Genomic DNA, 55,862 nt, shown 5'->3' on the forward strand with positions numbered 1-55,862 from the left:
CGGTCGGGCGCGAGCCGGGTCGCTGACGCGTCCCGGCGGGAGCAGCCCCGATGACACCGCATCTGGCCGATACCCCGGTGCTGGAGACCGACCGGCTGGTGCTGCGCGCGCCCGGCGCGCAGGACTGGCCCGGCTTCAACGCCATGATGGCGAGCGAGCGGTCGCGCTTCATCCGCCCCGGCGACCTGGACGAGGGCCAGATCTGGCGTTCCTTCGGCCATGTCATCGGCCATTGGGTGATGCGCGGCTGGGGCCTGTTCACGATCACCGCGCGCGGCGATGATACCGCGCTGGGCATGGCCGGCCCGTGGTTCCCCGCCGGCTGGCCCGAACCCGAGATCGGCTGGTCGCTCTGGCAGCCCGACGCCGAGGGCAAGGGCTATGCCTTCGAGGCCGCCACCGCCACCCGCGGCTTCGCCTATGACGTGCTGGAATGGGACAGCGCCGTCAGCTACATCGCGCCGGACAACACCCGGTCGATCGCGCTGGCCGAGCGGCTCGGCGCACGGCCCGACCCCGCCGCCGCCTATCCGGGCGACACGCCCTGTGTCGTCTATCGCCACCCCGCGCCCGACTCGCTGGCCGATGGCGGCATGGAGGCCTACGCATGACCGCGCTCTCGATCCCGGTTCTGAAAACCCGGCGGCTGGTCCTGCGCGGGCCCGAGCCCGAGGATTACCCCGATTTCAAGGCCACCTTCACCAGCTACCGCGCCCGCTTCATGGGCGGCCCGCTGAACGCCTATGAAAGCTGGATGCTCTATGCGGCCGAGATCGGCCATTGGGCGATCCGCGGGTTCGGCATGTGGATGATCCACGACCGGCAGACCGACGAGACCTATGGCATGGCCGGCGGCTGGAAACCGGCGAAATGGCCCGAGGCCGAGATCGCCTGGGTGATCTGGCCCTCCGCCGCCGGCAACGGCATCGCGCTCGAGGCGACGCACGCGGCGCGGGACCATTTCTATCGCCACTGCGGCTGGCAGACCGCGGTCAGCTATATCGACCCCAAGAATCTCGACAGCATCCGCCTGGCCGAGCGGCTGGGTGCGAAGAAGGACCATGACGCGCCCAGCATCGATGGCAATGACGCGGTCTATCGCCACCCGACTCCGGCACAGCTTTCCGGCACCCAGCTGGCGCACGGGATCGAGATGGAGATCGGCCACTACGCCGATCCGCTGTTCAAACCGAAAGGCTGGGCCCTTGACTGACCGTTTCCGCGCCCCGCCCCGTGCCGACGCCGCGTATGCACGCTGTCTGCACGCGATATGCACGCCTGGCACAGGGCCGTTTCGCCCCGCGCCGATGCCCCAAGGAGAACCCCGTGTCTGATCCCGTTTCCCGCGCCGCGACGCTTCTCAAGGACCACCGCGCCAGCATCGACCGGCTCGACGCGATCCTCGTCTATACCCTGGGCGAGCGGTTCAAGCACACCCAGGCCGTTGGCAAGCTCAAAGCCGAACACGACCTTCCCCCGTCCGATCCGACCCGCGAGGCGGCCCAGATCGCACGGCTCGAAGACCTGGCGAAACAGGCCGACCTGGACCCTGAATTCGCCAAGGCGTTCCTGAATTTCATCATTCAGGAAGTCATCCACCACCACGAGAAACATCAATCTTAACAGGACCATGCGCCACCCGGCGCACCAGCCATTCAAAGGAGAACACCAATGGCCATGAAAATTCGTCTCGCCCGCGGCGGGTCCAAGAAACGCCCCTTCTACCGCATCGTCGCCGCCGACAGCCGGATGCCGCGCGACGGCCGCTTCATCGAGAAGCTCGGCACCTACAACCCTCTGCTGCCCAAGGACAGCGAGGACCGGGTGAAGATGGACATCGAGCGCGTGCAGTACTGGCTCGGCCAGGGCGCCCAGCCCACCGACCGCATCGCCCGCATGCTCGAAGCCGCCGGCGTCCGCGAGAAGACCGAGCGCAACAATCCCAAGAAGGGCACCCCCGGCGACAAGGCGAAAGCCCGCGCCGAGGAGAAGGCCGAGAAGGCCGCGGCAGCCGCCGCACCGGCCGAGGCCCCCGAAGCCGAGAGCGCGGAATAAGCGCTTGATGCGCCTTGTGAAAATCGCGCGGCCCCATGCCGGGGCCGCGTCCGAGCCAGCCCGGTTGACGCCGCATGTTCAGACCTTTCCGCACACTCATCCTGCTCGTCTTCGCGTTTCTCGCGGGGGTGTTCTATGAGCGCAACGGCCATCTCGAGCGCTGCGAAGCCAATGGCGGACGCATCGTCGATTCGCTCTGCGTACCGGAGGGGGTGTCCTGATGCCGGGTGACGACATGATCTGCGTCGGCGCCATCGCGGGCGCCTTCGGCGTGCGCGGCGAGGTGCGCCTCAAGAGCTTTTGCGCGGTGCCAGAGGACATCGAAACCTATGCGCCGCTGGTGACCGAGGACGGCAACCGCAGCTTTTCCGTCGCCCTGATCGGATCGATTCAGAACGGCTTCACCGCGCGGCTCGGCGGCATCGACACCAAGGAACAGGCCGATGCCCTCAAGGGCGTGCGGCTCTACGCGCAGCGGGCGCAACTGCCGATGCTGCCGGATGACGAATACTACCACGCCGACCTGATCGGCCTGCCGGTGCACGACACCGGCGGCACACTTCTGGGCGAAGTCCGCTCGGTGCTGAACCACGGCGCCGGCGACCTTCTCGAAATCCTCGCGCCGGGTGCGAGCGACACGGTTCTTCTGCCGTTCACCCGCGCCATCGTCCCGACGGTCGATCTGGCCGCGGGCCGCATCGTGGCCGACCCGCCCGAGAACATGTTTCCGGCCTGACGGGAACCTTTCGCGCCCATCGGCGTTACCTTTTCGCAGCCGATGAGACCATCGGACCAACAGAAAGGTGACCCATGCTTGAATGGATTCTGATACTTCTGGTCGTCGCGGCAATCGCCGCCATGCTGGGCTTCGGCCGTCTCTCTGGCGTCGCATTGTCGGGCGCAAAGATCCTGATCGTGGTCGCCTTGATACTGTTCCTGCTGATGCTGCTCGGGGTCTTCGCGATCGCCTGATCCCGCGCTTCTGCGCGGGAAGCAGAACAATCCCATTTGCATGGCCGCGCCGATGACGTAAGACGCGGCCATGTCCGATACAGGCGGAAAACACGGCAATTCACAGCGCTCGCTGGGCAGAAAGACAATCCGTCCTTCGCTGAAACCGCGCGAGTTGATGACACCCATTCCCGATCTCAAAGGGGTATGGGCTGCCCGCATCATTACCCTGTTTCCAAACGCGTTTCCCGGTGTTCTGGGCGAGAGCCTGACGGGCAAGGCCTTGCAGGATGGCCTCTGGAAACTGGAAACGATCGATCTCCGCGACTTTGGCATCGGCAAGCACCGCAACGTCGACGATACGCCCGCCGGGGGCGGCGCAGGCATGGTCTTGCGCGCCGATGTCGTCGGGCCAGCGATTGAATCCGCACAGGCCGGGACGGGGCCGAACTGGCCGCTGATCTACCTGTCTCCGCGCGGCAAGCCGATGACCCAGGCATTGATGCAGAAGCTCGCCCGCGCAGATGGGGTGACTCTGCTCTGCGGCCGGTTCGAAGGCGTCGATCAGCGCGTGCTGGACCACTACAACGTGCAGGAAGTCAGCCTTGGCGATTTTGTCCTGACTGGTGGTGAGATCGCCGCTCAAGCCCTGATAGACGCCACTGTCCGCTTGCTCCCCGACGTGCTCGGCAATGCCGACTCCACGGTCGAGGAAAGCTTCTCCGGCGGCCTGTTGGAGCACCCCCAATACACCCGCCCCGCAACCTGGCAGGGCCACGACATCCCCGAGGTGCTGATGTCAGGCCATCACGGTCGCATCCGCGACTGGCGGCAGATGCAGTCCGAAGAGATCACCCGCACGCGACGCCCGGACCTGTGGTCCGGATTTCAGGAAAAGAAAGACACCTGAGGCGGGATGGTGCTCTGTCCTTTCGATCACGCAGCGCGAAAGGCCCGACCTCATGTTTGACGACAGCTTCTTTGGGACCGATGCACAACAGGGCCTGCTGCGCCGGGGTCGTGCGCTCCATGATCTGCTGAACGACGCGCCAAACATGTCCTACTACGGCCGAACTGTCGGCTTGTTGCGTCCGGAGCCGGGCAGTCTCGACACGCTGGAGCGATTGATTGCGATACAGGGCAGCAGCACCTATTCCGATCTGACACGGCAGGAGGCCAGCGCCCTGCGCCTCCAACTGGACGCGCGCGGCTATTCGGGCACACGTTATGACGCCTGGGAGGGCGACGATGACGCCCTGAAAGCGGCCCGACGGATCCTATCCAACCATGCCCTGCCAGAAGATATCCGCGTCGTGACCCTCGACGCCGATGCAGCGGAAACAGACCTTGCCGCCCTTGCAGGGGTCGCCCTCTCCTGCGGGGTCCTGCCGATCGCCGGATCGATGCTGCGCGGGCAGACCCGGCCGGGCGTTGGACTGGTGGCGCTGGACGCGAACGGGCGCGCTGTCTGCTGCGCAGCCGCTGCGGCGTTTGCGCGGGACGACGATCCAAAACGCGGTGATCAGTGCTGGTGGGGCATGCTGGCCACCGATCCGGACAGGCGCGGACAGAAGCTGGCCTTGATCCTGGGCGCGCTGGCGATGCAACAGATGCATCAGAGGTTCGGATTTGCCAGCTTCATGACCGGTGTTCAGCCCGGCAATGCGCCTTCCGAAGCCGTTTGCCGGGCGTCCGGTCTGCAGGACCGGGGGCGGACCATCCTGACCGTCGTGGATGCGGCAGTTCTGCCCGGCGGCAAGCTGACCAGCTAGGCGCATTGCGCTCTTGATACCGGCGCGGCACTTGCCTATACGCAGCGCAGGTTCGGATTCGCGTCAGCGTCTCCGGTCTTTCGGGTATCGCGATCGGATCACGTCGCATCTTCTTCGATGACGGTGGATCGCGTTTTCCGGGCCAAAGGAATGTCGATCTGAAACTCTGGCGGGCGCAACAAGCGGACCCGGTGAAGACCAAGAGCTCTGAGACCGCGCAAATCTTCGTGGACAGAACCACGAGCAAATCAGGAGTAGATGCGATGGACCTGATCGCACAATTGGAGGCGGAACAGATCGCCGCCCTGGGGAAGGATATCCCCGATTTCAAAGCCGGAGACACCGTGCGTGTCGGTTACAAGGTGACCGAGGGCACGCGCACCCGCGTTCAGAACTATGAAGGCGTCTGCATCAGCCGCAAGAACGGCAGCGGCATCGCCGGTTCGTTCACCGTGCGCAAGATCTCCTTTGGCGAAGGCGTCGAGCGCGTGTTCCCGCTGCACTCGACCAACATCGAAAGCATTACCGTCGTCCGCCGCGGCCGTGTCCGCCGGGCCAAGCTGTATTACCTGCGCTCGCGTCGCGGCAAGTCCGCCCGGATCGCAGAGGATGCAAACTACAAGCCCCTGTCGGGCGCGCAGGCGTAAGGACCGGACCGATGAAAAAAGACACTCATCCCGATTATCACCTCATCGACGTCAAGATGACCGACGGCACCGTGGTGCAGATGAAATCCACCTGGGGCAAGGAAGGCGAAACACTGTCGCTGGACATCGACCCCAGCGTGCACCCGGCCTGGACCGGCGGCACCTCGCGCCTGATGGATACAGGTGGCCGCGTCTCCAAGTTCAAGAAGAAATACGAGGGCCTGGGCTTCTGATCCCAAGGCGTTCGACACGGACAGAGGCCGCCCGCCCGGGCGGCCTTTTTCGTTCTGCCTTCGCCTCGGACGGGCGGGAAATCACGCGCATTTTAACTGTCCACATTTCTTTCATTCTCTCAGGCTAGACCATATAGATCAGCCAACCACGGGCGCGGCAAAGCGGCTGGACGGAGGGAATGGGCATGGCGCATATCATTGTCGTTGGAAACGAAAAAGGCGGGGCCGGCAAGTCGACCGTGTCTATGCACGTGGCGACCGCGTTGTCGCGGATGGGCCACAAGGTCAGCGCGCTCGATCTGGACCTGCGGCAGCGCACCATGGGGCGATACATCGAGAATCGCCGCAATTTCATCGAGAAGACAGGCATCGTGCTGGCTGGTCCGACCGGCCATGAACTGCCCGAGATCGATCCGGATACCTTGCAGCCGGGCGAAAATATCTATGACCGCCGCCTTTCAGCCGCGGTGGCCGAACTGGAACCTGACAGCGATTTCATCGTGATCGACTGCCCGGGCTCCCACACGCGGCTCAGCCAGGTGGCGCATTCGCTGGCCGACACGCTGATCACGCCGCTGAACGACAGTTTTGTGGATTTCGACCTGCTCGCCCGCATCGATGACCGGGCCGAGAAGATCCTCGCGCCGTCGGTCTATTCGGAAATGGTCTGGAATGCCCGCCAACTGCGCGCGCAAGCCGGTCTCAAGCCGATCAACTGGATGGTGATGCGCAACCGGATGGGCACCCAACGCATGGTGAACAAGGAAAAGATGGAACGCGCCATCGACCTGCTCTCCAACCGCATCGGCTTTCACGTCGCGCCCGGCTTCAGCGAACGGGTCATCTTCCGTGAACTGTTTCCTCGCGGCCTGACATTGCTCGATCTCAAGGATATCGGGGTCAAGCAGCTCAACATTTCCAACATCGCGGCGCGTCAGGAACTGCGCGACATGATGAAGGCGCTGAAACTGCCGGGCATCGCGGTCGAGTTCTGAGCCCGCCTGTCCCGGCGGACAGCTTCAGGAACAAGCCGGACCTCGCGTGTCTCGCTTTGTTGCCGGACTCGCTGCGACTGGTTCCGGCGCACCCGGCTCAAGCTCGCTTGGCAAGCCGTCGAAGCATCCGACGCAACGCAACCGCATCCTCCTCCGAGAACGAGGCCAAGAGCTGGGCGTCGTACTCTTGGGCCACCGAGCGCAAGTCGCGGTAAGCGGCTTCGCCCGCAGCCGTCAGAACCAGCTTTTCAGACCGTCGATCCGCCGCATCCCGCGTTCGTTGGAGAAAGCGCTTCTCGGCCAACCTCTGAACCGAACGGCTGATCTTGGTCTTGTGAATGCTGGCGCGGAGACCGATCTCCTTGGCCGTCATCTCGCCATAAATCCCGAGATGAAACAGCACGCGCCAATCGGTTCGCAGCATGCCATAGCGGTCCTTGTATATCTTCTGAAACGCCAGCGAGCTTTCTTCGGCGGCCTGGTTCAGCAGGTAGGGCAGGAAATCCTGCAAATCGAACTCATCATTTTCTACCATTCCATTCCCCTTTTGCGTTGTTAGTTACAGAATCAACTACTACCTGTGCAATCAGCAAACGGAGGACACCGCGATGAATCGCCCGACCGCGCCGGATCACATGGTTCAGGCCGCAACCCCGACCGGCACCACCGAAGGTTACATGCCTGGGTTCGGCAACGATTTCGAAACCGAGGCGCTGCCCGGAGCCCTGCCGCAAGGCATGAACAGCCCGCAGAAGTGCAACTACGGACTATACGGCGAACAGCTCAGCGGCACCGCCTTCACAGCACCGCAGCACCAGAACGAACGCACCTGGTGCTATCGCATTCGTCCGTCGGTGAAACACTCGGCGCGCTACACAAAGATCGACCTGCCCTATTGGAAGTCCGCTCCCAATGTCGACCCGGACATCATCTCGCTCGGCCAGTATCGCTGGGATCCGGTGCCCCACTCGCAAGAGCCGCTGACCTGGCTGACGGGCATGCGCACGATGACAACGGCGGGCGATGTCAACACCCAGGTCGGGATGGCGACCCACGTCTACCTCGTGACCGAGTCGATGCAGGACGCCTATTTCTACTCGGCCGACAGCGAGTTGCTGGTGGTGCCTCAGGACGGCCAGCTTCGGTTCTGCACCGAGCTCGGCATCATCGATCTCGAGCCGAGGGAAATCGCCATCCTCCCGCGCGGCCTGCTCTACCGGGTCGAAGTGGTCGAGGGCCCGTGCCGCGGGTTCGTCTGCGAGAACTATGGTCAGAAATTCGAACTTCCCGGCCGCGGCCCGATCGGCGCCAACTGCATGGCCAACCGGCGCGATTTCAAGACCCCGGTCGCCGCCTTCGAGGACCGCAAGACCCCCAGTACCGTGACGATCAAGTGGTGCGGCCAGTTCCACGAAACCAGCATCGGCCACAGCCCGCTCGACGTGGTCGCCTGGCATGGCAACTACGCCCCGGTGAAATATGATCTGCGCAACTACTGCCCGATCGGCGCCATCCTGTTCGATCACCCCGATCCGTCGATCTTCACCGTGCTGACGGCTCCCAGTGGCGTACCGGGCACCGCGAATATCGATTTCGTCCTGTTCCGCGAACGCTGGATGGTGATGGAAGACACGTTCCGCCCACCCTGGTATCACAAGAACATCATGTCCGAACTGATGGGCAACATCTATGGGCAGTACGATGCGAAACCCCAAGGTTTCGTGCCGGGCGGCATAAGTCTCCACAACATGATGATCCCGCATGGCCCGGACAAGGAGGCATTCGAAAAGGCCTCCAATGCCAATCTCGGCCCCGACAAGCTGGACAACACGATGTCCTTCATGTTCGAGACCCGGTTCCCGCAGCACCTGACGGCCTTCGCCGCCACCGAGGCACCTCTGCAGGACGACTACATCGACTGCTGGGACGATATCGAGAAGAAGTTCGACGGAACGCCAGGCAAGAAATGACAGGCCATTCCCGCGGCAGTGTGGCGGTGCAGACCGCCCACCTGCCCAACGGTCAAGGCCCACCGAAAGGACGAGACGTGACACTCAAACCCAGCTGGGTCGCTTCCGCCAACGCGGCCGACCACCCGTTTCCCCTGAACAATCTCGCGTACGGCGTCTTTTCGCGCGGCGACGACGATCCGCGCTGCGGGGTGGCGATCGGCGACATGATCCTCGACATGCGCGCCGCGGAACAGAACGGAGTGATCGATCTCGGCGATACGGCGCTGTTCGAGTTGCCATTCTGGAACGACCTGATGGAAGAAGGCCCGGCGGTCTGGGCCGCGCTGCGCAACCGCCTGACCGCACTGTTGGCGCAAGATGCGCCCGAGCGCGACCGCGTCGAGCCCCTTCTGGTACCGATGGACGGAAGCGAAATGCACATGCCCTTCATGGTCAGTGAGTTTACCGATTTCTACGCCAGCAAGAACCACGCGACCAATATCGGCACCATGTTCCGCGGCAAGGACAACGCGCTGCCGCCCAACTGGCTGCACATCCCGATCGGTTACAATGGGCGCGCCAGCACTGTCGTGGTCAGCGGCACACCGATCCGCCGCCCGCACGGACAGTCCAAGGCACCCGACGCCGACGCACCCACGTTCGGTCCGTCCCGGCGCCTCGACATCGAACTGGAGATGGGCGCGATCGTCGGCACCGGCTCCGAGATGGGGCATCCGGTGACGGTGGCCGAAGCCGACGCGATGATCTTCGGCTACGTGTTGCTCAACGACTGGTCCGCGCGCGACATCCAGCCCTGGGAATACCAGCCTCTCGGCCCGTTCCAGGCCAAGGCCTTCGCCACGTCGATCAGCCCGTGGATCGTGACCCGCGCCGCGCTGGAACCCTTCCGCACCGATACGCCGCCGCGTGAAAGAGAGCTTCTGCCCTATCTGCAGGAACCCGGCCCGATGCTCTATGACATCGACCTCAGCGTAAGCCTCGCACCCGAGAATGGCAGCGCGACAGTGATCTGCGAAACCAACTACGACCAGATGTACTACTCCGCCGCCCAGCAACTGGCGCACCACGCCTCCTCGGGCTGCGCGATGAGCCCGGGCGACCTGCTTGGATCGGGCACGATCTCGGGACCGGAAAAACACCAGCTCGGCTCCTTGCAGGAACTCACCTGGGGCGGCAAGGAACCGATCCCCCTGGCCGACGGTCAGAGCCGCACCTTCCTGGAGGACGGCGACACCGTGACGCTCTCGGGCGTCGCCCGCGGCGATGGCTTCTGCATCGGGTTCGGCACCTGCACCGGCACCATCCTTCCGGCCCTGCCCGATCCCTTTTCAAGATGATCTTTCTGCTTCATCTTTGCTGAAATACTCCCGCCGGAGGCTCCCGCACACGCCACCGGCGCGCCCAATACAAGGACAGACACAACAATGGCCAAGGCATTTGCGTCCCAGGGGGACATGACCGAAAAGGCAATCACCTTCAGCCAGGTCGGTGAGGGGATCTGGGCGTTCACCGCCGAGGGCGACCCCAATTCCGGCGTGATCATCGGCGACGACAGCGTGATGATCGTGGAAGCACAAGCCACCCCGAGGCTGGCCAACAAGGTGATCGAAAAGGTTCGCGAGGTTACCGACAAGCCGATCAGCCACGTGGTTCTGACCCATTACCACGCGGTTCGTGTCCTGGGCGCCAGCGCGTTCAACGCGGACCAGATCGTGATGTCGGACATGGCCCGCGCCATGGTGGTCGAACGCGGGCAGGAGGATTGGGACAGCGAGTTCCAGCGATTCCCGCGCCTTTTCGAGGGACACGAGAGCATTCCCGGCCTGACCTGGCCCACCACCACCTTCAACGACAGCATGACGATCTACCTCGGCAACCGCCGCATCGACCTGATGCACCTGGGCCGCGCGCATACGGCCGGCGACATCGTGATCCACGTCCCGGACCAGAACGTGATGTTCACCGGCGATATCGTCGAGGACCACTCCGCCTGCTATTGCGGTGACGGCCATTTCTCGGACTGGGGCGACACGCTGGACGCGATCAAATGGTTCGACGTCGATGCGATCGCGCCGGGACGCGGCGACGCGCTTGTCGGTCCCGAACGGGTCAACGAAGCAATCGAGAACACGCGCGATTTCATCGACAGCACCTATCGTCCGGCGGCGCGTGTCGCGGCACGCGGCGGCACGTTGAAGGAGGCCTGGGACGCGGTACGTGCCGAATGCGATCCGAAATTCGCCGACTATGCCATCTACGAGCACTGCCTGCCGTTCAACGTCGCCCGCGCCTATGACGAGGCACGCGGGATCGACACGCCCCGCATCTGGACCGCGCAGCGCGATCTGGAGATGTGGGAGGCACTGCAAGGGTGACGGTTCAGTCCGAAATCGAGGCCGTGTTCGCGGATTGTCTACGCGCATGGAACGGCCGGGATTTCGCCGGTGTCACAACGCTGTTCACCGAACCCGGCGTCCATGTCCTGCCGACGGACGTTTCGTGTCCGCCCGACCATGGCGCGCTTGCCGGACTTTTTGCAAAGGTACCGACGGACCTCGATGCGGACGAGTTCGACCGGACCGAGATCGGGACGCACACAGCGAGTCAATGCAACGATATCATCGCCTTGGTCGATCCGAAGGACGTGGTTCGGCACCGGAAGGACGGCAGGATCATGGAGAGGATTGACGCAGCCTATGTCTGCATCAAGGACAAGGACAGATCGAAGCAGAGAGCTGCGATCGGCTGCTGGCCGGATTGGCGCAACTAAACCGGTACCGCAGAGCCGAAAACATGATCGAAGTCAGATCAATGCGGCGCGCGTGAGGGCAGTATGGACCTGTCGATCTGACTGCGGAATGGAGGAAACCGATGGCCTATGACTACACCCCTTTCCCCTACACGGACCCGCCCGGGCTGACGGAAACCGAGCCGCGCCACGCGGTGGTGATCGTGGGCGCAGGCCCGGTCGGGTTGGCGATGGCGATCGACCTTGCCTTGCGCGGTGTGAAATCGGTGGTTCTGGACGACAACAACGTCGTCTCCATGGGGTCCCGCGCGATTTGCTGGTCCAAGCGCACGATGGAGATCTTCGACCGGCTCGGCGTTGGCGAGCGGATGCTGGCCAAGGGCGTGACCTGGAAAGTCGGGCGAAACTTCCATGGACATCGGGAGGTTTTCAGTTTCGACCTGCTGCCCGAGGACGGCCACAAGTATCCTGCCTTCATCAATCTTCAGCAGTACTACGTCGAGGAATACCTGGTCGAGCGGGCGCGCGACTTCCCTGAATTGATCGACCTGCGTTTCAGGAACAAGGTGGTCGGTCACACCGATCTCGACGGTTGTGTCCAAGTCGAAATCGAAACGCCGTCCGGTTCCTACAAACTCGAAACCGAATACCTGATCGCCTGCGACGGGGCCGGTTCCGCGACGCGGGAAAGAATGGGCCTCGACTTCACGGGCCAGACCTTCCAGGAACAGTTCCTGATCGCCGACATCGAGATGGAGCAGAGCCCCTTCGGCGATGCCGATGTACCGGAGCGCTGGTTCTGGTTCGATCCGCCGTTCCATCCCGGCAAGTCGGCGTTGCTGCACATGCAACCGGACAACATTTATCGCATCGACCTGCAGCTGGACGTGGATGCCGACGGCAAGGCCGAAGCGGCCGAGGACAGGGTGATCCCCCGCATCAAGGCCGTCGTCGGCGACAAGCCGTTCAAGCTCGACTGGGTGAGCGTCTACAAGTTCCGCTGCATCAAGCTCGACCGCTTCGTGCATGGACGGGTGGTCTTCGTCGGTGACAGCGCTCATGTGGTCAGCCCGTTCGGCGCGCGCGGTGGAAATGGCGGCATCCAGGACGTGGACAACCTGGGTTGGAAACTGGCCGCCGTCCTGAACGGCGAGGCCGACGCGCGGCTGATCGAGACCTATCACGAGGAGCGCAGCCACGGGTCGGCTGAGAACATCCTGAACTCGACCCGCTCGACCAATTTCATGACGCCGAAATCCCCGATCGAGGCGCTGTTCCGGGCCGAGGCGCTGAAACTCGCGCAGGACCAGCCGTTTGCGCAGAAACTATTGAACTCGGGCCGCCTGTCGGTACCCTGTTCGCTGGAAGGAATGGCGCTGCAGACGCCGGGTGCGGCACAGATCGCACCGGGCACGGCGCTGGTCGACGCCCCACTGTCGAGCGAGGCGGGAGACACCTGGCTGCTGCGCGAAGTGCAGGGCGAGTTCACCTTGGTCGGGTTCGGCGACGTGGTTCTGCCGGAGGTGGTGGGATTGCGCCGGATCGGCATCAATCATCGCGCCGACTATCCCTGCTTCACCGCGCTCCAGAACCACGCGATCCGTCGCTATGGCGCGGGCAAGGCCTATCTGTTCCGCCCTGACGGCCATGTCTGTGCCGTTTTCGACACCCCGACCGAGGCCGCGGTGCGCGAAGCCATGGCGCGGGCCTGCGGAGCGAAATTGACGGAGGACACGGCATGAGACAGATCGCGGCGGACCGGCTGAGCCCGGCCCAGGACGACTTCTATGACGCGTTGATGCAGGCCCATGCAGGGTTGAGCGAGGCCGAAAGCCATGCGCTGAACGCACGGCTCGTGCTGATGATGGCCAACCGGATCGGCGACGTCGGCGCCTTGCGCGAACTGATCGACACGGCGCGGTCCTATTCCGATGGCTGAGGTCGTCCTGTTCGACTATTGGCGCTCGTCCGCCTCCTATCGGGTGCGGATCGCGCTGAACCTGGCCGGCATCGCCTATCGCGCGGTGTCGGTCGACCTGACCAAGGGCGAGCAACGCGCGGCAGAGCACTTGCAGCGCAATCCGCAGGGGCTCGTCCCGGTGCTCGAGATCGACGGGCTGCGCCTGACGCAATCGCTGGCGATCCTCGACTATCTCGACTGCACGCGCGATATGGGCCTGCTGCCGAGCGATCCGGGCCAGAGGGCGCGCGCGCAGGCGCTGGCCCAGGCTATCGCCATCGATATCCACCCGGTCTGCAACCTGTCGGTCGCGGCCTATGCGGTCGAATTGACCGGCGGGCGCGACGGGGTGCGCGAGGACTGGATGAAACGCTTCATCCGGCCCGGCCTTGTGGCCTTTGATCAGTTGCTGGCGGGGTTCGAACAGGCGCCGTTCTGCTGTGGCGAAGCGCCGGGGCTGGCCGATCTGTGCCTGATGCCGCAACTCTACAACGCCGACCGCTGGGGAGTCGAAACCGGCGATCTGGCCTGTGTGAGCGCGGTCAGAACCGCCTGTGAAGATCACCCGGCCTTTGCCGTCGCGCACCCGGACGCGGTGCGCCCGGAGGGCTGAGCGCCGCCCCCGCGCCGTTCGGATCGCTTAACAGACGAAGAATCTGTGCTACCCTCGCGACCATGCGCCCTGGTTCTTTACAACCGGCGGCGGCAATTTTGGGAGGATCTACTTTGAAACCAAGACATATCGCAGGCCTCGCCTGCGCCATCGGGCTGATCGCGTCCGGCGCGGTCGCGCAAGACTGCAAGGAAAGCAAGTGGGGGGCGGAAGACCAGATCGGCGCGGCCAACCTGGTCACGCCAGAGAACACGCTGGCCGCCGCACAGCTGATCAAGCAGGGCAAGTCGATGCCGCTGGGAATCGTCATCGATTCCGAAACGCCAGCCTTTGCACCAAGGTCGCTGAACCTGCAGGTCGTGCAGCCCAACCAGCAGGGCGGACAGAAGCTGACGCAGTTCGGCTATCCCGGCAACTACAACGACGACATCCTGCAGACCTGGGTCGGGATCGGCAGCCAGATCGACGGGCTGGGTCACCTGGGCGAGAACGGGTACTACTACAACTGCAGCGACGAGAAGGAAATCTCGCAGATCACCGGGCTGACCAAGCTGGGCGTGCACGACATTCCGCCGCTGGTCGGACGCGGTGTGATCCTCGACATGGCCAAGCACGCAGGCAAGGATTTCCTGGCCGCCGGGGACCATTTCGGCGAGGCCGAGATCAAGGCCGCCGCCGAGGCCCAGGGGGTGGAGCTGCGCAAGGGCGACATCGTGCTGTTTCACACCGGGTGGACCGAGAACATGCTGGAAAGCGACCCGACCGCCTGGGTCTCGGGCGAGCCGGGAATCAACGTCGAGGGCACGCGCTACCTTGCCTCGCTGGACGTGATGGCAGTGGGCGCCGACACTTGGGGCATCGAGCCGATTCCGCCGGCGCCTGGGGACGGGGCCTATTACGGTCACGTTGTGCTGCTCAAGGAGAACGGGATCTATATCCTCGAAACGATGAACACCGGGCCGGTCCTGCGCGAGGGCGTGAACGAGTTCATGTTCGTGCTGGGACAGGCGCGGATTCGCGGCACGGTGCAGATGATCATCAACCCGGTGGCGCTGTATTGAACGCCGGGCCGTCGCGGTCTTGCGCGGCGGCCAACCGCTCCTTCAGATCGGTTCAAACCTCCGGTTGCCTCGCGCCGAACAGGCGTTAGATTGACGTTGTATGGCCACGAGAAGGGGAGCCGCCGATGTCCGCGCATGACGAAATTCTTGATCTGAAAGCGCGCATGTCGCAGTCGATCATCGGACAGACAGACGTGATCGACCGTCTTGTGATCGGGTTGCTCGCGAACGGCAACCTCTTGGTCGAAGGTCTGCCCGGTTTGGCCAAGACCCGGGCGATCAAGGCGATGGCCAAAAATCTCGACGCCAGGTTCAGCCGCATCCAGTTCACGCCCGACCTGCTGCCGTCGGACGTGACCGGCACCGAGGTCTACCACCAATCGGGCGGCGAGGCCGAGTTCCGCTTCGATCCCGGGCCGATCTTCGCCAACATCGTGCTGGCGGACGAGATCAACCGCGCCCCCGCCAAGGTGCAAGCGGCGCTGCTCGAGGCGATGGAGGAGCGTCAGGTCACTGTGGCTGGCACCACGCACAAGATGGAGCCGCTCTTCATCGTGATGGCGACGCAGAACCCGATCGAACAGGAAGGCACCTATCCGCTGCCCGAGGCGCAGATGGACCGGTTCCTGATGCATGTGAACATCACCTATCCGCCGGTCGAGGACGAGGTCGAGGTGATCCGCTTGGTGCGTGGCGAGGAGATCGCGGCGCAGGCGGCGCAGGCCGAGGACGGCACAGCCCCCGCGAAGGAAAAACCCGAAGCGATCCCGCAGCGGGCGGTGTTCGAGGCACGTGCCGAGATCGGTCAGGTGCACGTGTCGGATGCGATGGACCGCTACATGGCGGATCTCGTGCAGGCCACCCGCACCCCCGCCGCCCTGAGCGACGAACTGGCGCGCTGGATCGCCGTCGGGGCCAGTCCCCGCGCCTCGCTGGCGCTGGACAAATGCAGTCGCGCACATGCGTGGATGGCGGGGCGCGATTACGTCGATCCGCAGGACGTACGCGCCATCGCGCCCGACGTCTTCCGCCACCGCATCGCGCTGAGTTTCGAGGCACAGGGCGAAGGCAAGTTGAACGACGACGTGACCGCCACCATCGTCGAGCTGGTGGCGCTGCCCTGACTCCTGGGAGAGGTGAGCGAGACATGGCCGATCCGGCGCCCCTGAGTCCCGATCCGCGCGTCCACGTGGACCTGCCCCGCCTGCTGGGTCTCGGCGGTCAGGCGCGCGCGCTGAGCCTGCTGCCGCGTCAGCCGGCACGGTCGGTGCTGAACGGGCGCCACGCCTCCAAGATACGCGGACGCGGGCTCAACTTCGAGGAACTGCGCGACTACCAGACCGGCGACGACATCCGCAGCATCGATTGGAAAGTCACCGCGCGTACCGGCACGCCGCATGTGCGTGTCTACACCGAGGAGCGGGATCGCCCCACCCTCCTGGTGGTCGATCAGCGGATGTCGATGTTCTTCGGCAGCCAAGTCTACATGAAATCCGTGATCGCCGCCGAGGCTGCCGCGATTGCCGCGCATCGCCTGCTGGCGCAGGGCGACCGCGTCGGCGGGCTGGTCTTCGGCGACGACATGATCGCCGAGCATCGCCCGGTCCGCTCGCCTGCTGCATTGCACCGGCTGCTGGCCTCGATCGCCGCGGCCAACGAACGGCTGCATGCCGAGGCGGAAGCCGAAGCCGAAGCGCCCGAGAGCAGCAGCCTGAACCGGGTGCTGCAATCGACCGCGCGGATCGCCAAGACGAACTATCTGGTGCTGGTGTTTTCCGATTTCGACACCGCTGACGCCGATACCGAGCGGCTGATCCGCACGCTCGCCGCCGCCAACGACCTGCTGCTGTTCAGCGTGAGCGACCCGCTGTCGCGCGGCCTGCCTGACCGCTTCCGGCTGACCGCTTCCGATGGTCGCCTGCAGGCCGAGGTCGATACCGGCCGCGACGCGACCGCCCGCGCCCGGATCGACGCGGCGATGCAGGACCGCACCAAGGCGGTGGAGGCCTGGGCCCGAAAATACGGCGCACCGTTCCTTGACCTGTCGACGGATGCACCGGCGCTTGACCAATTGCTTCGGCTGTTCGGCCATCCGGGGGGGCGATGATGGAGGAAGACCTCTCCGGATTGACGCTGCTCGAACTGCTCGACCTTCTGGAGCCGCCGCCAGACCCGGCACCCGTGTCGATGCTGCCGCAGACTGTTGGGTGGATCTGGCTGGGACTTGGCTTGCTGGTCCTGCTGGTGCTGGCGGTACGCCGGTTCATGCGCCACCGGCGCGAGACGGCCTATCGTCGGGCCGCGCTGAAGGCGCTGGACGCGGCTGGCAATGACCCGGCGCAGATCGCGCAGGTGCTGCGCCGCGCCGCGCTCGCCGCGTTTCCCAGGCGGCAGGTCGCGGCTTTGACCGGGGCGGACTGGCTGGCCTTTCTGGACCGCACGATGGGCGGCAACGGCTTTGCCGATGGTCCCGGCCGCAGCTTGGTCGAGGCGCCCTATCGAGACACACCACCCGATCCGGACCTGCCCCCTCTCGCAAGGCGTTGGATCCGTCACCATCGCGCCGGGGAGGCCGAGGCATGATCACGCTCGGGCTGCCCTGGATACTTCTACTGCTGCCGCTGCCCTGGTTGGTCTGGCGTTTCGCGCCACCGCACAGAGAGCAGGTTGCGGCTACGCGAGTGCCATTCTTCCGCAGGATCACCGAGGCCGCCGGGGTGGAGCCACGCCCCGGGGCGAGCATTCTGCCGCGAGGGCGATTGCAGATGTTGGGAGCGATCTGCGTATGGACGCTGATCGTCGTTGCGCTGGCGCGCCCGGAACGACTGGGGGAACCGGTGGTGATCGAAAAATCGGCGAGGGACATCGTATTGGCGCTGGATATCTCGGGGTCGATGGATGCCCGCGATTTCACCCGACCCGACGGCAGTGCGCAGCAACGGCTTGCGGCGGTCAAGGACGTGCTGAAGCAGTTCATCGCGGCCCGCGACGGCGACCGTATGGCACTGATCGTCTTCGGCACCAAGGCGTTCGTTCAGGCCCCCTTCACCGACGATCTGCAGAGCCTCGACGGATTTCTCGATCAAACCGTTGCCGGCATGGCGGGCCCGAACACCGCGATCGGCGACGCTATCGGCCTTGCGGTGCGAACCTTCGAGGCCAGCGAGGTCGAGGAGCGCTTGCTGATCCTGCTGAGCGACGGCGCTGACAACAGCAGCCGCATGACACCCGTCAACGCCGCTGCCATCGCCGCGGACCGTGGCGTGGTGATCCAGACCATCGGCGTCGGCGATCCGGACGCGACCGGAGAGGACCGGGTCGATCTGGACGCACTGGAGGACATCGCGCAGCGCACCGGCGGGGCGTTCTTTTATGCCGACAACGAGGAGGCGCTGAACGACGCCTATGACCGGATCGACGCTATGGCACCGCGCAAGGTCGAGCAGACCAGCTTTCGCCCCACCCGCGACCTGAGCTGGATCGCCGCGGGCGCGGCACTGCTGATCGGGCTGGCGACGGTGGCGGCGCTTCACCTGATGGCACGGCGCGGGGCGGCATGATGGAAACTCTGCAAGCTTTCCACTTTCTGCGTCCGATCTGGCTTCTTGGTCTGATCGGTATCGCGCTGCTCTGGTACCTGGTACGCCCGCACCGCGCCCTGGCCGCGGCAGACAGCGACCACATCGCGCCGCATCTCGCCGCCGCCTTGCGGGTGGGCGGTGAGGGGCGTCGGCGGTTCTACCCGATCGACGGGGTCGCGCTGGGTCTGATGCTGCTGACATTGGCCGCCGCCGGGCCGACCTGGAGCCGTATGCCTAACCCGCTGGTGGCGGAGACCGCGCCGCTGGTGGTGGCGATGAAGGTCACCGAGTCGATGGAGTCGCCGGACCTGGCTCCCAGCCGGATGGAGCGCGCCCGCTTCAAGGTGATGGATCTGGTCGCCGCCCGCGCCGGCGCGCGCACGGCGCTGGTGGCCTATGCGGGCAGCACCCATCGCGTGTCGCCTCTGACCGAGGACCCCAACATCCTGCGTCCGCTTCTGGAGGGGCTGAGCCCAGCGATCATGCCCGAACCCGGCGCCAATGCCACGGCCGCCCTGGAACTCGCCAGCGGAATCATCTCGGAAGCCGAGAGCGACGGGGCCGTGCTGTTCGTGCTGGACGATCTGGACCCCACCGATGTTGCCGCATTCAATGCTCTGACCGACCTGCCCGTGGTCTTCCTGCTGGCCTTGCCCGAGGGACAGAGCGTCGCGCAGCTTGACGGGATCGACGGCGCGACGGTGGTGCACATGACCGCAGATGACAGCGACATCACCCAGGTCGAACGCCGCTTGCGGTCCGCCCACCGCGCGGCGTTGCTGGCGGACGAGCGGCTGGCCTGGGAGGATCGCGGTCCCTGGTTCATCTGGCCCGCGGCGCTTCTGGCGCTGCTTTGGTTCCGACGCGGCTGGACGATGCGCTGGGGTCTCGCGGCGATCCTGCTGCTTTCGCTTCAAGTACCGGGTACGGCGCGGGCCGATGGCTGGCGCGACTGGTTCCTGACGCCGGATCAGCAGGGCTGGATCGCCTATCAGCGCAAGGAGTTCGACAAGGCCGCAGACGTGTTTGCGGACCCGATGTGGAGGGGGCAGGCGATGATGCGAGCGGGGCGCTACGAAGAGGCCGCGGATCTCTTCAACCGGCTCGACACCCCCGAGGCGGCCTTTGCCGAGGGTATGGCGCGGCTCCGCAACCGCGAGTACCGCCCCGGGGCGCGCGCCTATGAAAAGGCGCTCGAGCGACGTCCGGGTTGGGATGCGGCGGAGCGCAACCGCGACATCGCCTGGGCGATCGTCACCTATGTCGAGGAAACGCAGGAAGCTTCCGACACGGGCGAAGACACGGGCATCGGCGCGGATGAGATCGTATTCGACAACGAATCCGGCCGGGGCGCAGAAACCGAGATCGACGCCGAGCCGGAAGAACAGGCAAAGCCGATGACAGCAGACCAGTGGATCGACAGCATCGACACCAACATGGGGGACTTCCTGCGCAGCCGTTTCCTGCTGGACAGCGCAGCGGGGGACGATTCATGATGCGCTCGTCTGTCGCTACAGTTCTGGTGATGATCTGGGCGGCGGGCAGCGCCGCTCTGGCGCAGGAGCCGCAGGTCACCTTCGAGCTGGAGTCCGATATCGCGATCGTCGGCCAGCCGCTGCGACTGCGGATCGAGGTGCTTGTGCCGACCTGGATGCCCAAGCCGGCGGTGTTCCCGACCATCGAGGTGCCCTCTCTGTTGGTGCGCTTGCCGGAACGCGGCGCGGGGCCGATCAGCAGCAGGATCGACGGCGAGACCTGGTCGGGCGTGCAGCGGAGCTATCGGCTGTATCCGTTGGCGGCGGGCGAGTTCGAACTGCCCGCCGGCGACATCGTCGTGACCTATGCCGATCCGGACACGACCGAACCGGTGGAGTTCCGCACACCGCTGCCGGATATCCGCTTTGCCGCGGGCGTTCCGTCGGCGGCGGTTGGGCTTGATCCGCCGATCATCGCGCAGGGATTTACGCTTGAACAGAGCATAGACGGCGAAACCGCGCTGGAGGCCGGCGATGCGATCACCCGGACGATAACCGCCCGCATCGACGGCACGACCCCGGTCCTGATCCCGGCATTGACGCCCGAGATGGCCGGGACGGCGCTGCGTGGCTATGGCAAGGAGCCGGTGGTCAGCGAGACCGAGGACGGCGGGGTGCTGTCGGGCAGCCGCGTCGAGACCACCACCTATGTCGGCCAGCAGGATGGCAGCGCGACCCTGCCCGGCCTGACGCTCGATTGGTTCAACCTTGCGACCGGCAAGATCGAGACCGTCACGCTGCCCGAAACCACCGTGTCGGTGACCGGAACGGCGGTTTCGGCAAACCCGCCGAGCCCGCGCGAGATCGCCCGCTGGGTCGGGGCGGGCCTGTTGGCCGCGCTGGGTCTGTGGCTGGCTTGGAGATATGTCCGCCCGCCGCTGGTGCAGGCACTGGCCGACGCGCGGGCGCGCTACGAGGCGTCCGAACGGGCAGCCTATCAACGGCTGGCCCGGGCGCTGAAGGCGCGGGACCTGTCGGGCAGCCTTGCGGCGGCCGAACTCTGGGCGCGGTTCTACCCCGACACACCCGACGCGGCGGCACCGGTGCAGCAGGCGCTGACCGGTATCGGGGCTGCACGCTTTGGCAATGAGCGGTCGAACAACGCGAATTCCGCATGGCTCGAGGCCGAACGCGCGGCGCACACAACGCGCAGCGCCCTGCGCCGACGCTCTGCCGCTTCGTCGCTGCAGGACCTGCCCCCTCTCAACCCGTGAAGCACGGCGCCGTTGCCGCGTCGCCATGCGATCCGCTCACCACCGCACAACGAAAAACCGCGCCCGGCAGGGCGCGGTTCGCTGTCGGTGCAACGTTGGATCAGGGTGTGCCCGGCGGGTTGCTGAGCTTCTCCATGACCTTGTCGAGACTGAAGCTCGCCGCTTCCTGACGCGGCGGGTATTCTTGGAACGTTTCTAGGAATTGCGCCACATATTGCTGGGCCGGGACCAGCATATAGGCGCGGTCGAGCATCCAATCGTAGTAGGTATTGGAGGTCCTGTAAGCGCGCTCATACGGATCACGACGCAGGTTGAAGATCAGCGGCGTCCGCAGAGGTGTCAGCGGCTCGATCCAGGCCCGGAAGGTCGCCCAGGCTTTCTGCTCGAGGAAGGTGATCTTCCAGTCGCGATAGCGCAGCGCCGCGAGGTCGCCGTCATCGGTGAAATAGAAGATCTCGTTGCGCGGGCTTTCAGTCGTCTCGCCGGTCAGCATCGGCAGGATGTTGTACCCATCCAGGTGCACGCGATAGTCGCGCCCGCCACCGACTTCGGCCACGGTGATACCTTCGAGCAGGTCTTCCTTGACGGTTTCATTGCCCGCCGCAGCCAGGAACGTCGGCAGCCAGTCCATGTGATGGACGATCTCGTTCGACACAGAGTCTTCCGGAATCTTGCCGGGCCAGCGGACCATTGCCGGAACGCGCCACGCACCTTCCCACTGGGTGTTCTTCTCGCCCCAGAACGGAGTCATCGCGGCATCAGGCCAAGTGTTCATGTGCGGGCCGTTATCGGTCGAATAAAACACGATGGTGTTGTCTGCGATGCCCAATTCGTCGAGCGTGTCGAGGAACATGCCAATGTGCATGTCGTGCTCGATCATGCCGGCCGAGTACTCATCGACGTTGCGGCCGGCGATCTCGTTGGCGCGCTGGCGCATCTCGTCCTTCACGTGGGTGCGGAAGTGCATCCGGGTGCCCGACCACCAGACGAACCAAGGGGTCCCGGCCTCTTCCTGGCGTTTGATGAAGTCGATGGCAGCCGCCGCGGTTTCTTCGTCCACGGTTTCCATCCGCTTCTTGGTCAGCGGGCCGGTGTCTTCGATTTCGCCATCGGCGGACGATCTGATCACGCCGCGCGGTCCGAACTTGTCACGGAAGGTTTCGCCATCGGGCATCACCATGTCACCGGGATAGTCTTCGTTTTCCGGCTCTTCCTCGGCGTTGAGGTGATAGAGGTTGCCAAAGAACTCGTCGAAGCCGTGGTTCGTCGGCAGATGTTCGTCGCGGTCGCCCAGGTGGTTCTTGCCGAACTGGCCGGTGGCATAGCCTTGCGCCTTGAGCAGGCCCGCAATGGTCGGGTCTTCGATCTGCATGCCTTCTTCGGCGCCGGGCAGGCCGACCTTGGACAGACCGGTGCGGAACACCGACTGACCCATGATGAACGACGAACGCCCCGCGGTGCAGGACTGTTCGCCGTAGTAGTCGGTGAACATCATGCCCTCTTCGGCGATCCGGTCGATATTGGGCGTGCGGTAGCCCATCAGACCATTCGTGTAGGCCGAAATGTTGGACTGGCCGACATCGTCACCCCAGATCACCAGGATGTTCGGTTTTTCGTCCTGCGCCCAGGCGGGGGCGGCCAGGGCCACGGCGCAGGCCGCCACGGCTATCTTTTTCAAAGGCCGCAGCCAAGGGGCGGCGGCAGTTCGGGTCGTCGTCATCTAGTGGAACTCCCTATTCATTCCTTGTTCATGCCCCCATAGTCGCACAAGGGCAGTTCGACGGGCGCGCGCGGCGCTGATCCGCAAGGGATTCACCACGGTTCAAACGGCCGACTCGCATGTTAGAGCTTGCACGTATTCGGTCCACGGCACCACCCTTAGGTTGTGGCACAGTCGCGGATCGCGTAATCTGATCATATGAACCAATTTGCGACCACACCGGAAAAAAAATCTTTTCTTCCCAATGGGACAGGTGTTTTCTCGCGCACGGGTTGGATGGCGGGACTGAAGGAGTCCACGCGTGTCGAACTGCTCGAACTGGGCCGACAGAAAGCCTTCCTGCCGGGCGAAACACTCTACCGGATCGGCGATCCGCCCGACGGACTCCACGGGTTGATCGACGGCCGGGTCAGCCTGTCGGTTCCCAATGATTCGGGCAGTGTTTTCGACTGCCACATCGGAACCGCAGGTTTCTGGGTGGGAGATATGGCGCTTTTCTCCAAAGGCAACAGGCTGATCACCGTGACCGCGATCACCGAAGTGCGCACCTGGTTCCTGCCGCAGGCGGCCCTGCTGAAGGCAATCCAGGCCCGGCCGGATCTGGTGGCAGATTTCTATGCCTTGGCGCATTACAGCATGTCGATCGCGCTGCGCCTTCTGGCCAACCTCGCGATTCCCGATGCGGCACCGCGGGTCGCCGCCTGGTTGCTGTTCGTCGATGAATCCGCTGCCGAGCCCGGACAGTGGATCGAGGCCTCGCAGGAGCAGGTCGGCAGGATGAACGCACTTTCGCTGCCGACGGCGCGCCGGGTGCTGAAGCGCATGACCGATCAGGGGCTGGTCGAACTGGGTTATGGGCGTTTGCGGGTTCTGGACCGCGCCCGACTGAGCGATTTCTGTGCAAGCTGAGCGGCCCGCAAGCGAATCCGTCGGCAGGGCTTGTCAGCCCGCGTCACCCGAAGGATAACGGGAGGCACACGACCGGCCGCGGGAGGGCCTTCGCCATGCGCGCCACTTCGATCATCCTTGCAATCGCTCTATTCTGCCTGCCCCTCTCCGGTGCCTTGGCGCAGCAGGACGACCGCGAGACACCCGCCTATGTCGGCAGCGAATCCTGTGCCGGCTGCCACAAGGGCGAGACCGAGGCCTGGATGGGCTCGCATCACCAGCTGGCCTGGACACCGCCGGATGCGGATCACGTTTTGGGCGATTTCAACGACACCAGCTTTACCCTGAACGGTGTGACGACGCGGTTCACCACGCGGGACGGGCAGTTCTTCATCCAGAGCGACGGACCGGACGGCGAGATCACGACCTGGCCGGTGGCCGGCGTCGCGGGCATCGCGCCACTGCAGCAATACCTGATCGAAACCGAGCCGGGAAAGGTGCAGTCCTTCGACGTGGTCTGGGACGTCGAGCAGCGACGCTGGTATCACCTCTATCCCGACCAGAGTCTGATGGCCGATGACAGCTTTCACTGGACCGGGCCATACAAGAACTGGAACGCGCGGTGTGCGGAATGCCACGCGACCGGGTTCGAGAAGGCCTATGATCCGGCCAGCGAGAGCTATTCCAGTACCCAGGCCGAGATCGGGGTCGGATGCGAGTCCTGCCACGGGCCGGGCGAAGCACATCGCGATTGGGCGCTGGCCAACGGCACCTATGATCCCGACCGTTGGGCGGGGCTGAGCGACAGCGCGTTGACGATGGATTTCACCGCCGGGGCCGAGGCGCAGATCCAGCAATGCGCCGGCTGCCATTCCCGCCGCGAGGCGTTTCTGGACGGCAACCCGCTGCCAGGCACGCCCTATCACGACGCCTATCGGCTTTCGCCGCTGCGCCCCGGGCTCTACCATCCCGACGGACAGATCCTAGACGAGGTCTATGTCTATGGTTCGTTCCTGCAATCGAGGATGTATGCGGAAGGAGTCGCCTGCACCGATTGCCACGATCCGCACACGGCGCAGCGGATCGCCGAGGACAACACGCTCTGCACGCAATGCCACTCGCCCGCCGGAAACGAGCGTTTCCCGACCCTGAAGCTGGCCGAGTACGACGATCCCTCGCATCATTTCCACCCGACCGGCAGCGAGGGCGCGCAATGCAAGACCTGCCACATGATCGAGCGCGACTACATGGGGATCGACGGGCGGCGCGATCATTCCTTCCGGGTGCCCCGCCCCGATCTCACGGTCGAGACCCGCGCACCGAATGCCTGTACGGATTGCCATGCCGACCAGACCGCGAAATGGGCCGCCGATCGGGTGGCCGAGTGGTACCCTGAAGGCCGCCACACGCAGCCGCATTTCGGCCAGGTGATGGCGGCGGGGCGGATAGACACGGTCGGGCAGATCGAAGGCCTGCTGGGAATTGCCCTGCATGACGGTCTGCCCGCCATCGTGCGCGCCAGCGCGATGGACCTGCTGGCGCCGGTCAGTTCGCCCGCCATCGCGGCCGAAACCGAACCGGCCCTGTCGGATCCCGATCCGCAGGTGCGGGTCGCCGCCGTGGCCTTGCAGCGCGGTGCGCCGCAGACCGACCTGGCGCAGCGCCTGGTTCCGCTGTTGAGCGATCCCGTCCGCGCCGTGCGGATCGCGACGGCACGCGAATTTCTCGCCCTGCGGATCGCCCATATGCCGGCGGACACCACCGCGGCCTTGAACTCGGCGATGACCGAATGGCAGCGATCGATCCGCAACAAGATGGATTTCCCCGAGATGCAGATGGTCATGGGCGGGATCGGCTTGACCACGCGCAACATGATGGCCGCCCTGTCGGCCTTCGGCGAGGCGGTCGATATGGATCCGCAGATGATCGAAGCCTGGACGATGATCGTGCGCATCCATGCCGCGCTCGGCAATCGTGACGCTGCACTGGCGGCGTTGGACGAGGCGATCGCGGCGAACCCGGACGAGGTCTCTCTGTCGTTGATGCGAGCCGATCTGGCCGAGTGATCAGCGCAGCCCGTCGGTGCCAGTGACATCCTCGGCCGCGAGCCCGCCCATGCGGTGATGGATTCGCGGCCCGCGCGCCATCGCCAGCGCGAAGAGCAGTTCGTCCGCGCGCGGCCCGTCCGGTACGCCGACCTCCATGCCATCGAAGTGGCTGCGCACATAGGCCGCGTTGATATGGCCGAGCGGTATGTCGATCCGCGTGCCGACACCGCCCATCTTCATGGAAGACGGCACGATCGCCTTGGCCTCGCCCAGCCGGGCGCGCATCGCGTAGCCGCCGGGAACATGCCACAACGCCGTGTGCTCAAGCTCTCCCGCCTCGCCGACCAGCCCCGCCTTGCCGTAGCCGTCGATGCCCTCGCATCCGCCCATCGCCTCGATCAGGCGGTCGGTCATCATCAGGCCCAGCGGCTTCAGATCCTCCATCGCCGACTGCAGATCGGTCGCATGGCTGCCTGCGAAGGGGTTCTTGACCAGCGCCAGGATGGCGGCACGCCGACGCGGCAGCTCTGGCGGCGGGCCGCCGTCGTGGTGGATGTCCTCGACAAGGATCATGGTCTTGCGCAGGGGAAAGTCAGGCATCGATCGGTTCCTTCTGAGAGAGGGCGGTGAACGGCGCGGCACCAAGACTGCGGGTCTTCCCGGCAAGGCCGAGGAAGGCGGCCTCGATCAAGCCGCGCGCCATGCACCGTCTTGCCGCATGTATGCCGTGACGCAGCGCCTCGTCGACCTCGCCCTGGGTCAGGCGCCCGACCGAAACCGTCACCGGCCGCGCGCCGAGGTCACTGTCGTCGAACAGCTCAACGGCGGGGATGCGGCGGATCGCGGGATGGCCCGGCAGATCGACCGCATTGGCGATCAGCGTGGCCGCGACATCGGCCGCGGCGGCGTTGCGCGCGAGGACCGTGACGCTGTCGGCGATGCCCAGCGACTGGCTGCGCCCACGCCACCCCGAGGTGGCGATGCCGCGCACCGGGCTCTCGGCCGGAATGGTGATGCGCGCGCCGTCGATACCGGCGATCGCAGCCACCAAACGGGTGCCGGGCGCGAGTTGGAAGGCGATGTCGCCACCGTTGTTCACATGCACCCGATCGAGCCCGTCACCATCGCAGATCGCCTGCAGGATAGCATCCGCGACAGCGCCCGCGACCGCCGCCATCGGGGTGACGAAGGCTGGACTGTGCGCGACCGCCGCGCGCTGCATGGCGCGGGCAACCGGGCCATGCAGCGCGCGGCCCTCCGCCACCGGGCTGCGCAGGAGAGGCAGCTCATCGGCCAGTTCGGCGAGGATCGTGCGGAACCGCGCGACGCCCCTGCGCAGCCCGGCCTCCCGCTCGGACCCTTCGACCTGCACGATCAGGTCGATCGGGCCGTGATGCATGTGCAGCCGCCGGCGATCCGGCAGGAGAGAGACCTGCGGGTCCATCTCAGCCTGACTCGCTTGAAACGGCACGCATTTCGCTGCCATATTCCCCACCCCGTTCGAGAACGTCGCGCAAGGAGCGAATCGCCGAGTCGTGACCGCCGAGCGCCAGGTAGTCGGCACGGCTGAGCGAGAATTCGAGCGGCGCGACCAGCGCCGGGGTCGGGACATAGCCGAAGGCGTTGTCCGGCATCCGCGTCACGTCCACCATGATCGTGATGCCACCGCCGGGCCAGAGATAGGTCGGCGCCCCACCGCAGGTCACCTGCGTGCTGAGCGCATGGACCGACCGGGTCAGGCGAACCGGGTTCTTCGTCACGCCGGAACGAAGGGATCCACCCGCACCGCCCATGAACAGGACCGTGCAAAGCGCCGGTTCGCAATTCTCGGCGATCAGCTCGACACTGGGCCGCAGGCTGTCCGGCAGCGGCGCGGGTTGCGGCGCCAGGGTATCGTCCAGAACGAAATAGCCCCATTGCTCACCGGTGGTCGACACCATCAGCAGGGTCAGGCCAGGGCGCGCGCCCTTCTTGGCGTTCCAGTCACCGAGGATCGTCAGCGGGTCCGCGATATCGGTGCCGCCCCAGCCGAGCCCCGGCTGCGCGACCTGGAAATAGCGGCCCGGCGTCGAACGCCGCCCCTTGATCCGGATGCCGGTATCCGGCCAGCCCAGCACCTTGCCGGCCTGGTGTTCGCTGACCACGCCGGTGATGTGATCGTCGACCACCACGACCTCGTCGACCAGCCCGTGCCACTGGCTCGCGAACATGCCGATGGTGGCCGAGCCACATCCCACGCGCATCCGCTCCTCGACCTTGCCGTCGACGACGGGCGGTTGACCCGCCTGCACCGTCACCGACGCGCCGCCATCGATGGTCAGCTCCACCGGCTCGCGGTTGCAGAGCCTGAGCAGCGCGTCGCAGGTGACGCGGCCCTCGGGCTTGGTGCCTCCGGTCAGGTGATCGACGCCGCCGAGCGACAGCATCTGGCTGCCGTATTCGCTGGTCATCACGTGACCGATGTGTTCGCCCTCCGCGCGCACCGGTGCAGCCTCCGGCCCAAGATGACGGTCCGTGTCGATCTTCACCTTGACGCCGCAATAGGAAAAGATCGCCTCGGTCACGACCGTGATCATGTCCACGCCCTCGATCTCGCGGCTGACGATGAACGGGGCGGGTTTGTAATCGGGATAGGTCGTGCCCGCGCCGATGGCGGTGACGAAGAGATCGTCGTCATGGATCAGCGCGCCATCCCAATCGGCTTTCAGGAATGGCCGGATCTCGCCGCCCTCTTCGATCCGGCGGTCCAGCACCGTCAGCGGGTCGCAGCGCACGATCCGCCCATCCTCGTTGCCGTATCGGTCACAGGCGCCGACTCTGCCCGGCGCGATGAAGCACATGACCGGACAGGCATCGCAGCGGATCTTTTCCGGGCGCACCGTCATGCCCGAGCCTCGCGGATCGCCGCCAGCACGCGGTGGGGCAAAGCCGGCAACCGCGTGATGCGCGCGCCCGAGGCATCGCGGATCGCGTTCAGGATCGCCGGCGCGGTCGGGATCAGGACGTGCTCGCCAAGCCCCTTGGCGCCCATCGGTCCTTCGGGGTCGGGCTTTTCGATCAGGATGGAGCGGATTTCCGGCATGTCGCCGATCGTGGGGATCAGGTAGTCATGCAGGTTCTCGGTGCGCCCCGGCAGATACTCCTCCATCAACGCCATGCCCATCCCCTGCGCGATGCCGCCCTCGATCTGACCGCGCGCCAGAAGCGGGTTGATGACCCGGCCCAGATCGTGCGCGGCGGTGATCCGGTGCACTCTCACAGCGCCGAGCGTCATGTCCACGTCCAGCTCGGCCAGTTGGGCGCCATAGCCATAAACCGCGTAGGGGGCGCCTTGGCCGTTCTCGTCCAACGGCCGGGTCGGCGGGTCATAGCTTTCCTCGGCCGACAACGCATAACCCCGGTCATCCACCGGCAAGGTGGCAAGGTCGATGACCCGCTTTCCGGGACCTTCGCGGATCACCAGCCGCGCGCCAACAAGCCGCAGATTCGCTCCATCGCCCATGTTGCCGAGCGCGAGAATGCGCGATCTGAGCGCCGCTCCGGCCAGCAGCGCCGCCTTGCCGGTGATGACCGTCTGGCGCGAGGCCGACGTCTTTCCGCAATCGGGCGTCAGTTCGGTATCGGGGCCGATCAGGGTGACATCCGACAGCGGCAGGCCGAGCGCGTCCGCCGCGATCTGGGCGATCACCGTGTTCGCCCCCTGACCGATATCGGTCGCTCCCTGGTGCAGGCACAATTGTCCTTCGGCAGTCAGGCCCAGCCGGATCGTCGAGGGATTGGGCAAGGCCGTGTTGCCGCAGCCATACCAGCAGGAGGCAATGCCAACCCCTCGCCGCACGTCGCCACCGGCGGCGTTGATCCTGCCGGCAACGGCCAGCGCTTCGCTCCACGGTGTTTCCAGCGCGGCAAGGCATTCGTCGATGCCGACCCCGTGCAACACCTGCCCGCAGACCGAACGGTCGCCGTCGCGCAAGGCGTTACGGCGGCGGAACGCCAACCGATCCATTCCGGCCTTGGCAGCGAGATCGTCGAACAGGCTCTCCTGCAGAATTGCCGCCTGCGGCACGCCGAAACCGCGAAACGCGCCCGCTGTCGGGCAATTGGTATGCACGGCGCGGGCCTCGGCGTGATAGTTCGGCACCTTGTAGGGGCCGGAGGCATGGACCGGCACCCGCACCGCCACCGTCGGCCCCCAGCTCGCATAGGCGCCGGTATTGAAATCGCCGTCAAACACCATCCCGACCAGTCGACCATCGGCATCCACGCCGGCGCGGGCGGTCATGTCCGAGGGGTGACGCTTGGTGGTGCTGGCCATGCTGTCGCGCCGGGAAAACGTCATGCGGCTGGGCCGGCCGGTCTTCAACGTAACGAGACCGATCAGCGGTTGCAGCGACAGGTCGAGCTTGGAGCCAAACCCACCCCCGGCAGCGGCGGGAATGATCCGCACACGCTTTGGCGGCAGTCCCAGAACGCGGGCGGTATCGTCGCGATCCATCATCGGGGCCTGGGTGCAGGCACGGATCACCAGCGTATCACCGTCCATCCAGGCGGCGCCGGCCTCAGGCTCGATATAGGCGTGTTCGACATAGCCCGTCTGCATCCGCGCCTCGGCCAGATGCGCCGAACCCGCGAGTGCGGCCTCGGGCGAGCCGGTGCGAACGCGGCCCGTGATCAGGATATTGTCCTCACGCTCGTCATGCACGCGGGCGGCACCGGGCACGCGCGCCGCGTCACTGTCGGCGAGTCCGCTGTCGGTATCCCAGGTCACGGGGAAATCGGACAAGTCCAGCGACTCGATCAGTACCGGGTCTCCGGCCACCAATGCGATGGCTTCGCCACGCATCCTCGCATGAGACTCGGCCAGGGCCGGCTGATCACGGAAAGCCGGGATGACGCCAAAGCGATTGTCGCCGGGAATGTCCGCGGCGGTGAAGACCTGTACCGGCCCATGCCGCGACCGCACCCAACCCGGGATGTCGCCGAGGCGGAAAGCAGCGGCATGGGGCGCGCGAAGCGCGCGCACCAGCAACGCGTCGCGCGGCGCATGATCCGCCCCGAACAGTTCGCTCCCCGCGACCTTGGGGCGGCCGTCCAGACGCTCGACCGGCGCACCGACAGCGGCACCGGCATCAGGCGCGGGCGGCGACACGGACGAGCCGACGTCAAGCACCGCGGCGGTGATCGACGCATATCCGGTGCAGCGGCAGAGCACGCCACCGAGCGCGTCTTCGACCTCGGCCCGCGTCGGTGTCGTGGTGCGGTCAAGCAGGGCCTGCGCCGCCATCAGCATCCCGGGTGTGCAAATGCCGCATTGCGCCGCGCCATGTCTCAGGAAAGCCTGTTGTAGAGGCGACAGCACAGCGCCGTCGCCCAGCCCCTCGACAGTGCGCAGATCGCCGCCCGCCGCGCGCGCCAGCGGCGTCAGGCAGGCGCAGACCGGCGCACCATCCAGCAGGACGGTGCAGGCACCGCAATCGCCCGCGTCACATCCGACCTTGGTGCCGGTGAGGCCGAGATCGCCGCGCAGCACGTCGGACAGGCGGCGCGCAGGCGGCGCATCGACCGAGACGGCTCTGCCGTTCACGGTCAGCTGGATGCCCGCGCCGTCCTTCACGACGATGCCGCGGCTGACAGTTCGGCAACGGCCCGCCGCAGCAGCCTCGTCGCCGCCACGACCCGATAGGAGGCATCGGCGCGCATGTCGTCGATCGGAGACAAAGCACGGGCGACCTCAGGCTCGGCGATCCGCTCGGAGAGCTCTGCGATCGGCGCGCCTCGCAAGGCAGCTTCAAGCTCGTTGAGGCGCGTGGCGACGGCGCTGCAGGCGCCCACCGACAAGGCCAGCGCGTCGACGCGTCCGCCGGAATGTTCGAGCCGTACGGCAACCATGACGATCGAGATCACCAGGTATCTGCGAGCGCCGAGTTTGAGGAAGCGGCTGCGTCCCGCACCCGCCGCGCGCGGCACGCGGATCGCTATCACCAACTCGTCCGGTGCGCGGGCGATCTGGCGCGCCCCGGTCAGGAAGGCCGAGAGCGGCATCTCGCGGCGACCGGTGGGGCCGGCCAGTTCGACACACGCATCAAGCGCCAGAAGCGGTGGCACGCCATCGGCAGCGGGCGAAGCGTTGCAGAGGTTGCCCGCCACGGTACCGGCGTTCTGAATCTGCACCGATCCGACCTCACGCGCGGCCTGTTTCAGCATGTCAAAGGCCGGGGGCAGGTCGGCGCCAAGGACATCGGTCCAGGTGGTCGTCGCGCCGATACGCCAACCGGCTTCGGTTTCGGAGATGCCGCGCAGGGAGGGAATGGCGGTCAGGTCCAGAACCGGCCCGCTCAGCGTCTGACGTTCGGTTGCGGGGAACAGGTCGGTGCACCCTGCGGCCACGGTCACGCCGGCGCGCGCCAAAACCGCAAGAGCGTCGTCCACCGTGTCAGGCCGGAAATATGCGTCCACGTGCCCCTGTCCCCTCTGACCGAACTGTGCGGAGTCGCCCTTGACCTGTCAACTGACAAGCCCGGGTGCGACCCGCCCGCATCACACGCCGAGGTGACGTTCGAGAATGGCATGATCCGCCCGAAGTGCGTCTGCCGGAAGGGTTTCGAGGTTGCGCCCGTTCTCGATGAACGCGACCCGGTCGGCGACCGAGAGGATCGCGTCTATGCGCTGTTCGACCAGCAGGATCGCGACACCACGGTCGCGCATGACGACGATGACCTGTCGGATCGCCTCGATCATCGAAGGTTGCAAACCCTCGGTCGGTTCGTCCAGCAGCAGCACGCGCGGTTCCAGGCACAGCGCGCGGGCTGTTGCCAGCATCTGCTGCTCGCCGCCAGATAGCGTCTCGGCACGCTGGTGCAGGCGTTCGCGCAGGCGCGGAAACAGGTCGAGCACACCGTCGCGCACCGCCCCACCGGAGTTGCGCACCATGAGGCCGATCTCGAGGTTCTGCGCTACGGTCAGGTCGGCGAACAATCTGCGCCCCTGCGGAATGTAGCCGATCCCGGTGCCGGCGACCTTGTGGGCGGGCAGTTCGCTGATCGTTTGCCCGTCCAGCGTGATCCGGCCCGACATCAGCGGCAGCAGCCCCATGATTGCCTTCATCGTGGTGGTCTTGCCCGCGCCGTTTCGGCCCAGCAGGCACAGGATTTCGCCCGCGTTCACGGTCAGTGACAGATCCCTCAGAATCTGCGCTCTGCCATAGGCCACGTTGATCTCGGACAGCTCCAGCATCAGCCGGTCCCCAGGTAGGCTGCCTGAACGGCGGCGTCGGCGTGGATGTCGGAGGGCGCGCCTTCGGCCAGCACGCGGCCGAAATTCAGCACGGTGATGACGTCGGCCGTTTCCATCACCACCGACATGTTGTGTTCGATCAGCAGGATCGTGGTGGTGTCGGACAGCGCGCGGATCAGTGTCTTGAAGGCGGCGACTTCGCTTTCGGCAAGGCCCTGCGTCGGCTCATCCAGGATCAGCAGGCGGGGCTTCTGGACAAGGCCCATGGCAATCTCCAGCAGGCGCTGGTGCCCATAGCTGAGATCGCCCGCGGTCTGATCGATTCGGTCGCCCAGTCCGACCTGCGCCAATGCGTCGGCGACCGCATCCTGCACCGCCGCGCCCTGCAGGCGGCGGCGCGCGGCCAGCGCGACATTCTCGGCCACGCCGAGATTGGCGAAGACCGAGGTGATCTGGAAGGTGTACGCCATGCCGAGGGCGATGCGCTTGTGGGCTGGCAGGGTCGATATGTCCTTACCATCGAAGATGACGGTGCCGCGCGTCGGTGCGATCCGCCCACACAGCATACCGACAAAGGTGGTCTTGCCCGCGCCGTTCGGGCCGATCAGGGCGCGCACCTGGCCTTGTGGCAGGTCGAAATCCACATCCTCGACCGCGTGCAGCCCGGCGTATTGCTTGGTCAGGCCACGGGTGGACAAGAGCGTCATGGCAGCCCCCGCCAGACCCGTTTGCGCAATTCGCCCGCCAGCCCCTGCGGCGCGAACAAGGTCAGCAGAACCAGCACCACGCCCGCGATCAGCATGTACGCGGTGGTGATCCCGCTGGACAGGTCGATCAGGTAGAACATGAACAGCGTACCGATGAAGGGGCCAAGCACAGTTCCGGCCCCGCCCAAGAGCACCCACAGCAGCGGAAAGATCGAATACTGCACCGACGCGAAGGTGGCCCCGACATAGCCGAAGAGAAGCCCGTATGCCGCCCCCGCCGCCGCCGAAATCGTGCCGGACACGATCACCGCCGCCAGCTTGTATTTGAACACGTCATAGCCCAGCATCCGCGCGCGGTCCTCGTTCTCGCGGATCGCGATCAGCACCTTGCCGAACGGGCTGCGCACAAGCGCCAAAGTTGTCAGCAGACAAACGGCAAAGAGCGCGAAGGCGGCAAAATAGCGGTTGGCCGGGTCCGACAGGTCGATGCCCCAGAGCATCCGCTGCGCCTGCTGAATCACAAAGCCTTCGTCGCCGCGCGTGTAGCTGCCGAAATAGAGCACCGTCAGATAGCCGGCCTGCGCGAACATGAGCGTCACGATCATGAAGGCCACGCCAACAGTGCGCAGCGCCAGAGCCCCGACGAGCGCGGCCACGACCAGACCAGCGATCAGCCCGGCGATCAGCGCCGGGGCCGGGCTGAAGCCGAGGATCTGAACGGAAAGGCCCATGCCATACATGCCGGCGGCAAAGAAAAGCGCATGGCCGAGACTCAACAGGCCGGTATAGCCGAACATGACGTTGAACCCGATGGCGAAGCTCGCCAGCACCATGATGCGCGCGAGATTGCCGTGGTGATAGGCGGGTAGCACGAATTGCAGCGCGAAGAGCAGCGCCAGCAGCCCGCCATGCAGAAACGCGGTCTTGGCCGTATCGCTCATGCGCGGCGCACGCCGAACAGCCCCTGCGGGCGGAAGACCAGCACCAGCGCCACCAGCAGCGTCGCAAGGATCTTGGCCAGTGTGGGCGAGAAGAAGACCGAGATGATGCCGTCAGACAGCCCGATCAGGATCGCTGCGACCACGGTGCCCGGAAGGCTGCCCAACCCGCCGATGATCACCACGATGAACGATAGAAGCAACGGATCGCCCCCCATCAGGTAATGCGCTTGCTGGATCGGCACGATCAGCACCGCCGCCATCGCCGCCAGCCCGGCACCGAGACCGAAGACCAGCCCATAGACCTTTTCGACCGGGATGCCGAAGGCCAGCGCCATGTCGCGGTCCATTTGCGTGGCGCGCATCACGAGGCCGATACGCGTGCGTGCCATCACGATCCAGACGCCGATCAGGACCACCGAGGCGGCGGCAATCACGCCCAGCTTGTAGCTGGTGGTCGACAGCCCCCAGGGCCAGTAAAGCTGCGGACGCCCATCGGAAAACTCGACCCAGGGCAGCGCGAGGCGGGTGTTGAAAGGCGGCTCGACCGGTCGCGCGTCCGGGCCATAGGTCATCAGCGTGACCTGCTGCAGGATGTAGAGAATGCCGATCGTTGCGACGATGGTGCGCTCGGGATCATAGGCGATGCGTTTGAGGATCGTCACGTCCGCCGCTGCCGCCAGCAGGCCAACCAGCACCGGCACCACGATCAGCGCGACCGCGAACCCAAGCGCCGGATGCCCACCGATCAGGCTGGTCATCCACCAGGCAAGCACCGCGCCGAGCATGAAGAATTCGCCATGCGCGACATTCACCACGCGCATCACGCCAAAGACCAGCGACAACCCGACCGCCGTCAGCGCCAGCACCGCCGCTGTTACCGCGCCTTCGAGCGACGCGAGCATGAGATAGGGTCCGAAGTCCATGAAGCCGAAGATGAAACGGGATCACATCAAAGGGCAAGGACAGAGTGCACTTGAGCCGATGATGGTGGACGTCAGGTGGTGCGGACCTGTTTCAGGTCCGGCCTCATCGAAACCCTGCACACGGTCCTTGCAGACCCATGGGAAGTCGACAATTCAGCCCGCGCATGGCTGACGCCTATCCGATCAGCGCTTGCGGTTGCGACGCGCAGCATAGCGTCGGTCGCGTTCCGCCTTGCGCTCTGCTTCATGCGCCGCTTTTTGTGCGCTCTCTTGATCGGCGGTCTCGGCAAGCTTTGCGGCAAGAACCGCGGCTTGCTCTTCGGCGCGCTTGGCCTCCTCGGCTTGCTGACGCAGGAGGTCTTCGTTTTCTTTTTGCAACTCGGCCGCCTTGGCCTGTCGCTTTTCTTCACGGACAGCCGCAGCTTCTTCCCGTTTGGCGCGCTTTGCCAGTCTCTCCGGGTCATTCGCCGCCGCTTGAAACCGTTCAAGCTTGCTCTGTTTGGCCTCGGACGCCGTCTTGAGACGCCCGTCAAACTGGTCTGGATTGGAGTTCTTCATATGTTTATCGGCTCGCAATTGTGTGGTGCAGGGACACGCAAGGCTGCACCCTGTGTCGGTGGAGCGCCATTGGAAGACCGGAACGGGGTCCATCCACGCTAGGTGATGAGGGATTGCACTGGTTCAGAAAAGCGGTTTGCTCGATCATTTGATGCAACGCTCGACAAACGACCCCGCCTTGGAAACCAAGAACGGGCGCATCGTTTCCGATCCGCCCGTCCCGAACTGTCAGCCTGGTCCCTGAACGGGAGCCGGCTTAAGCCAGCGCCAGATTGGCTGCGCTTTCGCGGCCATCGCGGCCCGACTCGATGTCGAAGGTGACTTTCTGGTCATCATTCAGGCCGGTCAAGCCCGCGCGCTCGACCGCAGAGATGTGCACGAAGACATCCTTGCTGCCGCCATCGGGGGCGATAAATCCAAAACCTTTTGTCGAGTTGAACCATTTTACGGTGCCAGTGGCCATCGTAGTTCTCCTTTTTTGCTGCCCGCGGAATGCGGCAGGTCGGCTATGTCAGTGCTAGATCGGTACACTGAGCCGTAAGGAGCAGATTCATCGATAGAGATAACGTAACTCCTGCTCAGTAGGGCCTTACACCCAAGTAAGCAAGCTTTTTCTACTCGGTCCCGCGCTGACATGTTCATTGCAGGACCGAGGTTGGTCCAAAGGCCTTGACCATCGCTAGAGCGACTGCGCCGTGTAATCCACCTCGTCGGGATAGAGCGTGTCTTCGATGGACGTGGTGTGCACGACGTTCATCCGCCCGTCTTCGACCTTACTGATATACTGGTGGCCAAAGACCTGGTGGGTCTTGCCGTTGAACCGCTTTGCGCCCTGCGGATGGTCGTCGGACAATGGCATGTCGCCCATCGCCTCGACCGCTTCGATCAGGGCAGCGCGGTCGGCGGGGCCCTGGTAGCCTGACGCTTCCATGCCCGCCTTCACGACATTCAGGGTTTCCCAGCAGCCGAACATATGGGCATAGGTCGACACGTCGCGCGGGTCGCTGACCGATGCACCGTTTTCGTCGACGCCCACGGCCTCGCGATACATCTTGTCATGGCTGGTCTGGTCGGCCTGCGCGTAGCGCGGGTTGCCCTCCCAGAAATAGGTTCCGTCCAGAAATTCGAGCCCGGCGCTGCCCATGTCGACCGCTTCGAGACTGTCGATGAAGCCGAACATCTCGGGCCGGCTCGGGCCGAAGAATTCGCCCAGTTCCTTGACGAAGGTCAGAACCGCCGGGCCAACCATGACGTGATAGACCACCTCGGTCTCGCGCGGGATCTTTGGGAAGTATTTGGTAAAGCTGGTCTCGGTCGGAGGAATGGCGATCTGCGCGACCACTTCGCCGCCCTGCGCCGCGATGGCCTCGCTGAAATAGTCGCGGTGATCGTGGCCGAATGCGAAATCCGGGTAGATCATCGTGATCTTCTTGCCGAGGTTTTCCGACACGAAGGGCGCCATGGCAATGACCTGGCTTTTGACGTCGGTGATACCCGGTTGCAGCGTATAGCGGTTGAGCATGCCGGAGGCGACGTGATGACCTTCGGAGACCACGAAATAGGGCAGTTTCAGTTCGCCCGCACGCGGGGCGGACCCGATCACCACGTGAGAAAACAATGTTCCAAAGCCGATGTCGCAGTTGTGCTGGGTGGCGAATTTCTCGACCACTTCGGCGCCGCGTTTCGGATCGGTGCCGTCATCTTCGGCGATCACCTCGACCATGCGGCCGTTGATGCCGCCCGCGTCGTTGATCCGTTTCACCGCTGCGGTGGTGGTGCGATCATACCAGCGCCCATAGGCCGCGCCGATGCCGGTGCGATGGACCTGGAAGCCGATGCGGATCGGCTCGGAGGTCTGGGCCTGCGCGTAGCGCGCCCAGAGCGGCAGACTCGCTCCCGCCGCCGCCGCGCCGCCTCCCAGCGCCAGTGTCTTGAGCGCGCTTCGGCGCGTCGGTGCCTTGATGATCTTGGTCATGGAAAATCCCCCTGGAAATCGGCCGGCCGGATCGCTTCTCGATCTCGTTCTGGCGTCGAGTGTGCGGAGGAAGCCCGTTCTTGTCCAGTGTTTTGGCGGCGCTGACCGCCGGTCACAACCCGCGCGGCGAAGCCAGAAGCCAGAGCCCGAACAGCGTGTAAAGCACCATGAACACGGCCAGTGGCGCCTGGCTGATCGCGGCGCGCCGTATGCCGCCGAAGCTGCGCAAGGCGATTGCATGGGCCATCATCACCGCTAGCACATGGCCGATCACCACCGCGCCGGCCTGGGTCAGCCAGATCACGCGTACGGTGTCCTGCGTGTTGAAGAAGCCGGTTGTGACATAGAACGCCCCCAGACCCAGAAGATCGTCCCCCCGCGCCAGCGGATCGTTCAGCGCAGCAAGCGCGTATTGGCCGTCGACCAGGAAACTCGTGAGGTAGTGGGCGATGTGATACCCCAGCGCGATCGGCAGGATCGAAGGGGCGAACAGGCAGACCGCCTCGCGCAGACCCATCCGCGCTCTGATCAGCCAAAGCCCGGCGCGCACGCAGAGCGCAAAGACCGCAACCAGCGCCGCATTGGCGATGAGCAGCCCTGCAACGTTCTGCAGGATCACCGCCGAGCGGCCGGGAAACTCCAGCGGGTTCACTCCGATCCGGGCCAGCCACCAGAACGTCTCGTTCAGACCGTCAAAACTGCCGCTGCCCAGCATCAGAAGCATGAACAGCGCGATCCCGAGCGGTGGTCGCCCGCGGCGGAGCGCCCTCCAGCCGGTCAGCCCGATCGCGCCGCGCCGCCCCGCACGCCCGAAAAGGCTCAACCGGGCATAGCTGCGCATCAGGACCGAAAAGCCCTCGCCCCGGTACATCCAACGCGGGCCGAAGGTAAGCAGTGCCATGTAGGTGAAGAACCAGTAGCCCAAGACATACCCCGCGAGCCGGGCTGGATCGGACGGGGCCGGATCCGCCAGCAGGATCGCTACGAAGGCGAGAAACGTCAGGATCGCCCCCGAGTGCCCCAGACGCGACGGCAGCCTCAGAACGGGCCGCACTCCCAAGAGCCGGCGGGTTGCGGCGACCGGACCGGACCAGGGGTCGATCCAGGCCCAGAGATTGCCGAAGAGACCCTGAACGGTCACGAGGCCGACCCAGAACACCGTCCAGACGAACAGGGGCAGCGGGTTGGTCAGGGGGTCGCGCGGCCCGTTCAGCCCCGCCCAGATCAGCGCAAACAGCACGCAAAACGCACTCATGCTGGTCACAAGGCGCAACCGCGGACGCGCCGGAAACCGCAACAGCGGAATTGGACGAAACGCCGCCGCAAGAACACTCCCGGGCAGCAGCGCCAGCAACAGGACCGTCAGTGCGACACAGGCGACACCGGCACCGATGTAGACATCCGTAGGCAGGAGCAGCACGAAACCCTGCTCGGCCGCGTGCGCCCGCACCGGACCCGCGTTCAGGGACATCACACTTACGAGACTGGCCAGAGCCCCGATGCGGACCCTATACTGCGCAAAGTTCATGATGAGGGATGATACCCGCAGGGAGACCGGATGAAAGCTGGAAAACAGATTGCGACACTTGCAGCGCTGGCCGTCCTCGGCGCGATCGCGCTGGGTTTCTTCTGGCATGCGCGGCAAAATCCCCTGCTGATCGGCGAGGTAAAGGCGGCACCGCTTCAGGGGCGCGACGCAACCATCGGCGTATTCCTGAACATCAGCAATTCCGGCGGCCCGGACCGGCTGGTCGGCGCGAGGTCGATCGTGGCGCAACGCGCGCGGCTGGCTTCTGCCGTGGCCGATGCGGGATTGCCGATTCCCGCCGACAGCACGCCGTCACTGGCGCCGGACGGGGCCTATATTCTGATGGACGGCGTCGGCGGCACGCTGGACGAGGGCCGGATGATCCCGATCACGCTGCGCTTCGAACGGGCCGGGGAGTTGCGCACGCAGGCCAGGCTGCAAACACCACGCGCCACCGGCGAGGCTGCGCGGTTCGGCCTGTTCGGGATCGGAGACATCTGCATCGTCGAAGAGGGCGAGCCCGCGCCGAAGATCGCTCTGGCGGTGGAACCGGACGGCGACGGCTGGCGAGTGCGCATCGACGCCGAGGATTTCACCTTTTCCAGCGAGATGCTTGACGGCCCGCATGTCCCCGGAATGGGCCATGCGCATCTTTATGTCGGTGGGCTGAAGCTGCAGCGCGTGTTCGAACCCGAGGTGCGTATCGGCGCGCTGCCGCCGGGCCGGCACGAGGTGCGCGTGACGCTCAACACCAACGATCACCGCGCCTACGTTGTCGACGATTTGCCGGTCATCGCGACCGAAGTGATCGACGTGCCGGCGCCCTGATGCGTTGACAAGAACCCGGGCTTGCGGACACGCTTTCACCGCGGATCAACGGAACGGGCCGGAGCCGGAATGACCAAACGCAGCTTGGGTCGCGTCGTGGGTGTCGATGTCGGCGGAACCTTTACCGATCTCGTCGAACTCGACCAGGCCACAGGCCAGGTGCGCCTGTCCAAGGTGCCGAGTACGCTGGACAACCAGGCCTTCGGTGTCCTGAATGCGCTGCGCGAGGCCGGATGCGACCTGGCCGCGCTCGATCTGATCGTGCATGGCACCACCACCACGACCAACGCGGTTCTGGAGCGCAAGCTGGCCCGGACGGGTCTGATCACCACGCAGGGCTTTCGCGACGTGCTGGAACTGGGCCGGCGCACCCGCCCGCAAGCCTATGGCATGACCGGACGCTTCACGCCGCTGATCCCGCGCAACCTGCGACTGGAGGTTCCCGAGCGGATGGATGCGGCGGGCGAAATCGTAACGCCGCTGGACGAGGACGCCGTGCGCGCAGCCGGGCACCGCCTGCTGGACATGGGATGTGAATCGCTCGTCGTGCATTTCCTGCATGCCTATGCCAACCCGGCGCACGAGCGCCGCGCCGCCGCGATCCTGACCGCGATCTGGCCAAACGATCACATCACCATGGGTCATGCACTGCTGTCGGAAAGCCGTGAATTCGAACGCGGGGTGACGGCGGCGGCCAATGCCGCCGTGCAGCCGCTGCTGGACCGCTACATCCGGCGGCTGGTGGCCGAACTGAAAGGCGGCGGATACCGCGGCGAGTTGCTGGTGATGAACGGCAATGGAGGTATGGTCAGCGCGGGCCGTGTCGCGCAGGAGGCCGCCAAGACGGTGATGTCCGGGCCCGCCTCGGGCGTGATGGCGGCGGCTTATACCGGGCGCAAGGCGGGGCTCGCCAATCTCATCACCTATGACATGGGTGGCACCTCGACCGACGTGGCGCTGATCCGCGATGCCGAACCGGCGGTGTCAAACGAGATCGAGATCGAATACGCCATGCCGATCCATGTGCCGATGGTGGATGTGCGCACCGTCGGCGCGGGGGGCGGCTCGATCGCGCGAGTGACGCCTTCGGGCCTGCTGGAAGTCGGTCCCGACAGCGCCGGGGCCGATCCGGGGCCGATCTGCTATGGCCGGGGCGGTGCTGAGCCGACGATTTCGGACGCCAACCTGATCCTCGGACGGCTCGACCCGGCTGGGCTGAACGCGGTGGCGGGCGGTGTTTCGGCAGATCATGTGCGCGCGGTCTTTGCCGAGCGGTTGGGCGCACCGCTGGGTCTGGATGCGATCAAAGCGGCTGCCGCGGTGATCCGCATGGCCAACACGCGCATGGCCGGGGCGATCCGCATGGTGTCGATCTCGCTGGGCGCGGATCCGCGGGACTTCGCGCTGTTCGCCTTTGGCGGCGCCGGCCCGTTGCACGCCACGGCGCTGGCGCGCGAGCTGGGCATTCCGCAGGTCATGGTGCCAGGGCGGCCCGGCATTACAAACGCCATCGGCTGCGTCGTGGCCGACCTCCGGCACGATTTCGTCAACACGATCAACCGGCCGCTGGACTGCCTGGACGCGGATCATCTGGCGCAGGTCTTCGCGGCGCAGACCGCCGAGGGCGAGGCGCTGATCGCGCAGGAACCGATCGAGATCCGCGACGTTCGCAGACTCTACAGCGTCGATATGCAATTCATCGGTCAAACCCACCTGCTGCGGGTGCCGCTGGAGCGCCCGGACGTGACTCCGGACGAGTTGCAGGCACTGTTCGAAGCTGCCTATTTCGCGCGGTTCCGGGTCGAACTGAACAATATTCGCGCCAATCTGGTGAACGCCAATTGTTCGGTGATCGGGGTGCGCGCCGATCTCGACCTCGGCGCGTTGATCGACCCTGCTGGGCGGAAGGCGACGCTTGACGCTGCGCGGACGGGCACACGCCCGGTTTATTTCGACGGAGCCTGGCATGACACGCCGGTCTACTGGCGCGACCACCTGCCACTCGACGTCACGCTGCCCGGGCCGGCGGTTTTGCAACAGATGGACACGACCATCCTTGTCGAACCAGGCGACACCGCGCGGGGCGATGCCGGCGGCAACATCCTGATCGAGATCGGAGGCGGCGCATGAAGCTTGACCCGATCACCCTGTCTGTCATCCAAGCGGGCTTGCAGCAGGTCTGCGACGAGATGGACCTGACCTTTTCGCGCGCCGCATTCTCGCCGGTGATCGCCGAGGCGAACGATCGCTCCGACGGCATCTATGCCGCCGATGACGGATCGCTGATCGCTCAGGGCGCGGGCGGCCTGCCGGTCTTCGTCGGCACGATGCAGTATTCGACCCGCACGTTGATCTCGATGATCGCCGACGGGCGTGCGGCCGCGCCGCAGCCGGGCGACATCTATATCGTCAACGATCCCTACCTGGGCGGCACGCACCTGATGGACGTGCGGTTCGCGCGGCCGTTTTACCGGAACGACAAGATCTTCTGCTGGCTCTCCAACACCGGGCACTGGCCCGATACCGGCGGCGTGGTGCCGGGCGGCTTCTCGGCCAGCGCCACTGCGGTCGAGCAGGAAGGGCTCCGCCTGCCGCCGGTGCGGCTGTTCAAGCAGGGCAAGCTGGATGCCGAGATCATGGCGATCATTTCCAGCAACATTCGCGTCGCCGACCAGCGGATCGGCGATGTCAAGGCTCAGGCCGCAGCCCTCATGGTGGGCGAAGACCGACTGAATGCCCTGATGGACCGCTATGGCGACGCCACTGTGACCGCGGCGATCGCCGAGTTGCGCCAGCGCGCCGCACAACAGATGCGCGCCTTCATCGCCGATATTCCGCCGGGCAGCTATCGGGCCAGCGCCTGGATCGACAGCGACGGGGTGGTGAACGAACCGCTTGAGATCCGGCTTTCGGTGACGCGCGAAGGCGACGACCTGGCGTTCGATTTCAGCGGGTCGAGCCCGCCCTGCAGGGGTCCGATGAACTCGGTCCGGGCCACGACGCTCAGCGCGGTCTATCTGGCGATGCGCCATATCTTTCCCGAAGTTCCGATGAGCGCGGGCGCGTTCGAGCCGCTGCGCGTCACCGGGATCAAGGGGACGTTCCTCGATGCGCAGTACCCGCGCCCGGTGTCGGGCTGTGCTGCCGAGGTCAGCCAGCGCGTCGCCGAGGCGGTCTTTGCCGCGCTGGTCGAGCCGCTTCCCGAGCGCGTCACCGCCGCACCGGCGGGCACCAGCGGCAATTTCGCTCTTGGCGGCCACGATCCGGCGCGGGGGCGCGATTTCGTGATGTATCAGATCTCGGGCGGCGGCTATGGCGGCAACGCCGATCACGACGGGCTGTCCAACGGCTGTTCGACCATCGGCATTTCCAAAGCGCCGCCGGTCGAGATCATGGAGCAGGCGTTTCCAGTGCTCTATCACCACTATGCGCTGCACGAGGGCTCGGGCGGAGCCGGTCGTCATCGCGGCGGATTCGGTCTGGATTACCTCCTCGAACTACGCCGCGGCGCCGCGACGGCCAGTTTCGTGATGGACCATGGCCGGTTCGGCCCGCAGGGCGTGCGGGGCGGCGGCGATGGCGGGGTCAACCGCGTGACGGTCTGGCAATCCGGCCGGCCTTACACGCCCGAGCACCTGTCCAAGGAACAGGACATCCCGCTTCTGCCCGGTGATCGTGTGCATGTGCGCACCCCCGGCGGCGGCGGCTATGGAGACCCGCGACAGCGCCCGCCCGAGGCCGTGCTGGAGGACGTCATGATGGAGCGTTACACCACGGCGCAAGCCCACGACCTGTTCGGCGTCGTTCTGACCGGAACGCCCCTGACCGTGGACAGAGCGGCGACCGACGTCCTGCGCGCCAGCTAGTTCAACAGCGCCTCGACCTCTGCAAGATCAGGCATCGATGCCGCTGCACCCGCGCGCGTGACCGACAGGCCCGCTGTGGCGCAGCCGACGCGCACCGCGGCCAACGCATCGCAGCCGCGCGTCAAGGCCGCGGCGAAACCGCCGTTGAACGCATCCCCCGCGCCGGTGGTGTCGACCACCGCCCCGGCCTGAACCGCAGGCACCAGACCGTGCCCGTGCAGATATGCGCCCCGTTCACCCAACGTGATGATCGGTGTGCCGACACCAAGATCGCACAGGCGTTGGCAGGCGCGGTCCGCGTCATCGATAGCGGACACTGCGATGCCGGTCAGCGCCTCGGTCTCGGTCTCGTTCGGAGTGACATAATCGCAGAGCGACAGCACCTCGGCCGGCAGGTCCGCCGCGGGGGCCGGGTTAAGGATCGTCACGACACCGGCGTCGCGGGCGATCCGCAGCGCCGCGGCCGATGCGGCAAGCGGATGCTCGAGCTGTGTCATGAACACGTCGGCTCCGGCGATCAGGTCGGCATGGGCCTCGGCATCCGCGGTCGAGATCCGCTCGGCGGCACCGGGCGACACGATGATCGCGTTCTCACCGGTCGCGTCATCCAGATAGATGAAGGCAGCGCCGGTATAGCTGTCGGGATCGGGCGTGGCATGCGCGGCGACGCCCGCCTGTTTCCAGACACCTCGGGCCATCTCGGCAAAGGCATCCTGCCCGAGCCGGGTCAGGAAATGCACTTCGGCCCCCATCCGCGCCGCGGCCACGGCCTGGTTCGACCCCTTGCCACCCGGTCCCAGCACGAAACCGCGTCCCAGCACCGTTTCCCCCATACGCGGCGTCCGTTCCGCCCGAAAGGCGGCATCGGCGACGAAAACCCCCATGACGACGACTTTTCCCATGCGCGCCCTCCCCGTAAGCCCGGGCTCAGTTGCCCGCGCGGCGCCGTTCCTGTCAAGTCGCCATGCCCTGTTGACTCTGTCCGGACGGGGCGTATAAGCGCGGCTTCGTTGGTGTTGGTGGCCCCCGCAAGGGGATGCCTGTCAGGAGCAATCCAGAGGACAACGCCCTTCACGCCCGACCCGGGCCATATAGAAGGAGATCAGCCGTGACAAAACGCACGTCTGCCAAGTACAAGATCGACCGCCGCATGGGCGAAAACATCTGGGGCCGCCCCAAGTCGCCCGTCAACCGCCGCGAGTACGGCCCCGGCCAGCACGGCCAGCGCCGCAAGGGCAAACTGTCGGATTTCGGCATCCAGCTGCGCGCCAAGCAGAAGCTCAAAGGCTACTATGGCGACCTGACCGAGAAGCAGTTCCGCCGCATCTATGCCGAGGCCGAGCGCGTCAAGGGCGACACCGGTGAAAACCTGATCGGCCTGCTCGAGCGTCGCCTCGACGCCGTGGTCTATCGCGCGAAATTCGTGCCGACCGTTTTTGCTGCGCGCCAGTTCGTGAACCACGGCCATGTCCGCGTGAACGGCAAGAAGGTCAACATCCCGTCCTACCGCGTCAAGGAAGGCGACGTGATCGAGGTCCGTGACCGCTCCAAGCAGATGACCGCTCTGCTGGAAGCCGTGTCGCTGGCCGAGCGCGACGTTCCAGATTACATCGACGCCGACCATTCCAAGATGACCGCGACCTTCGTGCGCACGCCCCAACTTGGCGACGTACCCTACCCGGTCATGATGGAACCGAACCTGGTCGTCGAATTCTACGCCAAGAACTAATGGCCCGAAGCTGACGCTTCAGGTTTCTGTGGAAAGGCCGGGGTTTCGCCCGGCCTTTCTTTTTGGTTCGCAGGGGGTGTCCGGCGTCATCGATCCCGGATATGCCACCGTGACATGCCGAGTACGGGGCAGGCCGCGCTGGCCATGCAGCAGGTTTCGCCGCCCCCCACCCAGCGGCTATACCGGGGGATGGAACGCGGCGAATCGGTTTCGCGCAGCGTCCGGTCGCACGAAACTCATTCGCGGAACGGAGATCCCATGCCCCAGTCCCACCCTGTCTACGGTCGTATCGACGGCCCTGTCGTGATCATAGGTTTCGGATCGATCGGCAAGGGAACCCTGCCGCTGATCCAGCGGCATTTCGATTATGACGCCGACCGGCTCGTGGTGATCGATCCGAACCCGGACACGCATCTGTTCCTGTCCCAACACGGCATCCGGCACGAACAGATCGCCATCACGCGCGAGAACTACCGCGAGGTGCTGACCCGAATGTTCCCCGACGGCGGCGGTTTCTGTGTCAATCTGAGTGTCGACACCTCGTCACTGGACCTGATGAAACTTTGCCGCGAAATCGGCGTTCTCTACATCGACACCGTGGTCGAACCCTGGGCCGGATTCTATTTCGACACCCAGAAAAACGCCGAGCGCACCAACTACGCTCTGCGCCAGAAGGTGCGTGACGAGAAAGCCGCCAATCCCGGCGGCACGACGGCCGTCAGTTGCTGCGGGGCCAATCCCGGTATGGTCAGTTGGTTCGTCAAGGAGGCGCTTCTGACGCTGGCGCGCGACACCGGGCGCGAAGTGGACGTGCCGACCGATCGGGGCGACTGGGCCGCGCTGATGCAGTCGCTTGGCGTCAAGGGCGTGCATATCGCGGAGCGCGACACTCAGGCCCGGCGCCTGCCGCGCCCACGCGGCACCTTCGTCAACACCTGGTCGGTCGAGGGGTTTATCTCGGAAGGGTTTCAGCCCGCCGAGCTGGGCTGGGGCACGCATGAAGCCTGGTTCCCCGAGAACGGACACCGTCAGGACAGCGGGTGTATGGCCGGCATCTGGCTGGACCGGCCTGGCGCAATCACGCGGGTGCACACCTGGTGCCCGACGCCAGGGCCGCAGTTCGGCTTTCTGGTGACGCACAACGAGGCGATCTCGATCTCCGACTACTACACCGTGGGCGACGCCTCCGCGCCAGAGTTTCGCCCGACCTGCCATTATGCCTATCATCCCTGTGATGACGCCGTGCTGTCGCTGCACGAGATGTTCGGCTCGGGCCGGCAGCAGAGCACGCACGAGATTCTCGACGTGGACGAGATCGTCGAGGGAATCGACGAGTTGGGCGTGCTGCTCTACGGGCACGAGAAGAACGCGCTGTGGTTCGGCTCGCGCCTGTCCAACGCCGAAGCCCTCAAGCTGGCCCCCTATCAGAACGCGACCGGGCTGCAGGTCACCAGTGCGGTTCTGGCCGGCATGGTCTGGGCGCTCGAGAATCCGGAAGCCGGGATCGTCGAAACGGACGAGATGGATCACGTCCGCTGTCTCGAGGTGCAGCGCCCCTATCTTGGCCCGGTCGAGGCGCATTACACCGACTGGACACCGCTGCAGGACCGCTGGGAACACTTCCCCGAGGATATCGACGAAAGCGACCCCTGGCAGTTCCGCAACGTGCTGGCGACCTGACGCCTACAGGGGCAGCGGGCGTCCTTCGGCGATGGCCTCCATCGCGAAATAGGAGGTCACGCTGTCCAGTTCGACCTTTTCGATCAGACGCTGATACACCTTGTCATAGCTGGCCATGTCCTCGGTCACGATCTTGAGCTGGTAGTCGTAGTCACCGCCGATCCGGTGGAAATCGACCACCTCGGGGATGGTGAGCACATGACTGCGGAAGGCCTGCAGCCATGCCTTGGAATGGTGCCGCGTCCGCAACATCACGAAGACCACGAGATCGAGCCCCAGTTGCGCCCGGTCCACGCGGGCGTGGCTGCCCAGCAGCACCCCCTTCTCGCCCAGCGTCTTGAGCCGGCGCCAGCAGGCGTTCTGCGAGATGCCGACCCGGTCGGCCAGTTCCCGTTGTGACAGGCTGGCGTCTTTCTGGAGCTCCCGCAGCATCCGTGTGTCAATATTGTCGGGTTTCCACTTCATTTTCGATCATTTGACCCGAAATTTGTGAATCTAACCTCAAGATAGGTGAAGTTTTCACGCTTTGCCATGGGCATATTCATCTTGAAGATAGGAGCCCACGCATGACCCTGACCAAGTTTCGCGACACTGTTCTGGCTGCCACTCACGGAGGAACGCTCCGCGAAGGCCTGATCGGGGAAAACATCCTGATACCCGGGCTCCGCGGTGAGGTCCCGCTGGTCTACGCGGATTACGTGGCTTCGGGCCGGGCGTTGCGACAGGTCGAGGAGTTCGTCATGTCCGACGTTCTGCCCTTCTATGCCAACAGCCACACCGAGGCATCGTTCTGCGGTGCCCAGATGACCCGCCTGCGCCGCGCGGCCCGAGCCGAGATCGCCCGGCTGGTCGGCGCCGGGCCGGACGACAAGGTGATCTTTGCAGGCTCGGGCGCCACGGCGGGGTTGAACAGGCTGGTCAGCCTGTTCGGCGTCAACGAGGCCGCTGCCCCGGTGGTGTTCATCGGCCCCTACGAACATCATTCCAACATCCTGCCTTGGCGGGAAAGCCGCGCGACGGTTGTAGAAATTCCGGAGGATCGCGACGGTGGGCCGGATCTTGTCGCCCTCGGCAAGGCGCTGGCCGAACACGCCGGATCGGATCTGAAGATCGGCAGTTTCTCCGCCGCGTCCAACGTCACCGGCGTCATCACCGAAACGGGCCCGGTCACGCGGCTCTTGAAAGCGCATGGCGCGCTGGCGGTATGGGATTATGCCGGCGCGGGTCCCTACCTGCCGATCGACATAGGTGACGGGCTGCGCGCGCGCAAGGATGCCATCGTGGTGTCGCCTCACAAGTTTCCCGGCGGGCCGGGTGCATCGGGTGTTCTGGTTGTGAACGAAAAGGCAGTGCGGCGCACCACGCCCAGCTGGCCCGGCGGGGGCACGGTGTCGTTCGTGTCGCCCTGGCGGCACGACTATTCCGATGATCTCACCGCCCGCGAGGAGGCCGGCACCCCCAACGTGATCGGCGACATCCGCGCAGCGCTGGCCTTTATCGTCAAGGACGCAGTCGGAGCCGAGGCAATCGCTGAACGCGAAGCGCGCTTCAACCGCATGGCGCTGGACGGCTGGCGCGACAATCCGCATCTGACCCTGCTGGGCACCAACCGGGCTCACCGCCTGCCGATCTTTTCGTTCCAGGTGCGCGACCGTGAAGGCACACCCGTCCACCAACAGCTCTTCACTCGGATGCTCAGCGACATTTACGGCATCCAGGCGCGCGGCGGCTGCGCTTGCGCCGGACCCTACGCACATCGGCTTCTGGGAATCTCGCAGTTGGAGTCAGACGCGCTCCACTCCGATCTCAAGGCGGGGCGCGAGCTGCGCAAGCCCGGTTGGGTACGGCTGAACTTCAGCTACCTGATGGACGAGGCGACCGTGCAATTCATCATCGACAGCGTCAACGAGCTGAGCAGGACAACCGAAAAGCACGCACCGCTTTACCAGGCCGACCCGGCGACCGCCCGGTTCCACAGCCGATCGCACGCCGCCTGAGTTTGCGGCTTTTCACGCCGCGACGGTGACGTTATGACGGGGCAACTTGCGGGAGCCTCGCGTCATGAACAAGATCACGCCTCAGCCGGGCATCATGGAGATCGACCTGTATCAGGGCGGTGCCTCCCATGTGGACGGCGCGGTGAACGTGATCAAGCTGTCCAGCAACGAGAACCCGCTGGGCCCAAGCCCCAAGGCGATCGAGGCCGTGCGCAACAGCGCCGCGCAGATCCACCGCTACCCCTCCACCGATCACGCCAGCTTGCGCGGTGCCATCGGCGACACGCTCGGGCTCGACCCCGAGCGGATCATCTGCGGCGCCGGCAGCGACGAGATCATCGCCTTTCTCTGCCAGGCCTATGCCGGGCCCGGGGCCGAGGTGCTGCACACCGAGCACGGCTTTGCCATGTACCGGATCAGCGCGCTGGCGGCCGGCGCAACCCCGGTCGAAGTACCCGAGCGCGACCGTGTGACGGATGTCGACGCGCTGCTCGCCGCCTGCACGGAACGCACGCGCCTGGTCTTCATCGCCAACCCGAACAATCCGACCGGCACCATGATCGGCGCGGCCGAGGTGGCGCGGTTGGCCGAGGGCTTGCCGCCGCAGGCGCTGCTGGTGCTCGACGGCGCCTATGCCGACTATGTCGAGGGTTTTGACGGTGGTGCCGCGCTGGTCGAGGCGCGCGACAACGTGGTGATGACCCGGACCTTCTCCAAACTCTACGGGCTGGGCGGGTTGCGCGTCGGCTGGGGATACGGGCCGCAAGAGATCATCGACGTGCTGAACCGCATCCGTGGCCCGTTCAACCTGTCGGGCACCGCCCTGCTGGCCGCCGAGGCGGCGATCCGCGATACCGACTATGCCGAGCAGTGCCGCGCACACAACGCGCGCTGGCGCGGATGGCTGGCCGAGGCGCTGGCCGAACTGGGCGTGCCGTCCGATACCTCCTGCGCCAATTTCGTGTTGGCGCGGTTCGCAAGCCGGGTCGAGGCCGAGGCCTGCGACGACTATCTCAGGACGCAGGGGCTGATCGTGCGCCGGGTGGCTGGCTACAACCTGCCAAACGCGCTCAGGATCACCGTCGGTGACGAGATCGCCTGTCGGCGTGTCGTGGCCGCCGTTTCCGCCTTCAAGGCCGGTGCCGCATGAGCAACGTGGTCTTTCAGCGCGTCGCCCTGATCGGTCTTGGACTGATCGCGTCCTCGATGTTCTGGGCGATGAAGCGCGGCGGACTCGCCGGCGAGGTGACCGGGTTCGCCCGCTCGGAGGCCACGCGCGCCACGGCACGCCGGATCGGGCTGTGCGACAGGATCTGCGACAGCGCCGCAGAAGCCGTGGAGGACGCCGACCTCGTGGTGCTCTGCGTGCCGGTCGGCGCGATGGAGCAGGTCGCGCGCGACATCGCCCCGTCGCTGAAACCCGGCGCCATCGTGACCGACGTGGGATCGGTCAAGCGCGCGGTAATCGACTCGGTCGCGCCGCACTTGCCCGGGAACGTCCATTTCGTCCCCGGCCACCCTCTCGCCGGCACCGAGCATTCCGGCCCGGAAAGCGGCTTCGCCGAACTGTTCGACCAACGCTGGTGTCTGCTGGTTCCGGTCGAGGGCACGCCCGACGCTCCGGTTGCGCAGCTGCGCGCCTTCTGGGAAGGGCTGGGCTCGCATGTCGACGTGATGGATGCGGATCACCACGACCTCGTGCTCGCCGTCACCAGCCACGCGCCGCATCTGATCGCCTACACGATGGTCGGCGTCGCCGACGACCTGCGCCGCGTCACCGACAGCGAGGTCATCAAGTACTCCGCCGCGGGCTTCCGCGACTTCACCCGGATCGCGGCCAGCGACCCGACCATGTGGCGCGACGTTTTCCTGAACAACAAGGACGCGACCCTGGAAATCCTTGGCCGGTTCACCGAGGAACTCTTCGCCCTGCAACGGGCGATCCGCACCGGCGACGGCGATCACCTGCACGCCTATTTCACCCGCACGCGGGCGATCCGGCGCGGGATCATCCAAGCCGGTCAGGACACCGACGCGCCCGATTTCGGACGCAAGAAGGCGGTCTCCGGATGATCCTGCGGGCGGTCATGGCCAGCCTTTTCGCGCTGTGCTGTCTGCCCGCCCTGGCCAAGGCCCCCGACTCGTCCCAACGCCCGCTGGCCCGTCCCGTTTCTACCGCACCCGCCCTCGCCAAAGCGGTTCAGGAGGCGGCACCACAGCGGCCCGAATTGCGCCCGGCCTCCGAACAATCGCAGGCTGCCGCTCGGCTCCAGCGGGTCGCCTTCCTGTCGCCCGCAATCTCCGCCCGCCCCTGGGTCAGGCCAAAGGCGGTCGAACAGAAGGCCATGGCCAAGCGGCGGATGCGGCGCGAGGGCGCGGTTTGTGGCGATGTAGACATCCAGGGTGACGTGGTCGGCGATGTGCCCGGTCGCATTCAGGCCTGCGGGATCGAGGACGCGGTGCGTGTGCGCGCCGTATCAGGCGTGGCGCTGAACCCTCCGGCCCTGATGAATTGCAAGACCGCCAAGGCGCTCAAGACCTGGACCGACAACGGCCTGAAGCCGGCCTTCCGCCAGCGTGGCCCGGTGGTCGAGATGCGAGTCGCGGCGCACTATGTCTGCCGCACGCGCAACAACCAGCGCGGCGCACGGATTTCCGAGCATGGCAAGGGCAACGCCATCGACCTCTCGGCCTTCAGGATGAAGGATGGCGAGGTCATCACGGTGCTGAACGGATGGGGCCAGGGCACGACGCTGCGCCCCTTGCGCCGCGCCTACAATCGCGCCTGCGGCCCCTTCGGAACGACCCTCGGCCCGGAATCTGATCGCTTCCACCGCGATCACTTCCATTTCGACACCGCCGACCACCGCGGCGGCCCCTACTGCCGCTAGCGCAGCCGCAGGATCGGCGCCGAGCCCAGCGGGAACGGGCCCAGCGACACTCGCCCATCCGCCAGTGTCAGTTCCACGTCCAGCGCTTCGCGGTTGCCACTGATGCGGGACAGCAGGTCAAGGATCTGTGCCGCGGGTTTGAGCGTGTATTCCGGCACCGCGCCCGACTGGCGTGCGATCTCGATCATGTCCTGCCAGTTCTCGGCCTTGAAATTCACCGTTCCGGTCGGCACACCGGCGGCATCCACCGTGACCGCGCCAGCGGCAAAGAGGCTGAGCGGGCCCCATTCGGCCCGCGCAAGTCGCAGGTCGATCGCGACCGGCTGCGGGCGGCGCTCCTCGAGCGCGCGGCGATCCCAGGGGCGATCGAACGTGACCGTCATGTCCAGTTCGAGCGACTGGAAGGTTTCCGGCAGCGCGCCCGCGGAGCCGATGGTGCGGCGCAAGCTGTCATCCAGCGCGAAATCCGGCGCGACCAGATTGAACCGATAGGTCGCGGGCGCGCTGGTATTCTGCATCGACAGATCGAGCGATTGCCCACCCAGAATCGGCGCGCCCTGCGTGGCCACCACCCAGGGTCCCGAGGCAAGCGCCATGCGGTCAACCTCGAGCGCGGTGCCTGGGTTGAGATGAAGGTCCGCCACCATGCCGGTGGCGGTCAACTCGACGGTCTGGTCGAAATAGGACAGACGCTGCACACTCGCCGGGAACTGCACGGTCTGCTTGCCGGGCCAGATCGCCGGATTGCCGAGGACGAGCCAATCGGCTTGCCATGCGGTGCCTGTGGCCGGGTCCGCCAGCGCCGGGCTTGTCAGCGTCGTGACATGCTGAAGCGGATAGCCCGAGGTCGAGATATCGGCGAAATCGGCCTGCCAGCCCTCGGCTTGGCGCGCCTCGAACCAGGCGGTGATACCCTGGCGCACCATGTATCCCGCACCATACCAGTAGAGCGACCAAAGAAGGCCGACCGCGACCACGATTTTCAACAGAAGCTTCATGTCCCGGCCCCTTTTCCCGCCTGCCGCTTTGCTGTTTATAGGGCGAAACCAGCAAGGACCAGCACGATGACGATGTGGGTATTCGGATATGGCTCGCTGCTTTGGAACCCCGGTTTCGAAGTCGCCGCGCAAACGGTGGCGACCCTGCACGGCTATGCACGGTCGTTCTGCATGCGCTCGATCCACCATCGTGGCACAGTGGCCGAACCGGGGCTGGTGCTGGCGCTCGACGCTGCTCCGGGTGCTTCTTGCCAGGGTCTCGCACTGGCAGTTGCAGCCGGGCGAGAGGCCGAAACACTCGACTATCTGCGCGAGCGCGAACTGATCTCCTCGGCCTACCTGGAAAGGGACCTTCCCGTGACGTTGGCCAGCGGTGAAACGGTCACCGCCGTCACCTACGTGATCGATGCCGAGCATGACCAGTATTGCGGCGGCCTCGCGCTCGAAGAGCAGGCCCATATCATCGCGCGGGCCATCGGCGGGCGCGGGCCGAACACCGAATACCTGTTCAACACCACCGACCACCTCTCGGAGATGCGGTTGAACGATCCCGATCTCGATTGGCTGGCCGCGCGGGTGCGGCAGCTTACGGCATAAAGCCTTGGCGCGTCATCTCATTCTTCTATAGAGTCGCGCAAAGAGCAGAAGACCGACAGGAACAGGGTGCATGGCCCAGCCAGACCGCGAACCCACGCCTCATTTCAGCCAGCCGGTGCGTCAGATCGTGATGATGCTGACGGCGCTCGGTCTGTCCGGCTTCGGGATCTTCGTCGCCCTTCCCCGCGTGCTGCCGGTGTTCGAAGCCAATCCCTATCTGAACGGCTTCATTGTCTTCGTCTTCGTGATCGGGGTGCTCGCGACTTTTTATCAGGTGCTCCAACTGATCGGATCGGTGCGCTGGATCGAACGCTTCGCCTCGGGCCAGGCCGACGCCGCCGGCACACCCCCGCAGCTTCTGGCACCGCTGGCATCGCTGTTGCGCTCGCGCGGGGCGCGGATGCAGCTCAGCGCCTCCTCGACCCGTTCGATCCTCGATTCCGTCGCCACCCGGATCGACGAGGAGCGCGACATCACGCGCTACATCGTCAACCTGCTGATCTTTCTCGGTCTGCTCGGCACCTTCTACGGACTGGCGACGACCGTTCCCGCCGTCGTCGACACCATCCGCAGCCTCGCCCCGCAGGAGGGCGAGGAAGGGCTCGCCGTCTTCAACCGCCTGATGACCGGCCTCGAAGCGCAGCTGGGCGGCATGGGCGTGGCCTTTGCCTCGTCGCTTCTCGGCCTTGCCGGATCTCTGATCGTCGGCCTCCTCGAACTGTTCGCGGGGCATGGCCAGAACCGGTTCTACCGCGAGCTCGAGGAATGGCTGTCCTCGATCACAAGAGTCGGGTTCTCTTCGGGCGAGGACGGCCCCTCGCAGACCGATGCCATGTCCGGCGTGCTCGACCACATGGCCGAGCAGATGGAGTCGCTGCGCCAGATGTTCGCCAGCTCCGACGAAAGCCGCGCGGCGGTCGACCACAAGCTGGGCGCGCTGGTCGATTCCATCGAGGACATGAACCGGCGCGCAGAGCAGGCTGAAGGCACTGCTGCCGCGCTGGATCGGGTCGCGCTGGGGCAGGAGACGCTGATCGAAACCCTGCGCGCGCAAGGTGCGGGAGATGGCATCGACGCCGAAAGCCGGATGCGCCTGCGCTCGATCGACGTGCAGATGCTGCGGATCCTCGAAGAGATATCGGCCGGCCGGCAGGAAAGCCTCGCCGAGTTGCGCAAGGACATCGACCTTCTGGTGCGCGCCCTCGCCCGTCCACGCGGCACCGACCGCGACGTGGCAGGTACGCGGCAACCGCCCCCGGTCGGCGGTCCCGGAGGCTGACGCATGGCGCTCTCCCGTCGCACCGGCGCCCGGTTCCAGGCCTCGATCTGGCCCGGTTTCGTGGATGCCATGACCGGGCTGCTTCTGGTTCTGATGTTCCTGCTGACCATCTTCATGGTCGTCCAGTTCGTGCTGCG

The 55,862-nt window shown here is 65.5% G+C and carries 58 protein-coding genes (1 of these 58 only partly in view); 40 read left to right on the forward strand and 18 right to left on the reverse strand.

From position 1 onward, the window contains the following. Positions 1-50: 50 nt before the first annotated feature. The 12 genes from JF290_RS11620 to JF290_RS11675 all read left to right on the forward strand — a co-directional run bounded on the left by JF290_RS11620 (position 51) and on the right by JF290_RS11675 (position 6,653). Positions 51-611: a GNAT family N-acetyltransferase gene (locus JF290_RS11620; protein WP_199025047.1), complete on the forward strand. Its 561-nt coding sequence runs from the start codon at positions 51-53 to the stop codon at positions 609-611. After that, on the forward strand, positions 608-1,213 hold the full coding sequence (locus JF290_RS11625) for a GNAT family N-acetyltransferase (RefSeq protein ID WP_199025048.1): 606 nt from the start codon (positions 608-610) through the stop codon (positions 1,211-1,213). The genes JF290_RS11620 and JF290_RS11625 overlap by 4 nt, the downstream gene beginning before the upstream one ends. A 113-nt stretch (positions 1,214-1,326) precedes the next feature. Then, entirely contained in the window at positions 1,327-1,623 is a 297-nt protein-coding gene (locus tag JF290_RS11630) for a chorismate mutase (RefSeq protein WP_199025049.1), read from the forward strand. A gap of 48 nt (positions 1,624-1,671) precedes the next feature. After that, the gene (gene rpsP / locus JF290_RS11635) at positions 1,672-2,055 is read left to right on the forward strand and encodes a 30S ribosomal protein S16 (RefSeq protein WP_199025050.1); all 384 of its coding nucleotides are present in this window, start codon (positions 1,672-1,674) and stop codon (positions 2,053-2,055) included. Between the two features lie 74 nt (positions 2,056-2,129). Beyond that, entirely contained in the window at positions 2,130-2,276 is a 147-nt protein-coding gene (locus tag JF290_RS11640; protein WP_199025051.1) for a hypothetical protein, read from the forward strand. Beyond that, a complete protein-coding gene (gene rimM / locus JF290_RS11645; RefSeq protein WP_199025052.1) occupies positions 2,276-2,791 on the forward strand; it encodes a ribosome maturation factor RimM in 516 nt (171 codons plus the stop codon). Before JF290_RS11640 ends, rimM begins: the two co-directional genes overlap by 1 nt. A gap of 74 nt (positions 2,792-2,865) precedes the next feature. Beyond that, the gene (locus tag JF290_RS11650; RefSeq protein ID WP_199025053.1) at positions 2,866-3,027 is read left to right on the forward strand and encodes a DUF1328 domain-containing protein; all 162 of its coding nucleotides are present in this window, start codon (positions 2,866-2,868) and stop codon (positions 3,025-3,027) included. A 157-nt stretch (positions 3,028-3,184) separates the two neighbouring features. Then, complete coding sequence (gene trmD / locus JF290_RS11655) at positions 3,185-3,916, forward strand: tRNA (guanosine(37)-N1)-methyltransferase TrmD (protein WP_233155290.1); 732 nt, start codon at positions 3,185-3,187, stop codon at positions 3,914-3,916. 52 nt (positions 3,917-3,968) lie between these two features. Continuing rightward, positions 3,969-4,778 carry a GNAT family N-acetyltransferase gene (locus JF290_RS11660; protein WP_199025055.1) on the forward strand — a complete coding sequence of 270 codons (810 nt, stop codon included), beginning with the start codon at positions 3,969-3,971 and terminating at the stop codon, positions 4,776-4,778. 263 nt (positions 4,779-5,041) lie between these two features. Then, entirely contained in the window at positions 5,042-5,425 is a 384-nt protein-coding gene (gene rplS, locus JF290_RS11665) for a 50S ribosomal protein L19 (protein WP_199025056.1), read from the forward strand. A gap of 11 nt (positions 5,426-5,436) precedes the next feature. Further along, the gene (rpmE, locus tag JF290_RS11670) at positions 5,437-5,658 is read left to right on the forward strand and encodes a 50S ribosomal protein L31 (protein WP_199025057.1); all 222 of its coding nucleotides are present in this window, start codon (positions 5,437-5,439) and stop codon (positions 5,656-5,658) included. 185 nt (positions 5,659-5,843) lie between these two features. Then, positions 5,844-6,653: a division plane positioning ATPase MipZ gene (locus JF290_RS11675; protein WP_199025058.1), complete on the forward strand. Its 810-nt coding sequence runs from the start codon at positions 5,844-5,846 to the stop codon at positions 6,651-6,653. A gap of 97 nt (positions 6,654-6,750) precedes the next feature. Here the strand turns inward: JF290_RS11675 and JF290_RS11680 are convergent, their stop codons facing one another. Next, positions 6,751-7,188 (reverse strand): MarR family winged helix-turn-helix transcriptional regulator, encoded by a 438-nt coding sequence (locus tag JF290_RS11680; RefSeq protein ID WP_199025059.1) that lies wholly within the window; start codon positions 7,186-7,188, stop codon positions 6,751-6,753. A gap of 73 nt (positions 7,189-7,261) precedes the next feature. Here JF290_RS11680 and hmgA point away from each other — a divergent pair, with 73 nt between their 5' ends. From hmgA to JF290_RS11750, 14 genes are all read left to right on the forward strand, one after another. Then, the gene (gene hmgA, locus JF290_RS11685; RefSeq protein ID WP_199025060.1) at positions 7,262-8,623 is read left to right on the forward strand and encodes a homogentisate 1,2-dioxygenase; all 1,362 of its coding nucleotides are present in this window, start codon (positions 7,262-7,264) and stop codon (positions 8,621-8,623) included. A gap of 77 nt (positions 8,624-8,700) precedes the next feature. Next, a complete protein-coding gene (gene fahA, locus JF290_RS11690) occupies positions 8,701-9,963 on the forward strand; it encodes a fumarylacetoacetase (RefSeq protein WP_199025061.1) in 1,263 nt (420 codons plus the stop codon). An 87-nt stretch (positions 9,964-10,050) separates the two neighbouring features. Then, on the forward strand, positions 10,051-11,001 hold the full coding sequence (locus JF290_RS11695; RefSeq protein WP_199025062.1) for an MBL fold metallo-hydrolase: 951 nt from the start codon (positions 10,051-10,053) through the stop codon (positions 10,999-11,001). Next, positions 10,998-11,396, forward strand: a complete 399-nt coding sequence (locus tag JF290_RS11700) for a nuclear transport factor 2 family protein (protein WP_199025063.1) — start codon at positions 10,998-11,000, stop codon at positions 11,394-11,396. Before JF290_RS11695 ends, JF290_RS11700 begins: the two co-directional genes overlap by 4 nt. 101 nt (positions 11,397-11,497) lie before the next feature. Further along, the gene (locus JF290_RS11705; protein ID WP_199025064.1) at positions 11,498-13,117 is read left to right on the forward strand and encodes an FAD-dependent oxidoreductase; all 1,620 of its coding nucleotides are present in this window, start codon (positions 11,498-11,500) and stop codon (positions 13,115-13,117) included. Then, positions 13,114-13,314, forward strand: coding sequence for a DUF2783 domain-containing protein (locus JF290_RS11710; RefSeq protein ID WP_199025065.1), 201 nt, complete (start codon positions 13,114-13,116; stop codon positions 13,312-13,314). The genes JF290_RS11705 and JF290_RS11710 overlap by 4 nt, the downstream gene beginning before the upstream one ends. Then, a complete protein-coding gene (gene maiA / locus JF290_RS11715; RefSeq protein ID WP_199025066.1) occupies positions 13,307-13,948 on the forward strand; it encodes a maleylacetoacetate isomerase in 642 nt (213 codons plus the stop codon). The genes JF290_RS11710 and maiA overlap by 8 nt, the downstream gene beginning before the upstream one ends. A gap of 113 nt (positions 13,949-14,061) precedes the next feature. Then, positions 14,062-15,009 carry a cyclase family protein gene (locus JF290_RS11720; protein WP_227361793.1) on the forward strand — a complete coding sequence of 316 codons (948 nt, stop codon included), beginning with the start codon at positions 14,062-14,064 and terminating at the stop codon, positions 15,007-15,009. 125 nt (positions 15,010-15,134) lie between these two features. After that, positions 15,135-16,133, forward strand: a complete 999-nt coding sequence (locus JF290_RS11725; RefSeq protein ID WP_199025068.1) for an AAA family ATPase — start codon at positions 15,135-15,137, stop codon at positions 16,131-16,133. A gap of 23 nt (positions 16,134-16,156) precedes the next feature. Next, the gene (locus JF290_RS11730; RefSeq protein WP_199025069.1) at positions 16,157-17,116 is read left to right on the forward strand and encodes a DUF58 domain-containing protein; all 960 of its coding nucleotides are present in this window, start codon (positions 16,157-16,159) and stop codon (positions 17,114-17,116) included. Beyond that, the gene (locus JF290_RS11735) at positions 17,113-17,592 is read left to right on the forward strand and encodes a DUF4381 domain-containing protein (protein WP_199025070.1); all 480 of its coding nucleotides are present in this window, start codon (positions 17,113-17,115) and stop codon (positions 17,590-17,592) included. The genes JF290_RS11730 and JF290_RS11735 overlap by 4 nt, the downstream gene beginning before the upstream one ends. After that, entirely contained in the window at positions 17,589-18,569 is a 981-nt protein-coding gene (locus JF290_RS11740) for a VWA domain-containing protein (protein ID WP_199025071.1), read from the forward strand. The genes JF290_RS11735 and JF290_RS11740 overlap by 4 nt, the downstream gene beginning before the upstream one ends. Continuing rightward, positions 18,569-20,086, forward strand: coding sequence for a VWA domain-containing protein (locus JF290_RS11745; protein ID WP_199025072.1), 1,518 nt, complete (start codon positions 18,569-18,571; stop codon positions 20,084-20,086). Before JF290_RS11740 ends, JF290_RS11745 begins: the two co-directional genes overlap by 1 nt. Next, positions 20,083-21,339, forward strand: coding sequence for a BatD family protein (locus tag JF290_RS11750; RefSeq protein WP_199025073.1), 1,257 nt, complete (start codon positions 20,083-20,085; stop codon positions 21,337-21,339). Before JF290_RS11745 ends, JF290_RS11750 begins: the two co-directional genes overlap by 4 nt. 100 nt (positions 21,340-21,439) lie before the next feature. Here the strand turns inward: JF290_RS11750 and JF290_RS11755 are convergent, their stop codons facing one another. After that, positions 21,440-23,059 (reverse strand): arylsulfatase, encoded by a 1,620-nt coding sequence (locus tag JF290_RS11755; protein WP_199025074.1) that lies wholly within the window; start codon positions 23,057-23,059, stop codon positions 21,440-21,442. 276 nt (positions 23,060-23,335) lie between these two features. Between JF290_RS11755 and JF290_RS11760 the strand changes: the two genes are divergently transcribed. Together JF290_RS11760 and JF290_RS11765 are read left to right on the forward strand one after the other, a co-directional pair. Continuing rightward, on the forward strand, positions 23,336-23,968 hold the full coding sequence (locus tag JF290_RS11760) for a Crp/Fnr family transcriptional regulator (protein WP_199025075.1): 633 nt from the start codon (positions 23,336-23,338) through the stop codon (positions 23,966-23,968). 95 nt (positions 23,969-24,063) lie between these two features. Continuing rightward, complete coding sequence (locus JF290_RS11765; protein WP_199025076.1) at positions 24,064-26,013, forward strand: multiheme c-type cytochrome; 1,950 nt, start codon at positions 24,064-24,066, stop codon at positions 26,011-26,013. Here the strand turns inward: JF290_RS11765 and JF290_RS11770 are convergent, their stop codons facing one another. The 13 genes from JF290_RS11770 to JF290_RS11830 form a co-directional block, all read right to left on the reverse strand. Then, on the reverse strand, positions 26,014-26,595 hold the full coding sequence (locus JF290_RS11770) for an amino acid synthesis family protein (RefSeq protein ID WP_199025077.1): 582 nt from the start codon (positions 26,593-26,595) through the stop codon (positions 26,014-26,016). Next, positions 26,588-27,439: a UPF0280 family protein gene (locus JF290_RS11775; protein WP_199025078.1), complete on the reverse strand. Its 852-nt coding sequence runs from the start codon at positions 27,437-27,439 to the stop codon at positions 26,588-26,590. The genes JF290_RS11770 and JF290_RS11775 overlap by 8 nt, the downstream gene beginning before the upstream one ends. A 1-nt stretch (position 27,440) precedes the next feature. After that, the gene (locus JF290_RS11780) at positions 27,441-28,880 is read right to left on the reverse strand and encodes a 6-hydroxynicotinate reductase (protein ID WP_199025079.1); all 1,440 of its coding nucleotides are present in this window, start codon (positions 28,878-28,880) and stop codon (positions 27,441-27,443) included. After that, positions 28,877-31,609, reverse strand: coding sequence for a molybdopterin-dependent oxidoreductase (locus tag JF290_RS11785; protein WP_328701246.1), 2,733 nt, complete (start codon positions 31,607-31,609; stop codon positions 28,877-28,879). Before JF290_RS11785 ends, JF290_RS11780 begins: the two co-directional genes overlap by 4 nt. Then, the gene (locus tag JF290_RS11790) at positions 31,606-32,451 is read right to left on the reverse strand and encodes an FAD binding domain-containing protein (RefSeq protein WP_199025080.1); all 846 of its coding nucleotides are present in this window, start codon (positions 32,449-32,451) and stop codon (positions 31,606-31,608) included. Before JF290_RS11790 ends, JF290_RS11785 begins: the two co-directional genes overlap by 4 nt. An 81-nt stretch (positions 32,452-32,532) precedes the next feature. After that, entirely contained in the window at positions 32,533-33,228 is a 696-nt protein-coding gene (locus JF290_RS11795) for an ABC transporter ATP-binding protein (RefSeq protein ID WP_199025081.1), read from the reverse strand. Further along, on the reverse strand, positions 33,228-33,935 hold the full coding sequence (locus JF290_RS11800; protein ID WP_199025082.1) for an ABC transporter ATP-binding protein: 708 nt from the start codon (positions 33,933-33,935) through the stop codon (positions 33,228-33,230). The genes JF290_RS11795 and JF290_RS11800 overlap by 1 nt, the downstream gene beginning before the upstream one ends. Further along, positions 33,932-34,876: a branched-chain amino acid ABC transporter permease gene (locus JF290_RS11805; RefSeq protein WP_199025083.1), complete on the reverse strand. Its 945-nt coding sequence runs from the start codon at positions 34,874-34,876 to the stop codon at positions 33,932-33,934. Before JF290_RS11805 ends, JF290_RS11800 begins: the two co-directional genes overlap by 4 nt. Next, the gene (locus tag JF290_RS11810; protein WP_199025084.1) at positions 34,873-35,799 is read right to left on the reverse strand and encodes a branched-chain amino acid ABC transporter permease; all 927 of its coding nucleotides are present in this window, start codon (positions 35,797-35,799) and stop codon (positions 34,873-34,875) included. The genes JF290_RS11805 and JF290_RS11810 overlap by 4 nt, the downstream gene beginning before the upstream one ends. A gap of 183 nt (positions 35,800-35,982) precedes the next feature. Beyond that, entirely contained in the window at positions 35,983-36,357 is a 375-nt protein-coding gene (locus tag JF290_RS11815; protein ID WP_199025085.1) for a DUF6481 family protein, read from the reverse strand. A 256-nt stretch (positions 36,358-36,613) separates the two neighbouring features. Next, a complete protein-coding gene (locus tag JF290_RS11820) occupies positions 36,614-36,820 on the reverse strand; it encodes a cold-shock protein (protein ID WP_199025086.1) in 207 nt (68 codons plus the stop codon). A gap of 216 nt (positions 36,821-37,036) precedes the next feature. Continuing rightward, positions 37,037-38,332 (reverse strand): ABC transporter substrate-binding protein, encoded by a 1,296-nt coding sequence (locus JF290_RS11825; RefSeq protein ID WP_199025087.1) that lies wholly within the window; start codon positions 38,330-38,332, stop codon positions 37,037-37,039. 112 nt (positions 38,333-38,444) lie between these two features. Continuing rightward, the gene (locus JF290_RS11830) at positions 38,445-39,803 is read right to left on the reverse strand and encodes a hypothetical protein (RefSeq protein ID WP_199025088.1); all 1,359 of its coding nucleotides are present in this window, start codon (positions 39,801-39,803) and stop codon (positions 38,445-38,447) included. Positions 39,804-39,890: 87 nt separating this feature from the next. Here JF290_RS11830 and JF290_RS11835 point away from each other — a divergent pair, with 87 nt between their 5' ends. The 3 genes from JF290_RS11835 (at position 39,891) to JF290_RS11845 (ending at position 44,554) form a co-directional block, all read left to right on the forward strand. Further along, on the forward strand, positions 39,891-40,688 hold the full coding sequence (locus JF290_RS11835) for a copper chaperone PCu(A)C (RefSeq protein ID WP_199025089.1): 798 nt from the start codon (positions 39,891-39,893) through the stop codon (positions 40,686-40,688). A gap of 69 nt (positions 40,689-40,757) precedes the next feature. After that, complete coding sequence (locus JF290_RS11840) at positions 40,758-42,818, forward strand: hydantoinase/oxoprolinase family protein (RefSeq protein ID WP_199025090.1); 2,061 nt, start codon at positions 40,758-40,760, stop codon at positions 42,816-42,818. Further along, complete coding sequence (locus tag JF290_RS11845; protein ID WP_199025091.1) at positions 42,815-44,554, forward strand: hydantoinase B/oxoprolinase family protein; 1,740 nt, start codon at positions 42,815-42,817, stop codon at positions 44,552-44,554. Before JF290_RS11840 ends, JF290_RS11845 begins: the two co-directional genes overlap by 4 nt. Here JF290_RS11845 and JF290_RS11850 read toward each other — a convergent pair. After that, entirely contained in the window at positions 44,551-45,456 is a 906-nt protein-coding gene (locus JF290_RS11850; RefSeq protein ID WP_199025092.1) for a ribokinase, read from the reverse strand. The two genes, JF290_RS11845 and JF290_RS11850, sit on opposite strands and share 4 nt — an antisense overlap. 206 nt (positions 45,457-45,662) lie before the next feature. On the opposite strand from JF290_RS11850, the gene rpsD reads away from it, so the two are divergent. Further along, positions 45,663-46,283 carry a 30S ribosomal protein S4 gene (gene rpsD / locus JF290_RS11855; RefSeq protein ID WP_199025093.1) on the forward strand — a complete coding sequence of 207 codons (621 nt, stop codon included), beginning with the start codon at positions 45,663-45,665 and terminating at the stop codon, positions 46,281-46,283. Between the two features lie 258 nt (positions 46,284-46,541). Beyond that, positions 46,542-47,963, forward strand: a complete 1,422-nt coding sequence (locus JF290_RS11860; protein ID WP_199025094.1) for a homospermidine synthase — start codon at positions 46,542-46,544, stop codon at positions 47,961-47,963. A gap of 3 nt (positions 47,964-47,966) precedes the next feature. Here JF290_RS11860 and JF290_RS11865 read toward each other — a convergent pair whose 3' ends face one another. After that, positions 47,967-48,428, reverse strand: a complete 462-nt coding sequence (locus JF290_RS11865; RefSeq protein WP_199025095.1) for an Lrp/AsnC family transcriptional regulator — start codon at positions 48,426-48,428, stop codon at positions 47,967-47,969. Between the two features lie 101 nt (positions 48,429-48,529). Between JF290_RS11865 and JF290_RS11870 the strand changes: the two genes are divergently transcribed. The 4 genes from JF290_RS11870 to JF290_RS11885 all read left to right on the forward strand — a co-directional run bounded on the left by JF290_RS11870 (position 48,530) and on the right by JF290_RS11885 (position 52,851). Next, entirely contained in the window at positions 48,530-49,960 is a 1,431-nt protein-coding gene (locus JF290_RS11870) for an aminotransferase class V-fold PLP-dependent enzyme (protein WP_199025096.1), read from the forward strand. 64 nt (positions 49,961-50,024) lie between these two features. After that, the gene (gene hisC, locus JF290_RS11875) at positions 50,025-51,110 is read left to right on the forward strand and encodes a histidinol-phosphate transaminase (RefSeq protein ID WP_199025097.1); all 1,086 of its coding nucleotides are present in this window, start codon (positions 50,025-50,027) and stop codon (positions 51,108-51,110) included. Further along, positions 51,107-52,033: a prephenate/arogenate dehydrogenase family protein gene (locus tag JF290_RS11880; RefSeq protein WP_199025098.1), complete on the forward strand. Its 927-nt coding sequence runs from the start codon at positions 51,107-51,109 to the stop codon at positions 52,031-52,033. The genes hisC and JF290_RS11880 overlap by 4 nt, the downstream gene beginning before the upstream one ends. Further along, positions 52,030-52,851, forward strand: a complete 822-nt coding sequence (locus JF290_RS11885) for an extensin-like domain-containing protein (RefSeq protein WP_233155291.1) — start codon at positions 52,030-52,032, stop codon at positions 52,849-52,851. The genes JF290_RS11880 and JF290_RS11885 overlap by 4 nt, the downstream gene beginning before the upstream one ends. Here JF290_RS11885 and JF290_RS11890 read toward each other — a convergent pair. Continuing rightward, on the reverse strand, positions 52,848-53,849 hold the full coding sequence (locus JF290_RS11890; RefSeq protein WP_199025099.1) for a DUF2125 domain-containing protein: 1,002 nt from the start codon (positions 53,847-53,849) through the stop codon (positions 52,848-52,850). The two genes, JF290_RS11885 and JF290_RS11890, sit on opposite strands and share 4 nt — an antisense overlap. Before the next feature lie 66 nt (positions 53,850-53,915). Here JF290_RS11890 and JF290_RS11895 point away from each other — a divergent pair, with 66 nt between their 5' ends. The 3 genes from JF290_RS11895 to JF290_RS11905 all read left to right on the forward strand — a co-directional run. Then, positions 53,916-54,446 (forward strand): gamma-glutamylcyclotransferase, encoded by a 531-nt coding sequence (locus JF290_RS11895; RefSeq protein ID WP_199025100.1) that lies wholly within the window; start codon positions 53,916-53,918, stop codon positions 54,444-54,446. Positions 54,447-54,516: 70 nt separating this feature from the next. Next, positions 54,517-55,725 carry a biopolymer transporter ExbB gene (locus JF290_RS11900; RefSeq protein ID WP_199025101.1) on the forward strand — a complete coding sequence of 403 codons (1,209 nt, stop codon included), beginning with the start codon at positions 54,517-54,519 and terminating at the stop codon, positions 55,723-55,725. Between the two features lie 3 nt (positions 55,726-55,728). Then, positions 55,729-55,862 carry the start of a peptidoglycan -binding protein gene (locus JF290_RS11905; protein WP_199025102.1) on the forward strand. 1,993 nt of this gene lie beyond the right edge of the window, so the window shows 134 of its 2,127 coding nt (coding positions 1-134); the start codon lies at positions 55,729-55,731; the stop codon falls past the right edge of the window.

It is taken from the genome of Sedimentitalea arenosa (assembly GCF_016428585.1).
GTDB lineage: Bacteria > Pseudomonadota > Alphaproteobacteria > Rhodobacterales > Rhodobacteraceae > Sedimentitalea > Sedimentitalea arenosa.

Excerpts from the sequence above, each read along its gene's own strand:
- JF290_RS11620 (WP_199025047.1), top strand. The coding sequence starts at position 51 with ATGACACCGCATCTGGCCGATACCCCGGTGCTGGAGACCGACCGGCTG.
- JF290_RS11625 (WP_199025048.1), top strand. The coding sequence starts at position 608 with ATGACCGCGCTCTCGATCCCGGTTCTGAAAACCCGGCGGCTGGTCCTG.
- rpsP (WP_199025050.1), top strand. The coding sequence starts at position 1,672 with ATGGCCATGAAAATTCGTCTCGCCCGCGGCGGGTCCAAGAAACGCCCC.
- JF290_RS11640 (WP_199025051.1), top strand. The coding sequence starts at position 2,130 with ATGTTCAGACCTTTCCGCACACTCATCCTGCTCGTCTTCGCGTTTCTC.
- rimM (WP_199025052.1), top strand. The coding sequence starts at position 2,276 with ATGCCGGGTGACGACATGATCTGCGTCGGCGCCATCGCGGGCGCCTTC.
- JF290_RS11650 (WP_199025053.1), top strand. The coding sequence starts at position 2,866 with ATGCTTGAATGGATTCTGATACTTCTGGTCGTCGCGGCAATCGCCGCC.
- trmD (WP_233155290.1), top strand. The coding sequence starts at position 3,185 with ATGACACCCATTCCCGATCTCAAAGGGGTATGGGCTGCCCGCATCATT.
- JF290_RS11660 (WP_199025055.1), top strand. The coding sequence starts at position 3,969 with ATGTTTGACGACAGCTTCTTTGGGACCGATGCACAACAGGGCCTGCTG.
- rplS (WP_199025056.1), top strand. The coding sequence starts at position 5,042 with ATGGACCTGATCGCACAATTGGAGGCGGAACAGATCGCCGCCCTGGGG.
- rpmE (WP_199025057.1), top strand. The coding sequence starts at position 5,437 with ATGAAAAAAGACACTCATCCCGATTATCACCTCATCGACGTCAAGATG.
- JF290_RS11675 (WP_199025058.1), top strand. The coding sequence starts at position 5,844 with ATGGCGCATATCATTGTCGTTGGAAACGAAAAAGGCGGGGCCGGCAAG.
- JF290_RS11680 (WP_199025059.1), bottom strand. The coding sequence starts at position 7,188 with ATGGTAGAAAATGATGAGTTCGATTTGCAGGATTTCCTGCCCTACCTG.
- hmgA (WP_199025060.1), top strand. The coding sequence starts at position 7,262 with ATGAATCGCCCGACCGCGCCGGATCACATGGTTCAGGCCGCAACCCCG.
- JF290_RS11695 (WP_199025062.1), top strand. The coding sequence starts at position 10,051 with ATGGCCAAGGCATTTGCGTCCCAGGGGGACATGACCGAAAAGGCAATC.
- JF290_RS11705 (WP_199025064.1), top strand. The coding sequence starts at position 11,498 with ATGGCCTATGACTACACCCCTTTCCCCTACACGGACCCGCCCGGGCTG.
- JF290_RS11710 (WP_199025065.1), top strand. The coding sequence starts at position 13,114 with ATGAGACAGATCGCGGCGGACCGGCTGAGCCCGGCCCAGGACGACTTC.
- maiA (WP_199025066.1), top strand. The coding sequence starts at position 13,307 with ATGGCTGAGGTCGTCCTGTTCGACTATTGGCGCTCGTCCGCCTCCTAT.
- JF290_RS11725 (WP_199025068.1), top strand. The coding sequence starts at position 15,135 with ATGTCCGCGCATGACGAAATTCTTGATCTGAAAGCGCGCATGTCGCAG.
- JF290_RS11730 (WP_199025069.1), top strand. The coding sequence starts at position 16,157 with ATGGCCGATCCGGCGCCCCTGAGTCCCGATCCGCGCGTCCACGTGGAC.
- JF290_RS11735 (WP_199025070.1), top strand. The coding sequence starts at position 17,113 with ATGATGGAGGAAGACCTCTCCGGATTGACGCTGCTCGAACTGCTCGAC.
- JF290_RS11740 (WP_199025071.1), top strand. The coding sequence starts at position 17,589 with ATGATCACGCTCGGGCTGCCCTGGATACTTCTACTGCTGCCGCTGCCC.
- JF290_RS11745 (WP_199025072.1), top strand. The coding sequence starts at position 18,569 with ATGGAAACTCTGCAAGCTTTCCACTTTCTGCGTCCGATCTGGCTTCTT.
- JF290_RS11750 (WP_199025073.1), top strand. The coding sequence starts at position 20,083 with ATGATGCGCTCGTCTGTCGCTACAGTTCTGGTGATGATCTGGGCGGCG.
- JF290_RS11755 (WP_199025074.1), bottom strand. The coding sequence starts at position 23,059 with ATGACGACGACCCGAACTGCCGCCGCCCCTTGGCTGCGGCCTTTGAAA.
- JF290_RS11760 (WP_199025075.1), top strand. The coding sequence starts at position 23,336 with ATGGCGGGACTGAAGGAGTCCACGCGTGTCGAACTGCTCGAACTGGGC.
- JF290_RS11765 (WP_199025076.1), top strand. The coding sequence starts at position 24,064 with ATGCGCGCCACTTCGATCATCCTTGCAATCGCTCTATTCTGCCTGCCC.
- JF290_RS11770 (WP_199025077.1), bottom strand. The coding sequence starts at position 26,595 with ATGCCTGACTTTCCCCTGCGCAAGACCATGATCCTTGTCGAGGACATC.
- JF290_RS11775 (WP_199025078.1), bottom strand. The coding sequence starts at position 27,439 with ATGGACCCGCAGGTCTCTCTCCTGCCGGATCGCCGGCGGCTGCACATG.
- JF290_RS11780 (WP_199025079.1), bottom strand. The coding sequence starts at position 28,880 with ATGACGGTGCGCCCGGAAAAGATCCGCTGCGATGCCTGTCCGGTCATG.
- JF290_RS11795 (WP_199025081.1), bottom strand. The coding sequence starts at position 33,228 with ATGCTGGAGCTGTCCGAGATCAACGTGGCCTATGGCAGAGCGCAGATT.
- JF290_RS11800 (WP_199025082.1), bottom strand. The coding sequence starts at position 33,935 with ATGACGCTCTTGTCCACCCGTGGCCTGACCAAGCAATACGCCGGGCTG.
- JF290_RS11805 (WP_199025083.1), bottom strand. The coding sequence starts at position 34,876 with ATGAGCGATACGGCCAAGACCGCGTTTCTGCATGGCGGGCTGCTGGCG.
- JF290_RS11810 (WP_199025084.1), bottom strand. The coding sequence starts at position 35,799 with ATGGACTTCGGACCCTATCTCATGCTCGCGTCGCTCGAAGGCGCGGTA.
- JF290_RS11815 (WP_199025085.1), bottom strand. The coding sequence starts at position 36,357 with ATGAAGAACTCCAATCCAGACCAGTTTGACGGGCGTCTCAAGACGGCG.
- JF290_RS11820 (WP_199025086.1), bottom strand. The coding sequence starts at position 36,820 with ATGGCCACTGGCACCGTAAAATGGTTCAACTCGACAAAAGGTTTTGGA.
- JF290_RS11825 (WP_199025087.1), bottom strand. The coding sequence starts at position 38,332 with ATGACCAAGATCATCAAGGCACCGACGCGCCGAAGCGCGCTCAAGACA.
- JF290_RS11830 (WP_199025088.1), bottom strand. The coding sequence starts at position 39,803 with ATGTCCCTGAACGCGGGTCCGGTGCGGGCGCACGCGGCCGAGCAGGGT.
- JF290_RS11835 (WP_199025089.1), top strand. The coding sequence starts at position 39,891 with ATGAAAGCTGGAAAACAGATTGCGACACTTGCAGCGCTGGCCGTCCTC.
- JF290_RS11840 (WP_199025090.1), top strand. The coding sequence starts at position 40,758 with ATGACCAAACGCAGCTTGGGTCGCGTCGTGGGTGTCGATGTCGGCGGA.
- JF290_RS11845 (WP_199025091.1), top strand. The coding sequence starts at position 42,815 with ATGAAGCTTGACCCGATCACCCTGTCTGTCATCCAAGCGGGCTTGCAG.
- JF290_RS11850 (WP_199025092.1), bottom strand. The coding sequence starts at position 45,456 with ATGGGAAAAGTCGTCGTCATGGGGGTTTTCGTCGCCGATGCCGCCTTT.
- JF290_RS11860 (WP_199025094.1), top strand. The coding sequence starts at position 46,542 with ATGCCCCAGTCCCACCCTGTCTACGGTCGTATCGACGGCCCTGTCGTG.
- JF290_RS11865 (WP_199025095.1), bottom strand. The coding sequence starts at position 48,428 with ATGAAGTGGAAACCCGACAATATTGACACACGGATGCTGCGGGAGCTC.
- JF290_RS11870 (WP_199025096.1), top strand. The coding sequence starts at position 48,530 with ATGACCCTGACCAAGTTTCGCGACACTGTTCTGGCTGCCACTCACGGA.
- hisC (WP_199025097.1), top strand. The coding sequence starts at position 50,025 with ATGAACAAGATCACGCCTCAGCCGGGCATCATGGAGATCGACCTGTAT.
- JF290_RS11880 (WP_199025098.1), top strand. The coding sequence starts at position 51,107 with ATGAGCAACGTGGTCTTTCAGCGCGTCGCCCTGATCGGTCTTGGACTG.
- JF290_RS11885 (WP_233155291.1), top strand. The coding sequence starts at position 52,030 with ATGATCCTGCGGGCGGTCATGGCCAGCCTTTTCGCGCTGTGCTGTCTG.
- JF290_RS11890 (WP_199025099.1), bottom strand. The coding sequence starts at position 53,849 with ATGAAGCTTCTGTTGAAAATCGTGGTCGCGGTCGGCCTTCTTTGGTCG.
- JF290_RS11895 (WP_199025100.1), top strand. The coding sequence starts at position 53,916 with ATGACGATGTGGGTATTCGGATATGGCTCGCTGCTTTGGAACCCCGGT.
- JF290_RS11900 (WP_199025101.1), top strand. The coding sequence starts at position 54,517 with ATGGCCCAGCCAGACCGCGAACCCACGCCTCATTTCAGCCAGCCGGTG.